At 71.4% G+C, this 56989-nt stretch carries 51 protein-coding genes and 1 pseudogene (1 of these 52 cut by a window edge); 27 read left to right on the top strand and 25 right to left on the bottom strand.

From position 1 onward, the window contains the following. The 3 genes in view from BC793_RS42670 to BC793_RS42660 are tightly spaced (at most 19 nt apart) and all read right to left on the bottom strand, a layout consistent with a single transcriptional unit that may run on beyond the window. Positions 1-450 carry the 5' portion of an OmpL47-type beta-barrel domain-containing protein gene (locus BC793_RS42670; protein ID WP_109602340.1) on the bottom strand. 1092 nt of this gene lie to the left of the window's left edge, so the window shows 450 of its 1542 coding nt (coding positions 1-450); the start codon lies at positions 448-450; the stop codon falls past the left edge of the window. Between the two features lie 19 nt (positions 451-469). Then, on the bottom strand, positions 470-4402 hold the full coding sequence (locus tag BC793_RS42665) for a ThuA domain-containing protein (RefSeq protein ID WP_109602339.1): 3933 nt from the start codon (positions 4400-4402) through the stop codon (positions 470-472). Beyond that, positions 4399-5403, bottom strand: coding sequence for a multicopper oxidase domain-containing protein (locus BC793_RS42660; protein WP_109602338.1), 1005 nt, complete (start codon positions 5401-5403; stop codon positions 4399-4401). The genes BC793_RS42665 and BC793_RS42660 overlap by 4 nt, the downstream gene beginning before the upstream one ends. Before the next feature lie 725 nt (positions 5404-6128). Here BC793_RS42660 and BC793_RS42655 point away from each other — a divergent pair. Then, on the top strand, positions 6129-7241 hold the full coding sequence (locus tag BC793_RS42655; protein WP_109602337.1) for a hypothetical protein: 1113 nt from the start codon (positions 6129-6131) through the stop codon (positions 7239-7241). A gap of 1095 nt (positions 7242-8336) precedes the next feature. On the opposite strand, the gene BC793_RS42640 is transcribed toward BC793_RS42655, so the two are convergent. Then, positions 8337-9470: an MFS transporter gene (locus BC793_RS42640; protein WP_146246723.1), complete on the bottom strand. Its 1134-nt coding sequence runs from the start codon at positions 9468-9470 to the stop codon at positions 8337-8339. A gap of 195 nt (positions 9471-9665) precedes the next feature. On the opposite strand from BC793_RS42640, the gene BC793_RS42635 reads away from it, so the two are divergent. From BC793_RS42635 to BC793_RS42620, 4 genes are read left to right on the top strand one after another with little or no spacing between them, the layout of a single operon-like run. Further along, positions 9666-10667 (top strand): NAD(P)H-dependent glycerol-3-phosphate dehydrogenase, encoded by a 1002-nt coding sequence (locus BC793_RS42635; protein WP_109602333.1) that lies wholly within the window; start codon positions 9666-9668, stop codon positions 10665-10667. Between the two features lie 28 nt (positions 10668-10695). Then, on the top strand, positions 10696-11523 hold the full coding sequence (nadE, locus tag BC793_RS42630; protein ID WP_109602332.1) for an ammonia-dependent NAD(+) synthetase: 828 nt from the start codon (positions 10696-10698) through the stop codon (positions 11521-11523). 39 nt (positions 11524-11562) lie between these two features. Beyond that, entirely contained in the window at positions 11563-12000 is a 438-nt protein-coding gene (locus tag BC793_RS42625; protein ID WP_109602331.1) for an MmcQ/YjbR family DNA-binding protein, read from the top strand. 4 nt (positions 12001-12004) lie between these two features. Beyond that, a complete protein-coding gene (locus tag BC793_RS42620; RefSeq protein ID WP_109602330.1) occupies positions 12005-12466 on the top strand; it encodes a DUF427 domain-containing protein in 462 nt (153 codons plus the stop codon). Positions 12467-12508: 42 nt separating this feature from the next. Here BC793_RS42620 and BC793_RS52575 read toward each other — a convergent pair whose 3' ends face one another. Together BC793_RS52575 and BC793_RS42610 are read right to left on the bottom strand one after the other, a co-directional pair. Beyond that, complete coding sequence (locus BC793_RS52575; RefSeq protein WP_109602329.1) at positions 12509-13255, bottom strand: MmpS family transport accessory protein; 747 nt, start codon at positions 13253-13255, stop codon at positions 12509-12511. 36 nt (positions 13256-13291) lie between these two features. After that, positions 13292-13891, bottom strand: a complete 600-nt coding sequence (locus tag BC793_RS42610) for a YdeI/OmpD-associated family protein (RefSeq protein ID WP_109602328.1) — start codon at positions 13889-13891, stop codon at positions 13292-13294. A gap of 52 nt (positions 13892-13943) precedes the next feature. Between BC793_RS42610 and BC793_RS42605 the strand changes: the two genes are divergently transcribed. Beyond that, positions 13944-14264: a hypothetical protein gene (locus tag BC793_RS42605; protein WP_109602327.1), complete on the top strand. Its 321-nt coding sequence runs from the start codon at positions 13944-13946 to the stop codon at positions 14262-14264. Between the two features lie 15 nt (positions 14265-14279). Here the strand turns inward: BC793_RS42605 and BC793_RS42600 are convergent, their stop codons facing one another. Then, positions 14280-15179 (bottom strand): oxidoreductase, encoded by a 900-nt coding sequence (locus BC793_RS42600; RefSeq protein WP_109602326.1) that lies wholly within the window; start codon positions 15177-15179, stop codon positions 14280-14282. Between the two features lie 129 nt (positions 15180-15308). On the opposite strand from BC793_RS42600, the gene BC793_RS42595 reads away from it, so the two are divergent. The 3 genes from BC793_RS42595 (at position 15309) to BC793_RS42585 (ending at position 16985) form a co-directional block, all read left to right on the top strand. Continuing rightward, positions 15309-16181 (top strand): helix-turn-helix transcriptional regulator, encoded by an 873-nt coding sequence (locus BC793_RS42595; RefSeq protein WP_109602325.1) that lies wholly within the window; start codon positions 15309-15311, stop codon positions 16179-16181. 207 nt (positions 16182-16388) lie between these two features. Next, entirely contained in the window at positions 16389-16574 is a 186-nt protein-coding gene (locus BC793_RS42590; protein WP_109602324.1) for a hypothetical protein, read from the top strand. A gap of 45 nt (positions 16575-16619) precedes the next feature. Continuing rightward, positions 16620-16985 (top strand): hypothetical protein, encoded by a 366-nt coding sequence (locus tag BC793_RS42585; protein ID WP_146246722.1) that lies wholly within the window; start codon positions 16620-16622, stop codon positions 16983-16985. 75 nt (positions 16986-17060) lie between these two features. On the opposite strand, the gene BC793_RS42580 is transcribed toward BC793_RS42585, so the two are convergent. Next, positions 17061-18629, bottom strand: coding sequence for a pectate lyase family protein (locus BC793_RS42580; protein WP_109602322.1), 1569 nt, complete (start codon positions 18627-18629; stop codon positions 17061-17063). 433 nt (positions 18630-19062) lie between these two features. Between BC793_RS42580 and BC793_RS42575 the strand changes: the two genes are divergently transcribed. The 4 genes from BC793_RS42575 to BC793_RS42560 all read left to right on the top strand — a co-directional run bounded on the left by BC793_RS42575 (position 19063) and on the right by BC793_RS42560 (position 25372). After that, entirely contained in the window at positions 19063-20580 is a 1518-nt protein-coding gene (locus BC793_RS42575) for a Re/Si-specific NAD(P)(+) transhydrogenase subunit alpha (RefSeq protein WP_109602321.1), read from the top strand. A 2-nt stretch (positions 20581-20582) separates the two neighbouring features. Beyond that, the gene (gene pntB, locus BC793_RS42570) at positions 20583-22019 is read left to right on the top strand and encodes a Re/Si-specific NAD(P)(+) transhydrogenase subunit beta (protein ID WP_109602320.1); all 1437 of its coding nucleotides are present in this window, start codon (positions 20583-20585) and stop codon (positions 22017-22019) included. Positions 22020-22161: 142 nt separating this feature from the next. Then, on the top strand, positions 22162-24402 hold the full coding sequence (locus BC793_RS42565) for an RICIN domain-containing protein (protein WP_109602319.1): 2241 nt from the start codon (positions 22162-22164) through the stop codon (positions 24400-24402). A gap of 112 nt (positions 24403-24514) precedes the next feature. Continuing rightward, the gene (locus BC793_RS42560) at positions 24515-25372 is read left to right on the top strand and encodes a hypothetical protein (RefSeq protein ID WP_109602318.1); all 858 of its coding nucleotides are present in this window, start codon (positions 24515-24517) and stop codon (positions 25370-25372) included. Between the two features lie 67 nt (positions 25373-25439). Here BC793_RS42560 and BC793_RS42555 read toward each other — a convergent pair whose 3' ends face one another. Then, positions 25440-25931 (bottom strand): CAP domain-containing protein, encoded by a 492-nt coding sequence (locus BC793_RS42555; RefSeq protein WP_239170633.1) that lies wholly within the window; start codon positions 25929-25931, stop codon positions 25440-25442. Between the two features lie 209 nt (positions 25932-26140). On the opposite strand from BC793_RS42555, the gene BC793_RS42550 reads away from it, so the two are divergent. The 4 genes from BC793_RS42550 to BC793_RS42535 all read left to right on the top strand — a co-directional run bounded on the left by BC793_RS42550 (position 26141) and on the right by BC793_RS42535 (position 29044). Beyond that, positions 26141-26800, top strand: coding sequence for a hypothetical protein (locus BC793_RS42550; RefSeq protein ID WP_146246721.1), 660 nt, complete (start codon positions 26141-26143; stop codon positions 26798-26800). Positions 26801-26962: 162 nt separating this feature from the next. Continuing rightward, complete coding sequence (locus tag BC793_RS42545) at positions 26963-27424, top strand: SRPBCC family protein (RefSeq protein ID WP_109602316.1); 462 nt, start codon at positions 26963-26965, stop codon at positions 27422-27424. Beyond that, a complete protein-coding gene (locus BC793_RS42540) occupies positions 27421-27936 on the top strand; it encodes a hypothetical protein (protein ID WP_109602315.1) in 516 nt (171 codons plus the stop codon). Before BC793_RS42545 ends, BC793_RS42540 begins: the two co-directional genes overlap by 4 nt. Positions 27937-28024: 88 nt before the next feature. Further along, on the top strand, positions 28025-29044 hold the full coding sequence (locus BC793_RS42535; protein ID WP_146246720.1) for a hypothetical protein: 1020 nt from the start codon (positions 28025-28027) through the stop codon (positions 29042-29044). Here BC793_RS42535 and BC793_RS42530 read toward each other — a convergent pair whose 3' ends face one another. Further along, on the bottom strand, positions 29045-29407 hold the full coding sequence (locus tag BC793_RS42530) for a YciI family protein (RefSeq protein ID WP_109602313.1): 363 nt from the start codon (positions 29405-29407) through the stop codon (positions 29045-29047). Positions 29408-29603: 196 nt separating this feature from the next. Here BC793_RS42530 and BC793_RS42525 point away from each other — a divergent pair, with 196 nt between their 5' ends. Continuing rightward, positions 29604-30047, top strand: a complete 444-nt coding sequence (locus tag BC793_RS42525; protein WP_109602312.1) for a PRC-barrel domain-containing protein — start codon at positions 29604-29606, stop codon at positions 30045-30047. Here the strand turns inward: BC793_RS42525 and BC793_RS42520 are convergent. Beyond that, positions 30012-30368, bottom strand: a complete 357-nt coding sequence (locus BC793_RS42520) for a winged helix-turn-helix transcriptional regulator (protein ID WP_249037414.1) — start codon at positions 30366-30368, stop codon at positions 30012-30014. The genes BC793_RS42525 and BC793_RS42520 overlap by 36 nt on opposite strands. 69 nt (positions 30369-30437) lie before the next feature. On the opposite strand from BC793_RS42520, the gene BC793_RS42515 reads away from it, so the two are divergent. Further along, positions 30438-31301 carry an alpha/beta hydrolase gene (locus tag BC793_RS42515; RefSeq protein WP_109602311.1) on the top strand — a complete coding sequence of 288 codons (864 nt, stop codon included), beginning with the start codon at positions 30438-30440 and terminating at the stop codon, positions 31299-31301. Here BC793_RS42515 and BC793_RS42510 read toward each other — a convergent pair. Beyond that, positions 31281-31769 carry a hypothetical protein gene (locus tag BC793_RS42510; protein WP_146246719.1) on the bottom strand — a complete coding sequence of 163 codons (489 nt, stop codon included), beginning with the start codon at positions 31767-31769 and terminating at the stop codon, positions 31281-31283. The two genes, BC793_RS42515 and BC793_RS42510, sit on opposite strands and share 21 nt — an antisense overlap. Before the next feature lie 54 nt (positions 31770-31823). Next, a complete protein-coding gene (locus tag BC793_RS42505) occupies positions 31824-32300 on the bottom strand; it encodes a nucleoside deaminase (protein WP_109602309.1) in 477 nt (158 codons plus the stop codon). 158 nt (positions 32301-32458) lie between these two features. On the opposite strand from BC793_RS42505, the gene BC793_RS42500 reads away from it, so the two are divergent. The 4 genes from BC793_RS42500 to BC793_RS42485 all read left to right on the top strand — a co-directional run bounded on the left by BC793_RS42500 (position 32459) and on the right by BC793_RS42485 (position 40287). Further along, a complete protein-coding gene (locus BC793_RS42500; protein ID WP_158319544.1) occupies positions 32459-33442 on the top strand; it encodes a S1 family peptidase in 984 nt (327 codons plus the stop codon). A 179-nt stretch (positions 33443-33621) separates the two neighbouring features. Continuing rightward, positions 33622-38112, top strand: a complete 4491-nt coding sequence (locus tag BC793_RS42495; protein ID WP_239170635.1) for a glycoside hydrolase family 2 TIM barrel-domain containing protein — start codon at positions 33622-33624, stop codon at positions 38110-38112. 82 nt (positions 38113-38194) lie between these two features. Further along, a complete protein-coding gene (locus BC793_RS42490) occupies positions 38195-39829 on the top strand; it encodes a PP2C family protein-serine/threonine phosphatase (RefSeq protein WP_146246718.1) in 1635 nt (544 codons plus the stop codon). Further along, positions 39829-40287, top strand: a complete 459-nt coding sequence (locus BC793_RS42485) for a response regulator (protein WP_109602305.1) — start codon at positions 39829-39831, stop codon at positions 40285-40287. Before BC793_RS42490 ends, BC793_RS42485 begins: the two co-directional genes overlap by 1 nt. Here BC793_RS42485 and BC793_RS42480 read toward each other — a convergent pair. From BC793_RS42480 to BC793_RS42470, 3 genes are all read right to left on the bottom strand, one after another. Further along, positions 40206-42380, bottom strand: coding sequence for an ATP-binding protein (locus tag BC793_RS42480; RefSeq protein ID WP_109602376.1), 2175 nt, complete (start codon positions 42378-42380; stop codon positions 40206-40208). The genes BC793_RS42485 and BC793_RS42480 overlap by 82 nt on opposite strands. A 47-nt stretch (positions 42381-42427) precedes the next feature. After that, a complete protein-coding gene (locus tag BC793_RS42475) occupies positions 42428-43069 on the bottom strand; it encodes an AbfB domain-containing protein (protein WP_109602304.1) in 642 nt (213 codons plus the stop codon). A gap of 121 nt (positions 43070-43190) precedes the next feature. After that, the gene (locus tag BC793_RS42470; RefSeq protein WP_109602303.1) at positions 43191-44213 is read right to left on the bottom strand and encodes a cation diffusion facilitator family transporter; all 1023 of its coding nucleotides are present in this window, start codon (positions 44211-44213) and stop codon (positions 43191-43193) included. Positions 44214-44407: 194 nt separating this feature from the next. Here BC793_RS42470 and BC793_RS42465 point away from each other — a divergent pair, with 194 nt between their 5' ends. Next, positions 44408-44854, top strand: a complete 447-nt coding sequence (locus tag BC793_RS42465; protein ID WP_109602302.1) for a lamin tail domain-containing protein — start codon at positions 44408-44410, stop codon at positions 44852-44854. Between the two features lie 67 nt (positions 44855-44921). On the opposite strand, the gene BC793_RS42460 is transcribed toward BC793_RS42465, so the two are convergent. From BC793_RS42460 to BC793_RS42450, 3 genes are all read right to left on the bottom strand, one after another. Then, a complete protein-coding gene (locus BC793_RS42460; RefSeq protein WP_109602301.1) occupies positions 44922-45095 on the bottom strand; it encodes a CsbD family protein in 174 nt (57 codons plus the stop codon). 78 nt (positions 45096-45173) lie between these two features. After that, complete coding sequence (locus tag BC793_RS42455; protein WP_109602300.1) at positions 45174-46037, bottom strand: NAD(P)-dependent oxidoreductase; 864 nt, start codon at positions 46035-46037, stop codon at positions 45174-45176. A 69-nt stretch (positions 46038-46106) separates the two neighbouring features. Beyond that, positions 46107-47045 (bottom strand): GlxA family transcriptional regulator, encoded by a 939-nt coding sequence (locus tag BC793_RS42450; protein ID WP_109602299.1) that lies wholly within the window; start codon positions 47043-47045, stop codon positions 46107-46109. A gap of 72 nt (positions 47046-47117) precedes the next feature. On the opposite strand from BC793_RS42450, the gene BC793_RS42445 reads away from it, so the two are divergent. Then, a complete protein-coding gene (locus BC793_RS42445) occupies positions 47118-48356 on the top strand; it encodes an MFS transporter (RefSeq protein WP_109602375.1) in 1239 nt (412 codons plus the stop codon). Between the two features lie 39 nt (positions 48357-48395). Here BC793_RS42445 and BC793_RS42440 read toward each other — a convergent pair whose 3' ends face one another. Continuing rightward, on the bottom strand, positions 48396-49436 hold the full coding sequence (locus BC793_RS42440; protein WP_109602298.1) for a hypothetical protein: 1041 nt from the start codon (positions 49434-49436) through the stop codon (positions 48396-48398). Between the two features lie 180 nt (positions 49437-49616). Further along, positions 49617-50117, bottom strand: coding sequence for a MarR family winged helix-turn-helix transcriptional regulator (locus BC793_RS42435; RefSeq protein WP_109602374.1), 501 nt, complete (start codon positions 50115-50117; stop codon positions 49617-49619). A gap of 69 nt (positions 50118-50186) precedes the next feature. On the opposite strand from BC793_RS42435, the gene BC793_RS42430 reads away from it, so the two are divergent. Further along, entirely contained in the window at positions 50187-51332 is a 1146-nt protein-coding gene (locus BC793_RS42430; protein ID WP_239170637.1) for an amidohydrolase family protein, read from the top strand. 62 nt (positions 51333-51394) lie between these two features. Next, positions 51395-52102 (top strand): CPBP family intramembrane glutamic endopeptidase, encoded by a 708-nt coding sequence (locus tag BC793_RS42425; protein ID WP_109602297.1) that lies wholly within the window; start codon positions 51395-51397, stop codon positions 52100-52102. On the opposite strand, the gene BC793_RS42420 is transcribed toward BC793_RS42425, so the two are convergent. The 4 genes and pseudogenes from BC793_RS42420 to BC793_RS42405 all read right to left on the bottom strand — a co-directional run. After that, positions 52099-52350 (bottom strand): hypothetical protein, encoded by a 252-nt coding sequence (locus tag BC793_RS42420; protein WP_109602296.1) that lies wholly within the window; start codon positions 52348-52350, stop codon positions 52099-52101. The two genes, BC793_RS42425 and BC793_RS42420, sit on opposite strands and share 4 nt — an antisense overlap. A 13-nt stretch (positions 52351-52363) precedes the next feature. Next, positions 52364-53014 (bottom strand): cyclase family protein, encoded by a 651-nt coding sequence (locus tag BC793_RS42415; protein WP_109602295.1) that lies wholly within the window; start codon positions 53012-53014, stop codon positions 52364-52366. A gap of 300 nt (positions 53015-53314) precedes the next feature. Then, positions 53315-55606: a WD40 repeat domain-containing protein gene (locus BC793_RS42410; protein WP_109602294.1), complete on the bottom strand. Its 2292-nt coding sequence runs from the start codon at positions 55604-55606 to the stop codon at positions 53315-53317. 772 nt (positions 55607-56378) lie between these two features. Further along, positions 56379-56989, bottom strand: a pseudogene (locus BC793_RS42405) (transposase); the annotation flags it as partial.

Genomic DNA, 56989 nt, shown 5'->3' with positions numbered 1-56989 from the left:
CGTCGGCGCGGTGGTGTCCGGGTCGCCGCCGCCGGACGTGACGGTCAGCTCGCCGACCATCGTGCTGTGCCCCGGGATGGTGCAGAGGTACCGGTACTTCCCCGGGGTCAGGGTGACGGTCGCCGTGTGCCGGCCGTTGTTGGTGTCGAACGGGCTGGCCAGGATGTTGAGGGTGACGTCGTGGTTGTACCCCTCGGTGCTGGTGTCGAAGGTCAGCGTGTGCGGCATGCCGGTGGTGTTGCCGGTGGCCGCGCTGTTCTCCCACACGATGGTCGTCTCGCCGGCGACGGCGGTGGCCGGCGCCGACCGGTAGGCGGTGATGTCGTCGCCGGCGGTCCAGGTCAGCGTCTGCGCGGCGGCCGCCGGTGGGGCGGCGCCCGCGAGCACCGCCAGCAGCAGCGCGACGATCAGCGCCGCCCCCGCGTGCAGGCGTGGGATGGTTCGGTTCATGGCACCTTCCTGACTTCGGCTAGAGGGCGCGGACCCGGATGTTGCGGAACTCCATGAGGTCGCTGTCGCCGTGGTTCTGGAGCCCGATGTGCCCGCGCAGGAACTGCCGCAGGTCGGTGGCCGGGTCTCCGGCTCGCGACGACTGCTTCCCGGGCGTGTTGTCGAACTCGTTGATGACCACGCCGTTGCGCAGGATCGTGTAGTGCTGCCCGACGACGCGGATCTCGTAGTCGTTCCACTGGTTCTTCGGGGTCACGCGGGCGTCGGTCAGGGTGACCGGGTCGAAGTTGTAGATCGAGCCGGTCTTCTGCGGTTCGCCGGTGTCGCCGTCGTAGATCTGGATCTCGTGGCCGCAGTAGATCGCCACCCAGGCCGCCGAGGTGCGGGCCGACCCGACCGTGCCGCAGCTGCCCGCGGGCCGCTGCTCGAGTGGGGTCCGCGGGTCGGGGAACCGGGTGAACACGCCGCTGTTGGCCCGGCCGGTGCCGGGTGCGATGTCCTTGAACTGGAGTTTCAGGGAGAAGTCGGCGACCTCCCGGGTGTGCCACAGCATGCCCAGGCCGCCGGAGGGGCGCAGCGAGCCGTCCGGCTGGATGGTGAACTGTCCGGTCGGTGCCTGCCGCCAGCCGGCCAGCGAGGCGGCGGTGCCGTCGAAGAGCGGCTCGTATCCGGTGTGGCCGGGCCGGCCGATCGACGTGGCGGCCGCGGCCCTGGTCAGGGCACCGGCCTGGCGGGAGTCGAGGTGCTTTCGGGCGACCGCGGTGACGTGCCGGACGAAACTGTCGTGGTCGGGCCAGGTGCTCTCGTCGTCGATCAGGTCGTTGACCGTGCAGCCTCCGCCGACCGTTCTGTTCGGCACCCCGGTGTCGGTGCCGGCGAGCCAGATGTCGGTGCGGGTGTCCGGTACGGCGCAGCCCACGTCGACGCGGACCTGCGTGGTGACGGTCTCGCCGTCGGCGTAGGTGACGGTGTGCCGTGCGGTGTAGGTGCCGATCGCGGCGTAGACGTGCTGCGGGTCGGCGAGGGTGGACGAGGTGCCGTCGCCGAACTCCCACCGGTGGGTGATCCCGCCGGACCGGGAGCCGGTGAACGCGTACGTCAGCGGCTTGTTCTGCACGGCGACCGACGTGGCCTGCGGTGCCGGGGTGGCCGGCCCTCCGGTGTAGACGACCCGCAGCAGTTTCTGCGCGGGGTGCAGGCTGAAGAAGCCGCCGCCGTAGTCGAGCAGGTACAGCGCCCCGTCCGGGCCGAACTTGGCGTCCATCCAGCTCATCAGCCGGTTGTCGGCGTTGCCGGCGGGCAGGATGGCGCGCAGCGTCTCACCGAACAGCGGCGGCTTCTGCTGCGGCACCCCGGCCGGGTCGACGGTGACCGCCACCCGGTTGGCGGCGTTCGACTGGTCGCCGATGAACCACTTGTCGTCCCAGTACACCGGCCACTTCACGGTGCTGGCCGGGTCGGCCAGATCGTGGTGGTAGGTCGGGCCGGACATCACCGCCTGGCCGCCGCCGCGCAGGTACGGCTGGGTGTAGACGGCGTCGGCGGCGACGTAGCTGGGCAGGCCGCTGCCGTCGGCGCGGGGCGGGAAGACCGGGCCGCCGCCACCGGGGGAGTACCAGATCATGTTGTCGCGGGCCGGCGGGATGTCGGTCAGGCCGGTGTTGCGCGGTGAGGTGTTCTTCAGGTTGTCGCAGTCGTACCAGCCGGTCAGGACGGTGGCGTCGGTGCTGCTGCGGTCCCGGTACGGCTGCCGGTTGCCCATGCAGTACGGCCAGCCCTGGTTTCCGGCGGAGGTGATGATGGTGGCCGTCTCGTATTTCGCCGGGCCCAGTTCCGGGTTCGGGTTCGTGGCGTCGGGGCCGACCCAGCCGGCGGTCAGCCAGTCGGTCTCCGGGTCGATCTGGAGGCGGGCGATGTTGCGGACGCCCATCACGTAGATCTCCGGGCGGGTCTTGTCGGTGCCCGGCGGGAACAGGTTGCCCGGGGGGATGGTGTAGGTGCCGTCCGCCTCCGGGTGGATGCGGATGATCTTCCCGGCCAGGTCGTTGGTGTTGCCCGAGGTGCGCCGCGCGTCCTGGAACGAGATCCCGGCGTACTCCTGGGTCCAGTTGTTGCCGGCGTAGCCCTGCGAGCCCTCGGACGAGTTGTTGTCGCCGGACCCGATGTAGAGGTTGCCCCGCTTGTCGAAGGCCATGCCGCCACCGGCGTGGCAGCAGCTGTGGATCTGCACCGGGAACTGCAGCAGGTCCTTACGGGTGGCCTGGTCGATGGTCTGCGCCTGCGCGTCGTAGGTGAACCGGCTGACGGTCCGCTGCCCGACCCGTTTGGTCCGGTCGACCGAGTCGTGCGGCATCCAGTAGACGTAGAGCCAGCCGTTCTCGGCGAACTTCGGGTCCGGCACGATGCCGAGCAGGCCCTCCTCGTTCTTCACCAGCTCGGTGCCGCTGCCCCGGTTGCCCATCACGGGCAGCGTGGTCAGCAGTTTCACCTGTCTGGTGCGCGGGTTCCAGGAGTGGATGGTGCCGCAGCCCAGGCCGACCTTCGGGTCGTCCCAGCTGACCACCGGTCCGCTCGGGCAGGCGGCCTTGCCGACGTAGAAGACGGTGCCGTCGGCGGCGATGGTCAGGCCGTGCGGTTCGCCGATCTGGTCGAGTTGCCCGGTCTGGTTCGCCGCGGTCAGCCGCTCGGTGCGGTAGTTCGCGGCGATGCCGGCCTGGCAGTCGCCACGCACGATGCCGGAGGCCCACTTCAGGGCGCCGGTCAGGTGCTTACGGAAGGCGTCCTCGTCGTAGCTGCCCGCGGTGTGGCCCATGCCGGTGTAGAAGGACCGGCCGCCGTCGTAGTCACGGCACCAGGAGACCGGGTGGAACGGTCCGTTGGCGCTGGTCCCGGCGTTGTAGTGGCGTTCCTCGACCTGGGCGAGGGTGTGCACGGTGCCCAGCGGGTTCGGGTCCCAGTTGTACCAGCGGTCCGACCGGGTGACGGTGCGCGGCAGACCGGCGGTGGCCGGGTGCCGGGTGTCGAGCACGTCGACGACGGCCTGGTTGACGCCCGGGGGCGGGGGAGTGACGGCGTCGGCGGTGAACAGCCGCAGATTGGCGAGCTGGATCAGTGGTTCGCCGTTGTTGGCGGTGATCTCCAGCCGGAAGAACCGGAGGTTCTGCGGCGCGGACAGGTCGAAACGACGGGTCTGGAACCGGTCCGGGAAGGCCTGTCCGGTCCGGCGGTCCACGTCGGTCCAGGTCTGCCCGTCGGCCGAGGCCTGCAGCGTCCAGTCCTTCGGGTCACGGCCGGGGAAGTCGTTGGCCGACGTGAGGGCGTACCCGGTGATCGCCTTCGCGGCGGCCAGCTCGTAGGTCACCCAGCCGGTCGCCGTGCGGACCAGCCATTTCGTGGCGGTGTCGCCGTCGGTGAGCTTCTCCTTGGTCTCGTTGGGCGGGTTCTCGCCGCTCGCGGTGACCTTGGCGACCGGCTCGGAGGCCGGGATCGAGCCGGCCGGGCGGGTGCCGATCAGGCCGGTGAACCACGTCGAGTCCAGTTGCGCCTTGGCCGCGTCGGCGATGCCGACGAAACCACCACCGGCCTTGATGTACGACTGGAGCGCGCCCTCCTGATCACGGGTCAGGACGGTGCCGGCCGTGGACAGGAACACCACCGCCCGGTGGGGTGCCAGCCCGGTGGGCGTGAACACGGCGGGATCGGTCGACTCGACGGTGGTGAGCCCGGCCGTGTCCGCGAGCGCGTCGATGGTCGCCGCGGCCTTGGCGACCGGGTCGTCCTGCTCGGCGGCCTCCCCGTGGAAGACCAGCACCGACTGCTGCGGTGCCGCCGCCCCGGTGGGTGCCGCCGCCACTGGTGATGTCGTGACCTGCGCTGATCCGGTGAGGACGAGGAGTGCCGCGGTGGCGGCGGTCAGCGTTCTGCGTACCAGTCGATGGGTTGGTGATCTCATGCGCCGTGCCCCCCATGGTCGTCGGTGTCTGTCGACGTGGTGGTGTGTGCGTGGCCCTGGAATCGGTGGATCGCCTCCTCGGCGCCCGGCGGCATGCTGCCGTCGGCGTTGCGGACCAGGAAGAGCCCGGCCATGCCGCCGTCGGAGTGGTTCTGCACGTGGCAGTGGTACATCCAGGCACCCGGGCCGACGCCCTCGCCGGCGATCACCTGGAACCCGAACGAACTGCCCGGGTTGAGATCCTTGTTGTCGACCGTCGGGCTCGGGTCGCTGACGCTCTCCAACATGCCGGTGCGGTTGTCGACCCAGCGGTGCGCGTGCAGGTGGAAGGTGTGGAACAGGTTGCCGTGCCCGATGGCGACCCACTCGACGCGCTGACCGAGGTTCGCCTCGAACATCGGGGTGTTCGGGGCCGCCTTGTTGTTGATCGTCATGTCGTGGAAGACCACGGTGAACTGCTTGTCCGGCAGGATGTCGCCGCGCCGCCGCACGATCAGAGCACCGTAGAGGCCCTTGGCCACCCCGCCGGTGCCGTGGTCGGTGCCCATCGCGTGATCGTGGTAGTGCCAGTAGCCGGCGCTGCCCGGCATGAACCGCCGCCCGGCCGCCGCGGACATCTCCCGCGACCGCCACACGTAGGTGCGGATCTCCCCCGGGTTGTTGTACGACCCGTGCAGCGGGCTGCCGTCCGAGGTGGTGCTGTAGTCGACGCCGTGCGCATGGATGGACAGGCGCTGGTTCGTGGTGTTGACCAGAGTGATCTCGAGGGTGTCGCCCTCGTACATCTCGAGGAGCGGGCCGGGCACGGTGGCCTGCCCGGGCGCGAGCCCGTAGCCGAACAGCCCGCCGGGCAGTGCCTCGGCCCAGATGGTGATCTTCCGGGTCGCCCCCGCTTTCGCCGCGCCGCCGGTCAGCGCCACGGCGGCCCCGATGGCGGGTACGGCGAGGCCGACGGCACCGGTGGCGATCAGCGATCGGCGGGAGAGGACGGCGTCGTCCATGCGTCTCCTTCCACTCGTACTTGCTGGTATCCACACGTATCCACACGTGAGACGGCAGCACGACATCACGGAGTGTCGCGGGAGGACGTCCCACAGGACACGCCGTCGATAGGGGAGGGTGATGTCGCGTTGACGCTCAGGAAATCCATAACTTTCGCTGGATAGGACCAAGCTATGCGTCGCATCGACGAAAGTAAAGGTCCCTAAGCGATAAGTGCGACGACCTGATGTCAGCATCTTCGCACTTCAGAGGCTATGGGCCGGGCTCGGGCGCCGTCGTGCGGTGTTCGATCCGGGGCCGCGATGTTTGTTTCGATGACGTTGCGTTCATGCAAGATCGGATCGCCGGTCATCCAGCATGATCGATTGCCCGCGGCCTCGCCTGCGGTTCGTCCGCGTGGGAGCGATACCATTTAGCGTGACGCTCGGTAGTCAGCTGACGTGTGATCGCCGCCCGGCGAACATGAAAAAGGGTCCCGCGGCAGCCCCCTCGGCTGCCGCGGGACCTCGTCGGTCACTCTTGCCGGAAAGTGACTTCAGATCTCTTTACTGAAGTTCAGGTTAGGTGCCTGTAGTTGGATGAAGCAAGGTTGAACCCTGGTTTCACTCACGCTTCCGCCCGCGGTTCCGCATTGAGCGCATAGTTTCCGGTTCGGTACTGGCCGTAGGGGAAGCGCTTCCCCTAGGCTCTACGGATTGCCTGAAGTTCAGTGAAGGATTCACTCATGCAGCCGGGAGTGCCCGAAAGCGCGCGCCTCGCTCGGCGTCTGCGCAAGTTGCGTACCGAGCACTGGCCGGATCTGAAGATCACCCAGCACCAGATCGCCGAGGCGCTCGGCGGTGAGCACGGGCCGCTGAGCCTGTCGCTGATCTCGTCCTGGGAGTCGATCCGCAATCCCGCCCTGCCACCGGCCAGCCGGCTGGCCGGATACGCGATGTTCTTCGCCACCCGGCGGTCCGTCGAGTCCGGGCCCGCCCGGCTGCTCAGCGAGCATGATCTGACCGACGAGGAGCGGCAGGAGCGGGACAGGTTGCACTCCGAGTTGTTCAGCCTGCGCTTCACCGACGGTGAGTCCACCGAGCACGAGCCGGCGTGGGCGACCGCGACCGGGCCGGAAGGCGGCGTGACCGGCAGCGGCACCTGGTATTTCCCGGACCAGCGGCCGATCATCATCGTCAGCGGGAGCCTGCCGAAACGGTTCCGCGAGCGGATGCCGTTCACCGACACCAAGGATCCCGACTACGTCCGCTCCTACAGTCTGGCCGACCTCGATGCGCTCCTGGAGGTCCACGGGCACATCCGGGCGGTGAACCCGGCGGCCGACGTGCGCATCTGCCGTTCCGAGGAGATGGAGGAGGACGACTTCACCTCGCATCTCGTGCTGATCGGCGGCGTGGACTGGAATGCGGTGAACCGGGACATCACCCGGCGGCTCGAACTTCCGATCAGCCAGCAGGTGCGGCCCCACGACGAGGACGCCGGCTGCTTCTCGACCGCGGAGGGCCGGACCTTCGAGCCTGTGCTGGACGCGGCCAACGGGATGCTCCTGGAGGACGTCGCCCATTTCTTCCGGGGGAAAAGTCCGTACAACTCCCGACGAACAGTGACATTGTGTAATGGCATGTTCGGGCGCGGAACGTACGGCGCGGTCCGCGCGTTGACCGATGCGAAGTTTCGGGACCGAAACGAGAATTTCATCCGGCAGCGCTTTCCGGACGCCTCCGCGTTCAGCATCCTGATGCGCGTCCGGATCAATCCGAACGGAACCGTGGTGACACCCGACTGGACGCAGGACGATGAACGGCTGCACGAGTGGCCGCCCGTGATCGAGGCATGAGCGAGGTCGGGCATCACCGTTCCCATCGCGGTCTGATCCGGCCGCCGGTGCCGGGGGACCGGCGTGTGGCGGTGGACGCGATCATCGTTCCCAGCGTCCGGTCGGAGTTCTCCCTCGTCCAGGCCGGGCGGCTGGCCGCACTGCTCGGTGCCACGCTGCTGGTGCTGTGCAGCGGGCGCTCCCGTGCGCGGCCGGTGATCGACTGCCTGGCCCGCATGTCGACGCTCAGGGTGATCGCGGTCGACTTCCCGCACGCCGGGGTGCCGGGACTGCCGGCGCTGGAGACCTCGACGGTGCTCGGCGGGTCACGCCTGCAACGCCGGGCCGACACCAGCGCCAAGCGCAACCTCGGCCTGGTCCTCGCCCGGATGTCCGGGTGGCGCACCGTCGTCTTCCTGGACGACGACATCACCGTGCCGGACGCCGCCGATCTGGAGCGGGCCGCCGCCCTGCTCGACACCCACGACGGTGTGGGGCTGAAGATCGGTGGTTATCCCGACAACTCCGTGGTGTGCCATGCCAACCGGGAGACCGGCGACGACCAGCAGGACACCTTCATCGGCGGCGGTGCCCTGGCGGTACCGGCGGACCGGATCGACTCGTTCTTTCCGGAGATCTACAACGAGGACTGGTTCTTCCTGCTCGACGATGCCGGCCTCCGCCCGGTCTGCCAGGTGGGCCGGGCGCTGCAACAGGCCTACGACCCGTTTGCCGATCCGAGCCGGGCCCGCCGGGAGGAGTTCGGCGACGTCCTGGCCGAGGGGGTCTTCGCCCGGCTCGATCGCCGTCTGCCGATCACCGCGGGGACGGACTACTGGAGCAGCTTCCTGGCGGCACGCCTGCGCCTGATCGAGGAGATCGAGAATCGGATCGACCGGGACAGCCGGGTCGGTGGACCGATGCGCGAGGCACTGGCGGCGGCGAAGGGCCGGCTGCGGTACATCCGGCCCGAGGCGTGCGTCCACTACCTCGAAGCGTGGCAGAACGACCGGAAGACCTGGCGCGACTTCATGGCGGAGTTGCCCCGGCGCGCCGAGGGTGCCGGTGGCCCGGAGGTGGTCCGTGCCGCCGTCCGCGGCTTCGGGCTGACCAGCGTCATGTCGGCGGGTCGGGGTCGGCGCCGGTCAGAGCCGGAGCGAACAACGCCACCGCCAGCACCAGCGGCAGCATGGCGGATATCGCGGCCTCCAGCCCGGCGGAGTGCGCCAGTCGGCCGATGACCAGCGGGCCGGCGACGCTGGCGCTGTAGCCGATGGCGGTCATCGTCGCGACCGCCGACGGCGGCGCGACGTTACCGGTCGCGCTCAGGGCGGCCGGGAACACCCAGCAGATCCCGACACCCCAGCCCAGCGCCGCCAGGTGGAGCCAGGAGCCGGTGGGGCCGGCGATCACCAGGACGATGCTCAGGGCCGTGACGACGGCGCCGGTGCGGACCAGCCCGGCGGCACCGAAACGCCGGTGCGGCCGGTCCGCGATCAGCCGGCCGGCCGCCATCGCGGTCACGAACAGGGTGTACCACAGGGCCGCCCCGGCATGGGTGAGCTCCCGGTCCTGATGGAGGTAGACGGCCAGCCAGTCGCCGGCGGCGCCCTCCACCACCGCGCCGCAGAACAGCAGCGTGCCGATCGCCGCAAGCCGCCGGACCGGTGACCGGCGGCCCGTCCCCGAAGCGCCCGGCCCGGTGCCGGCGGACCCGCCGAACGTGGTGACCCCGCGGCCGAACAGCACGGCGGTGACCAGGAGGACCGCGATCAGGTGCGGCAGCAGGCCGATCGAGAGCGCCGCCGCGGCCGCACCCACGCCCGCGGCCGCCATGCTGCCGATGCTCCACCAGCCGTGGCAGCGGCTCATCAGGTGCGCGCTGTGATCGCGCTCGAGGGCCGAGGCCTGCATGTTCATACCCGCGTCCCAGACGCCACCGCCGACGCCCATGCCGAGCATGGCCGCGGTCAACGTCGCCGGCGAGTGTGCCACCGCGATCGCGATCAGCGACAGCATGGTCAGCGCGAATCCGGCGACGACGACCGGCCGGCTGCCGAGGCGGGCGACGGCGGGGCCGGTCAGGGCCATCGCGGTCAGGGTGCCGATGCCCAACATCACGAGGCCGGCGCTGAGGCGTACGACGTCGGTGTGGGTCTGGTCGAGGACCGCGGGAAGCCGGGACATCCAGGACGCCTGCGTCGCCCCGCTCCCGGCGAACACGAGACTGATCGCCCGAGTCGCCCGCACTGTTCACCCCCGCCGCCGACTGTAGCGGCCAATATTGTCATCCGTCGATTTCTGTCGGAGGGGCGACCAAACTATCCTCCTAGGATGCTTTAGAGGGTGTGCGGGCGGTCGTATTCTCAACTCGCGCCGGGGTCCACCGCGGCTGCCGCCGGCCCGTCGGCCGGGTGACGTGCGTGCCTAAGGAAGGGCCACCACATGCGGATCACCGTGCTGGGTGCCGGCTCGTGGGGAACCACGGTCGCCTCTGTTCTCACCCGCCGGGATCATGAGTCGTTGATCTGGGCGCGCAACCCGGCCACCGCCGAGGAGATCAACGCCAAGCACACCAACGAGCGCTACCTCGCCGGCTTCCCGCTCCCGGACCGGCTGCGGGCCACCTCCGACCTCGCCGAGGCGGCCGCGCACGCCGAGCTGCTGGTCGTCGGAGTGCCGACCGGGGCGTTCCGCGACACCCTCAAGCAGGTCCGGCCGGACCTGCACCCGTGGATCCCGGTGGTCAGCCTCAGCAAGGGCCTGGAACGCGACTCGCTGCTGCGGATGACCGAGGTGATCAAGGAGGTGCTGCCGGGACATCCCGCGGCCGCGCTCACCGGGCCGAACCTGGCCAAGGAGATCATGGCCGGGATGGCGGCCGCGACCGTCATCGCCACCGAGGACCTCACCGTCGCCACCGAGATCCAGCGGGTGTTCCGGCGTGGCCTGCTGCGCGTCTACACCAACCACGACGTGATCGGCTGCGAGGTCGGCGGGGCGCTGAAGAACGTCGTCGCCATCGCCACCGGGATCGCGCAGGGCCTCGGCGTCGGCGACAACACCCGGGCCGGGGTGATCTCCCGCGGGCTCGCCGAGCTGACCACCCTGGCCGTCGTGATGGGCGGTGAGCCGAGCACGCTGGCCGGGCTGGCCGGCATGGGCGACCTGGTGGCGACGTGCATCAGCCCGCACAGCCGCAACCGGCACGTCGGCGAGCAGCTCGGCCGCGGCCGCACCCTGGACGAGATCCTCGCCGAGATGGGGCAGGTGGCCGAGGGGGTGAAGACGGTGCACGCCGCGGTCCAGCTGGCCGACCGGCACGGCCTGTCGATGCCCATCACCCGGACGATCCATCGTGTCATCACCGGCGACATCACCGCGGTCCGCGCCTACGACGGGCTGCTGCGCTCGCACCCGGCGGGTCACGAGTCCGAACCCGGCTGACCGCCCGCCGAGCGCATAGAGTGCTCGGGTGGTGAATCTCCGTACTCAGATCATCGCCGAACTCGGCGTCAAGGCCTCGATCGTCGCGGCGGACGAGATCCGGCAGCGGGTCGACTTCCTGACCGGGTATCTGCGGTCGACGCCCGCCACCGGGTACGTCCTCGGGATCAGCGGCGGCCAGGACAGCACGCTGGCCGGCCGGTTGTGTCAGCTGGCCTGCGCGCAGCTGCGTGCCGAGGGGACGGCGGCGACCTTCGTGGCGGTACGGCTGCCGTACGGCGTGCAGGCCGACGAGGCCGATGCGCAGACCGCGCTCGGGTTCATCGAGCCGGACCGGACCGTCACGGTGGACGTGAAGCCGAGCGCGGACGCGGTCGCCGCCCAGGTCGCGGTGGGGCTGGGCGAGGGGGCGGGTCTGCGGGACTTCGTCCGCGGCAACGTCAAGGCCCGGGAGCGGATGGTGGCCCAGTACGCCGTCGCGGGTCAGCTGAACATGCTGGTGGTGGGGACCGATCACGCGGCCGAGGCGGTGACCGGTTTCTTCACCAAGTACGGCGACGGCGGGGTGGACGTGACGCCGCTGACCGGGCTGACGAAACGGCAGGGGGCGGCGTTGCTGCGGGAGCTGGGTGCGCCGCGGAGCACGTGGGAGAAGGTGCCGACGGCCGATCTGGAGGACGACCGGCCGGCGCTGCCGGACGAGGTGGCGCTGGGCCTGACCTACGGTGAGATCGACGACTATCTCGAGGGTGCCGAGGTGACGCCGGAGGTCGCGGCGAAGGTGGAGGCGACGTTCCTGGCCACGCGGCACAAGCGGACGGTGCCGGTCACCCCGCTCGACGACTGGTGGCGCTGAGCGGGCGCGGGGCGGGCCGCCGGCCGTTATCGTCGGTCCATGTCCGGCCCTGGAGATGTGCCCTCGGAGTTCCTCGACCGGCTGCGGCCGATCTGTGGGCGGCTGCCCGAGACGTATGAGGAGCCCGCGTGGATCGGTGTCCGCTGGCGGATCCGCGCGCGGACGGTGGCCCACGTCTACACGCCGGATCCGGATCGTCATCGGGTGTATGCGCGGCATCTGAGTGGCGGTGCGTCGACGGTGATGACGTTTCGCGTACCTTTCGAGGATCTGCTCGGCCTGACCGCCGGGGGTTTTCCGTTCTTCCGCGCCGAGTGGGGTGGCAACGTCGCCGGTGTGGTGCTGGGCGACCACACCGACTGGTCGGAGATCGCCGAACTGGTCACCGACAGCTACCGCGAGATGGCCCCGAAGTTTCTCGCCGCCCGGGTGGCACCGCCCCCGCAGGCGGCGGGCCCGGCGGAGCGGGCAGGCTGAGCTGATGGAGTCGGTGTGGGACTATCCGCGTCCGCCGCGGCTGGAGCGTGCCGCGGCCCGGGTGACGGTCGTGCATGCGGGGCTTGTGGTCGTCGACAGTGAGCACTGCTGGCGGGCGCTGGAGACGTCGCATCCGCCGGTGTACTACGTGCCCCGCGACGACATCGCCGACGGTGTGCTGGAGGCCGCGGCGGGGGAGTCGTACTGCGAGTTCAAGGGCATCGCCGGCTATTGGGATCTGGTCGTCGGCGAGGCCCGGGTGCAGCGGGCCGGCTGGTCGTACGAGCGGCCGTCGCCGGCGTATGCCGCGATCGCCGGTGCGGTGGCGTTCTATCCGAGCCGGGTGGACGAGTGCCGGGTCGGTGGTGAGCCGGTGCGGCCGCAGGAGGGTGACTTCTACGGCGGGTGGATCACCGCGGACATCACCGGGCCGTTCAAGGGCGGCCCCGGGACACGTGGCTGGTAGGGCGTTCGCGGGCCGGGGCCGTCCCGCCGGGGTGGTGCCCGGTCAGCCGGATCCGCTGCAAAGTGCGGCGGCGTAGCGGCCTTCGGCGGTCGTGGTGGACAGCAGCTTGCCGCCGACGGTGATGGTGCAGGTCACCGGCCCGGTGTCGCCGCCGCCTTTGCGTTGCACGTCGAGGACGAGGGGCTTGCGCTGACCGTCGAGGGCGAAGGTGGTGCGCCACGGCAGGGGGATGCCGTTGCGGCGGATGATGTCGCCGTCCTGATCGGTGTAGGCGACGCTGCCGGTGTTCTTCGACCCGCTGGCGGTCACCTCGTAGACGACCTGTGGTGCGCCCGCGGCCGGTGCCGCGCCGGTGGAGGCGGCCGGTGCCACGGAGGTGGAGACGGCGGCGGAGGCGGTGGTCGCCGGGGGGTTGGCGGCCGGGCGGGCCCCGGCGGCGGTGGTGGTCGTGCTGGGCGACGGTGCCGGTCCGGTGGTGTCGCGGCCGTCGTCGTCGGATCCGAACGGGTCGAGGGCGAGCATCCCGGCGACGAACACCGCGCCCACGGCGAGGCCGGTGACGACCAGGCGCCGGCGGCCGCGACCGTGGTCGGGCCGGTACCAGTCGGGGAACGGCGCCGGGTCGGGCGGTGGTGCCTGCGGGGCGGTGGCGAGGTCGGGGACGGTGGGGGTGTCGTTGATCGCCGAGGTGGGGGCTTCGGTCAGCCAGGGGTCGGCGGGTGCGCTCAGCCGTACGTCATCGGGCGGTGAGTTCTTCGCAGTGGAACCGTCGTCATCGAGACTGGTCACGGTGCCGACGGTAGGCCCCGGGCGCAATCGTCGCGGTCAGGGGGCGGGTCTGGCCTTCTGCGGGTGGATGGTCTCCTGGCGGGCGAGCATCGCCACGTATTCGCCGATCTTGCGCTGCCGTGTCTCGGCGCGTTTCACGGAGTTGACGCGGACGATCATGGCGAACCGGTTGGTGCTGGTGAGCACGTCGAACATGGCCTGCGCGGCCGGGTCGGCGGCGATCGCGGCCAGCAGGTCGGCCGGGACCTGGGCCTCCGACGGTGGGGCGTAGGCGGCCGCCCACCGGCCGTCGGCCTTGGCGGCGTCGACCGCGGCCCGGCCCGCCGGATACATCAGCCCGGCCGCCTCCAGCCTGGCGACGTGTTCGACGTTGCGCTGTGACCAGGAGCTGCGGGCCCGGCGTGGGGTGAACCGGATCCACGACGTCTGCTCGTCGCGTTTGCGGGCCTGCCCGTCGATCCAGCCGAAGCAGAGTCCCTCGTCGACCGCCTGCTGCCAGGTCAGGGTGGTGACGGTGCCGCCCTTCTTCGTCAGGGCCAGCCACACGCCGGTGGACGTGCCGTGGTGCTGCACCATCCACGCCCGCAGTGCGGCGGCGTCGGCGACGATCAGTTCTTCGAGCTCGGCGTTGCCCATGGGGGCAGATTAGGGCATGGCGGCGCCCGGGGTGATCGGTGATGATCGACGCATGTCTGCGCGCGGGAGTCTGCTGTCGTACCGGTCGAGCGGGTCCATTCTCAGCATCTGCTCGACGGATTCGATCCTGTCGGTGGGGTCGGCCGGTTCGATCCTGTCGGTCGGTTCCTTCGGGTCGGTGTTGTCGGTCGCGTCGGCCGGGTCGTTCGGTTCGGTGCTGTCGGTCGGTTCCTTCGGGTCGATCCTGGCGGTGGGTGCGTTCGGTGCCGCGCTGGAGATCGGGTCGGTGGCGGTGACCGCCGGGGTTCTGCTGGCAGTCACCGCTGGCCTGCTGCTGGTGCGGCGTGCCACCCGGACGGTCGCCGGCCTCTGACGGCGGGGGGTGGTTCTATGGCGTGGCCGGGTAGCGGACGCCGGTCAGGTTCTCGGCGGCGGTCCAGAGTCGGCGGCCGACGGCCGGGTCGGCGGCTTCGCGGCTGAGCCGGGCGTCGGTGACCGGGCCGCGGGTCTCCCACAGCCGGCCGGGGCCGAGGAACCGGCCGCCCCGGACGCCGGGGTCGGTCGCGGCCCGCAGTTGGGGGAGGGCGCCCTGCTCGGTCGGCTGGGTGACCAGCAGGCCCAGTCGTGCGATCAGTCGCCCGGCCCGGCCGCGGTGTTCCCAGGCGCGGGGGGTGAGGTTGGTGCGGCTGAGGCCGGGGTGGGCCAGGACCGACGCGATCGGGGAGCCGGTGGCGCGCAGGCGGCGGTCGAGTTCGACGCCGAGGACGGTGGTGGCGAGTTTGGAGCGGCCGTAGGCGGTGGCCGCCCGGTAGCCGTGTTCCATCATCAGGTCGCCGAAGTCGAGGTGTGCGTTCTTGTGGGTGATCGAGCTGAGGTGGACCACGCGGGCGGCGGGTGCCTTGGCCAGGTGGGGCAGCAGCAGGCCGGTGAGTGCGTAGTGGCCGAGCATGTTGGTGCCCAGGTGCAGTTCGAAGCCGTCGGCGGTGGTGCGGCGGGGGCCGAGCAGCACCACGCCGGCGTTGTTGATCAGCAGGTCGATCGCGGGATGGTCGGCGGTCAGGGCGGCGGCGAACGTGCGTACCGCGTCGAGGTCGGCCAGGTCCAGTCGGCGGACCTCGACGTGCCCGCCGATGCGGTGGGCCGCCTGTGCGCCGGCGGCGGTGTCGCGGACCGCGAGGATCACGTGGGCGCCGTGGCGGGCCAGGACGGTCGCGGTGACCAGGCCGAGGCCGGAGTTGGCGCCGGTCACGACGGCGATCCGGCCGCGCTGGTCGGGGAGGTCGGTCATCTGCTGCTCCTGGATGTCGGTGCGGTTGACCGACGACGCTAGGTGCGGCCGGGGGTGTGTCGGTCGTACCCGGTTGCCTAGGTCCGCGGGACCTACCGTCGGTGCCGGGTGGGGCGGCACACTGGCGGCATGACCCATCCGTACGCTCGTGAGCTGGGCGATTTTCTGCGGGCCCGGCGCAGCCGGCTGCGTCCGGTCGACGTCGGCCTGGTGCCGGGCGGCCGCCGTAAGGTGACCGGGTTGCGCCGTGAGGAGCTGGCGCTGCTGGCCGGTCTGAGCACCGACTACTACCAGCGGATGGAGCAGGGCCGGGAGGTACGCCCGTCCGATGACGTGCTGGACGCGATCGCCGGTGCGCTGGGGCTGGACGAGGGTGAACGCCGGCATCTGTTCCTGCTGGCCCGGGCTGCCCGCCGGCCGGTGCCGGCCCGGGTGGACCGGGGTCCGGAGGATGTGCCGGAGAGTACGCGGCGGTTGTTGCGGGTGATGGACACCCCGGCGGTGGTCCTCGGCCGGCACCTGGATCTGCTCGACTGGAATGCGGCGGCCGAGGCGCTGTTGGGTGATCCGGGCGGCTACCCGCCGGAGCGGCTCAACATGCTGCTGCTGATGTTCGACGACGTGCGGACCGTCGACCGGACGTGCCCGGACTGGGAGCGGCAGGCGCTGGACTACATCGGGATGATGCGGGCGGCGGTGGCCACCGATCCCACCCATCCGCGGGCGACGGCGATCGTCGGTGAGCTGAGCATCCGCAGTGCGGAGTTCCGGCGGTTGTGGGCCCGCCACGACGTGCGGGTCCGGGTCAGCGGGCGCAAGACGTTCCGGGTCGCGCAGGTCGGGGACATCGTTCTGGACTGGGACACCTATCCGCTGCCGGGGGATCCGGGGCCGGTCATGCTGGTGTGGACCGCGGAGCCGGGCAGTGCCGATGCCGACCGGCTGCGGCTTCTGGCGTCGTTGCGGGCCACCCGGGGCGTACCCCGCCGGCCGGTTGGTTGAGGAGTGACCCGCGCCGCAGGCGAGGGGTCATCTGTCCGGCTTCGTTAGCCGGGGACGTCTCCGGTCGGGAATGGACCGCGATTATTGCGGAAATCGATTCCCGGTCGACGGTGAGTACAGCTAGGACGCGTCGGCCTTCGGTGACTCGAATCGACGGGTCTCTTTTCAAAGAACCGCGGTGCTGGTCACGGGTGGCAAGGTCAGCGCGTGGGGCAAGGCCTGCTGTGGTCCCTCGACGGCTGCAGCCAGAACGATTTCATTCCCTACAAGACGCAGATCCGGTTCACCGACAAGCAGTGGCGGGTTCCCGACGTGTCCACTCTGATCGAGCAGTGGAGTCACAACAACGGCACCGTCGGCCAGATGGTCAACGGAAAGCCGCTGCACAGGTAGGACCAGCACACGGCCGTTCTCGGGGCTCCACTATTCTCGGCGCTCATGAGCGGTCGATATTCAGAGGAATCGCATCGTGACGCCGATGCACCGGACCGCCTCGAGTTGCTGCGCCGGTGGTGGCGGCTGCCCGCCGGGACCCGTCGTGAGGTGCGCCGGCTCAGCCTGCGCGGCCGGCGCCACCCCGACCCGCAGGTCGCGTGGGTGGCCTGGCAGTGGGCCGAGACGGTTCTGCCGGTCGGAGCGCCCGAGCCGGGCCGCTGGCGCAACGCGGTGAGCGCCTGCTTCTTCTGGTTGCAGATCGTGGTGGACCTGGTCGCGGCCGCGGATCCCGTTGACGCGCCGCAGCCGCGCTGGCTCGACCGCCGGCGGGCGCGGCGCATCCTGCGGCTGGGCCCGCCGGTCGGCTGAACCCTCCGGCGAACCCGAAGGCCCGCCCGGGTCGGCGTGGAGCCGGCCCGGGCGGGCGGGAGAGGCGGTGCGGGCTCAGGAGGCGTACGTCTCGAACTCGGCGATCTTCGGCGTGCCGGACGAGCTGGTGATCTTGAAGGTGATCTTCGTGGTGGAGGTCGCCGCGAAGGTCTTCACGCCGCCGCCGGTACCGGAGGCCAGGACCGCGCCGGTGGCACCGTTGAGGATCTGGAAGGCGCCGATCGACGAGCCGGACGCCTCGCGGATGTTGACCCGGGAGACCGTGGTGGCCGAACCCCACTTGATCGAGATGTCGCCGGTGGCACCGTTCGGCGACCAGATGGTGGCCGGGTTGCCGTCGCGCACGTTGCCGTAGCTGGTGCCGCTGGCCTTGCTGGAGCCGTCCGCACCGGCGCCGGAGGCGAGGCTGAGGTTCGTGCCGGCCGGCTGGCTGGTGCTCGGGCTCGGCGAGGCGCTGGCCGACGCGCTGGGCGAGGTGGAGGGGCTCGACGGCGGGTTCGAGGTCGGGCCGGTGGTCACCGAGCAGCTGCCGGTGGAGACGGCCAGGCCCTTGCCGGCACCGGCGGTCGAGGCGACCACCGACGGCACACACGAGGCGGCGTCGAGGGTGAACGGGTACGGGATGCTCACCGTCGTGGTGGAGGTGAGGTTCGGGCCGGCCGGGTTGTTGTCGGTGCCCTTCGCCGACCACGTCACGTTGTCCAGGATGTTGCCGGACACCTGCCAGTAGCCGGCCGCGTCGGTGTAGAAGGTGCCGAGGACGTCCTTGGAGTCCTTGAAGTAGTTGTTGTCCACCTTCGCCTTGGCTCCGGCGCGGGAGTTGATGCCGGACTCGCGGAGGTTGACGTAGTGGTTGTTGTAGATGTGCGCGACACCACCGCGCAGCAACGGCGTACGGGAGTCGATGTTCTCGTACCTGTTGTGGTGGAAGGTGATGAAGCTGTTGCCGGTGTCGGACTCGCTGGAGCCGATCAGGCCGCCGCGGCCGGAGTTGCGCAGGATGGCGTAGGACAGCGTCACGTAGTCGACGTCGTCCTTCATGTCGAACAGACCGTCGAAGCCCTCGGACTCGCCGCCCGAGGCCTCCAGGGTCACGTGGTCGACCCAGACGTTGCGCACGGTGCTCTCCATGCCGATGGCGTCGCCGCCGTTGGACAGCGGGGAGCCGGACTTCTTGACGTTCCGGACCGTCACGTTCTGGATGATGATGTTGCTGGAGTCCCGGATGTGGATGCCCAGCTGGTCGAAGGTGGCTCCGGCGCCGACACCGATGATGGTGACGTTGCTGATCTGCTTGAGCTCGATCCGGTCGGCGGCGGTGTTGCAGCTGTCGCCGGACACCTTGGTGGTGTTGCCGTGGTTGATCGTGCCCTCGACCTGGATGATGATCGGCGTGTTGCTCGCCGCGCGGGTGCACAGCGCGGTGTGGATCTGGGTGCCGGTGGTGGCCCGGACCGTGGTGCCACCCGCGCCGCCGGTCGTGCCGCCGTTCTGGGTGGCGTAACCGGTGACGCCGCCGGTGGCGGCCGATGCCTCGTGCTGCGGCAGGCCCAGGGCGATCGCCCCGGCCAGTCCGGCGACGCCGGCCACCGCGGAGAGTCGCAGAGCGACAGATCGTCTCATCGTCGATTCACCTGTTTTCTCAGCGCGCAGTCGGGATGCGCGCATGGGGGATGGCGCGGTGGACGGTAAAGGGGATGACCACCGCTAGATGCAGGAAAGCGCTTTCCTCCTGCCTGCTAGGCAGGATAGAGCGACGGCGGTGAATGAGGCAAGAGTCGCGCAAACAGCGATGCCCCAGCCGCAGGGGGATCGGCTGGGGCATCGCGGTCCTCGGCCGGCCGGCCGGAAATCTGCGCGCTCACCGTTACCTTCGGCCCGTTCCTCAGCGGCGCGATCGCCGATACGGTGCGCGATGGTGGCCGTGTGGTTGCCGTGAGACGGTGGTGAGACGCCCCTGGATATTGGCGTACTGGTGAGTAACAATCACCCGGCGTATTGAACCGGCGGCCCTGGCGCGCCGTTTCCATGGTCAACATCTACCGAGGAGTCGACGGTGATCATCGGTGTACTGAGGGACCCGGATCCGGGTGAGCGTCGAGTGGCGGCCACTCCCGCCACCGTGGAGCAGTTGGCCAAACTGGGATATCAGGTAGTGGTGGAGCCCGGCGCCGGCGCCGAGGCCTCCTTCTCCGACGAGGCTTACGCCCAGGCCGGCGCGACGATCGGCGACCCGCTGACCGCCGACATCGTGTTCACCATCAACCCACCCGTGCAGCGCCTCGACAAGCTGGCCGAGGGCACCACCCTGATCGGCATGCTCAACCCGCGGCTCGCCCCCGGCCTCGTCGAGGACCTCGCCCGCCGCCCGATCACGGCACTGTCGATGGACGCGGTGCCCCGCATCTCCCGGGCCCAGTCACTGGACGTGCTGTCCTCGATGGCCAACATCGCCGGATACCGCGCCGTGGTCGAGGCGGCACACGCCTTCGGCCGGTTCTTCACCGGCCAGGTCACCGCCGCCGGCAAGGTCCCCCCGGCCAAGGTCCTGGTCGCCGGCGCGGGCGTCGCCGGGCTCGCGGCCATCGGCGCCGCCGGCAGTCTCGGCGCGATCGTCCGGGCCACCGACCCCCGCCCCGAGGTCGCCGACCAGGTCCGCTCGCTGGGCGGCGAATACCTCGCCGTCGAGGCCGCCGACGTCGAGGTCTCCGCCACCGGCTACGCCAAGGAGATGTCCGACGACTACAACGACCGGGCCGCACGCCTCTACGCCGACCAGGCCCGCGAGGTCGACATCGTCATCACCACCGCACTGATCCCCGGCCGGCCCGCACCGACCCTGATCACCGCCGACATGGTCGCCACCATGAAGGCCGGCAGCGTGATCGTCGACATGGCCGCGGCCAACGGCGGCAACGTCGAGGGCACCGTGGCCGGCGAGGTGGTCGTCACCGCCAACGGCGTGACCATCATCGGCTACACCGACCTGCCCGGCCGGCTGCCCGCCCAGGCCAGCCAGCTCTACGGCACCAACCTGGTGAACCTGATGAAGCTGCTCACCCCCGACAAGGACGGGCAGCTGGTCCTGGACTTCGACGACGTGGTGCAACGGTCGATGACCGTGGTCCGCGACGGCGAACTGACCTGGCCCCCGCCGCCGGTGTCGGTGTCCGCGGCGCCGGCCGCCGTCGCCCCGCAGCCGGTCGAGGCCACCCCGAAACCGGTGCGCAGACCGCTGAACCCGCTGCTGGTCACCGGCGTCGCCGCCGCCGCGCTGTTCCTGCTCACCGCCGCCGCCCCGGCCGCCCTGCGCGGCCACCTCACGGTCTTCGCGCTGGCCATCGTGATCGGCTACTACGTGATCGGGCACGTGCACCACGCCCTGCACACCCCGCTGATGTCGGTCACCAACGCGATCTCCGGGATCATCGTCGTCGGCGCCCTGCTCCAGCTCGGTCACGGCGGTGGCCTCGTCACCGGCCTCAGCGTCGTCGCGATCCTGCTGGCCAGCATCAACGTCTTCGGTGGCTTCGCGGTGACCCGCCGCATGCTCGCCATGTTCTCGAGGAGCTGAGCATGACCATCGCAACGGCGGCGAGCGCCGCGTACATCGTCGCGGCCCTGCTGTTCATCCTGGCGCTGGCCGGGCTCTCCCGGCACGAGACCGCGAGATCCGGCAACACCTTCGGCGTCGCCGGCATGGCCCTGGCCCTGGTCGCCACCATCGGCCTGGCCGTCGACGGCGAGATCGGCGTGCTGAACCTGGCACTGCTCGCGGTGGCGATCGTGATCGGCGCGGCGATCGGCCTGCACCGGGCCGCGAAGGTCGAGATGACCGGCATGCCGGAACTGATCGCCCTGCTGCACAGCTTCGTCGGCCTGGCCGCGGTGCTGGTCGGCTGGAACGGCTACCTGCACGTCGAGGCGGACCTCTCCGGTTCCGAGGCGTTGTTGCTCAGCGCCGGCGACATGCTCGGCATCCACAGCGCCGAGGTGTTCATCGGCGTCTTCATCGGCGCGGTCACCTTCACCGGCTCGATCGTGGCGTACCTCAAACTGTCCGCGAAGATCCGGTCGAGCCCGCTGACGCTGCCCGGCAAGAACCTGCTCAACCTCGGTGCGCTGGCCGTCTTCGCCGTACTCACCGCCTGGTTCGTGATCGACCCGCAGCTGTGGCTGCTGATCGTGGTCACGGTTCTCGCCCTGGCGCTGGGCTGGCACCTGGTCGCCTCGATCGGCGGCGGCGACATGCCGGTCGTGGTGTCGATGCTCAACAGCTACTCCGGGTGGGCCGCCGCGGCCGCCGGATTCCTGCTGGAGAACGACCTGCTCATCGTCACCGGTGCGCTGGTCGGTTCGTCGGGTGCCTACCTGTCGTACATCATGTGCCGGGCGATGAACCGGTCGTTCCTCTCGGTGATCGCCGGTGGATTCGGCATCGAGGCCGGCCCGGCACAGGACAAGGAGTACGGCGAGCACCGCGAGACCAGCGCCGAGAGCGTCGCCGAGCTGCTCACCGGCGCCGACACGGTGATCATCACGCCCGGGTACGGGATGGCGGTCGCCCAGGCGCAGTACGGGGTGGCCGAGCTGACCCGCACCCTGCGCGACCGCGGGGTGAACGTCCGCTTCGGCATCCACCCGGTCGCCGGCCGGCTGCCCGGTCACATGAACGTGCTGCTGGCCGAGGCGCGCGTGCCGTACGACATCGTGCTGGAGATGGACGAGATCAACGACGACTTCACCGGCACGTCGGTCGTGCTGGTGATCGGCGCCAACGACACCGTCAACCCGGCCGCCACCGACGACCCGACCAGCCCGATCGCCGGCATGCCGGTGCTCAAGGTGTGGGAGGCCGACCAGGTGATCGTCTTCAAACGCTCGATGGCCTCCGGGTACGCCGGCGTCCAGAACCCCCTGTTCTTCCGGGACAACAGCGCCATGCTCTTCGGCGACGCCAAGGACCGCGTCGAGGACATCCTCAACGCCGTCCGGCAGCTGTCCACCGTCTAGGAGCCGAACGGGCCGGAGCGGGTCGCCGCTCCGGCCCGCTCCATTTCGGACGGCAATATATCTCCAGATCTAGATATGTGAGTGCCGGACCGGTATCTTCGCGGCGCCACCTGACGGGGGTGGGTGACGTGAAGGCGAGAGCATGCGCTTACGAAAATCGGTCCTGTCCGCCGCTGTCCTGCTGATGATCTCCGGCCTCGGCGTGCCGTCCACCGCCGCGGCCGCCGAACCGCCGCGGCCCACCGCGGAATACGACGTCTTCCCCGGAGCGGACCCGCCCGGCACCTACACCGGGCCGCGGGCCGCCTCGATTCCCGGGGCCGGCACCCGGGCGCTGACCGGCGGACCGTTCACCGGCTTCACCTGCGACGGCACCGACGGGCCCCGGGTCGAGGTGCTCTACGTCCGCGAAGCCACCATGACCAACCGCTACACCGCCCTGCAGCCGATCATCCAGGGCTGGCTGATCCAGGCCGACGCGGCCTGGAACGACGGTGCCGCCCGCGGCGGTCGCAGCCGGCACATCCGCTTCCTCACCGAGACCTCCGGCGGCTCCTGCCAGGCCGTGGTCCGTAACGTCGTCGTCCCGGCCGGTGCGCTGGCCACCTTCGCCACCAGCACCGCCGCGGTCAGGGCGCTCGGTTACACCCGCACCGACCGCAAGTACATGATGCTCACCGAGGGCACGAGCGTCTGCGGTGTCGGCGAGCGGTACAACGACGACTCACCCGGCGCGACCAACCTCAACAACACCAGCATCGCCTTCGCCCGGGTCGACGCCGGCTGCTGGGGCGCCAACGCGATCGCCCACGAACTCGGGCACACGTTCGGCGCGGTCCAGCCGTCGGCTCCGCACGCCACCACCGGCGGTGGTCACTGCAGCCAGCGTTTCGACATGATGTGCTACGGCGGGATACCGACCTACGACTGCACCGAGTGGGACGCCGAACGCCTGCCCGACTGCGCCGCCGACGACTACTTCAACGTCGCCCCGCCCGCCGGCAGCTACCTCGCGACCCGCTGGAACACCGCCAACAGCGTGTACCTGCGGGCCGGCACGAGCGTCGACAACGCCCACTACCCGCGTCCGGGCCTGGCCTACACGATCCGCAACGTGGCCTCCGGCAGGGCGCTCGACATCGACCCGGCCACCGGCACCGGCTCCGACCCCCTGCGCTACCTGTACGCGACGACCGCCGACCCCGCCTCCGCGACGCAGAAGTGGCTGCTCGGCTACCAGACCGGCACCCAGATCATGAACAACAAGAGCCTGCTCTGCCTGGACAGCGCCTACAGCGGGGTGACCGCCGGAACCCGGGCCCTGCAGTACACCTGCGCCAACCAGGACGGCATGCACTGGGCGTACCTGCCGCACGCCGACGGGTCGTTCACCGTCCTGAACTCACTGTCCGGTCTGGCGCTGACCCAGCCGACCGCCGCCGGGTCACTGATCGACCAGCAGGTCTACACCGGCGCGACCAGCCAGCGGTGGACCTTCACCGCGCTGGCCGACCAGGCACCGCTGTCCGACGGCTACGGCTACCACGTCAGCGCACTGAACAACCGGGAGACCCTGGCCGCCCCGGCGGATGCGGTCGCCGGTTCGGCCGTCACGCACGCGGTCGCCGGCACCGCCGCCCGGCAGCAGTGGCGCCTGGTCGCGTCCGGGGCGTCCTGGCAGCTGAAGAACATCGCCGACGGCACCCTGTGCGTGGGCAACGACCAGAGCACCACCGCGGGCCAGGCGCTCACGCTCCAGGTGTGCGGCACCGCGACCGGGCAGCAGTGGACCCCGCGGCGGGTGGCCGACGGCCGGTACATGCTGGTCAACCGGCACAGCGGGCTGGCGATGACGATGACCACCGCCGCCGGGTCGGCCGTGCAGCAGCAGGCGCTCAACGTCGACAACCGGGCCCAGGTGTTCGCCTTCGCGTACTCCGGCGCCCTGCCCGAGACCCCGGCGGTGAACCTGCTGGCCAACGGCGGCTTCACCGACAACACCGACGGATGGTGGTTCTCCGACAACATCACGGCCAGCACCACCGGCGGCCGGCTGACCGCCACCGTGGCCGGCGGCGCGGGCGAACCGTGGGAGGCGATGCTGGGCCAGAGCGGCCTGCCGCTGGAGACCGGCGCGACCTACGTGCTGTCCTTCGACGCCTCCACCTCCGGCCCCGTCGACATCATCGCGACGGTGGAACTGAGCGACGACCCCTGGACGGACGCGTTCACCCAGGTGGTGGCCCTGACCCCGACGGCCGGGCGGTATTCGTACCGCTTCACGTCGAACCTCACCACCGACGCCGGGCAGGTCCAGTTCCAGTTGGGCCGGCCCGACGGCTACTCGCTGGTCCTGGACGACATCGCCCTGATCCGGCAGTGATCCGGCGACGCCCCGGCCGACCGTCGGCCGGGGCGTCACCGTGGGCGCCGACGCCGTACTCCCTGATCCTGAGCGGCATTCGCGTTAGCGGTATCCACCTACGCTGGTCGGCGTGTCGCTGTTGTCGGCCATCCTGGATCACCTCGACAAGATCGGGTCGGTTGTCGCCGCCGTCTTCGCCGTCATCACCTTTCGTGCGGCCCGGCGCCAGGAGGCAGCGTCGCGAACGGCGCCGTCGCCCGGGCCGGATCCGTCGTTTCGCTGGACCCCGCGTCAGCTGCGCCGCGCGGCGCTCGCCGGTGGACTGATCTTCGTGGTCGCCGTCGCCCTGACGATCGTGCGCCTGTCGCGTGGTGGCGAGCCGGATCCGCGGCCTACGACCAGCGCGACAGCGGGGCCCGTACCGTCCGGCATCGCCCGGTCCCCGGACCCGCAGCAGTTGTTCCACTATCTCGAGAAGGCCGGCGCAGCCGGCGAGGACATCGACGTCGACGTCGGGTACAAGGGAAACGTCGTTCAGCGTTTCACCGCCACCAGCGACCGGATCGGGTCGGTGGCGGTCATCGTGAGCCGCGTCTTCCGGTCGGGGGAGGGGGCCGTCGAGGGCAGTCCGGGCCGGATCCGGCTGACCCTTCACCGGGTGAACACCGCGGGCGACATCGGCGGCGCACTTCCGATCAGCCTCCGGGCTTCGGGGGCGGCACCGTCCCCGGACGGTGTCGTCGTCGACGTGAGCCCCGGCCACCGCGACACCGTGATCCGGGTCGAGGACGTCCCGGTCGAGCCCGGTGACGGATACGCCCTGCGGATCACGATGGAGGAGCCGGGGGCGATCATGGCGATCTCGCTGCGGCCGGTCGCCTCCCCCGGCAACGCGATGGACGTCACCGGACTGGTCCGGGGCCGCGACTTCACCAAGCGCACGGACCGCGCCGTCGCCGGCTACGTGTGCCGCGCGATCGAGTGCTGACCACACCGGCGCCGACGACGACGAACGCCCCGGCCGATGATCGGCCGGGGCGTCGTCGGGGTAACCGTCAGTACCCGAAGTCCTGGGTGTAGTACGGAGTGCCGTTCGCGGAGTAGACCGCGCCGACGCCGACCGACTTCGACTTGCAGTTGAGGATGTTGGCGCGGTGTCCCGGGCTGTTCATCCAGCCCTGCACCACCGACGCGGCGCTCTGGTAGCCCCACGCGATGTTCTCGGCCGACGGCTGGCCGTACCCGGTGGCCTTGGCGCGGGCGACGAACGACGAGCCGGCGCTGCCGGTGTGCGAGAACGTGCCGGTCCTGGCCATCCACGCGCTGTGCCCCCGGGCCGCGGCGGTCAGCTGCGCGTTCACCTTGAGGGCACCGCAGCCGCGCTTGGTGCGCTCGACGTTGGTGAGCCGGTTGACCTCGGTCTGCAGCGCCTGCTCCGAGGTCTTCGCCGGGGCTGCCTCGGCCGGCGTCGCGATCATCGTCATGGCGCCGGCGGCGGCGGGGGCGAGGAGGGCGGTCACGGCGAGGCGGCGAAGAAGCTGGCGCAAGAGCAGACCCTTTCGAAGGTACGGAACCCGGCTGTCCGACGGGCGCACCATTCCCTTCGGCCCGCCGCCCCGCAGCGGTGATCGCCAACACGGTGCGTGATGGTCTCCGTCCGGTTGCGGTGAATCGGGGACCGAATATCGATTGGGAACGTTCCCGGTGTACCGTGCCGTCGGACATCGAAGCTTATTTAAGACAATTTGGAGTTACCGTGAGTGCTGACGGTGCGCCCCGCTCGAAGTGGCCACTCGCCGTGGCCGGGGGAGTGCTCGCGCTCGTCGTCGCCGGCCTGGCCGTGGTCTACCGGGCCGTGGCCGGCGACACCGGCGCCCCGCAGACAGCGCCCGTGCAGGTCGCCGAGGGCTTCCCACCGGTGCTCCCACCCTCGTTCGAGGGCCCGTCGGTCTCCGCCTCCCGGCCCTCGCCCCGGCCCGCCCGGCTGTCCCCGTCCACCCCGCGCCGGTCGGCCAGGCCGGCCGCCGTGACACCCGGCAAGCCGATCACCGACTACGCGGCGTGCTCCACCGGGCGGGCGGTGATCTTCAAGGCGACCTACCCGGAGAAGTTCGGCTACCGGCACGTCTTCATCGACACCGACGCCGACCCGAGGACCGGGTTCGCGGTGCCGGCGATCGGCGGCGGCTTCGGCGCCGACTACATGATCGAGAACGACGTGCTCTACCGCTCGACCGGCACCGACTGGTCCTGGGCCGAGGTCGAGGGGGTGACCCCGCTGGCTGGCGTCACCGGTGGCAGCTACCGGTGGCAGTTGCAGCCGGGCTACGGCGTCGGCGATGTGGTGTTCAACGGCGCCGACGGCGAGACGACCGAGGAGAGGTACACCCCGGTCGTCCCGGTCCGGGCCTGCTGACGGTCGGGAGGCCGACGGCGCCGGTGCCGACGGTTGGGCGGCCCGGCCACCGCGGTGGCCGGGCCGCCCAGCCGGGTCATCGCCCGATCCGGAGACCGGCACCCCGATGATCGTGCCCGGGGGCCGTTCCCGCCGCCGGCCCCGGAATGCTTCGATGAGCGTATGAGCAAGCGAATCGTCAGCGCCGTCCGGGACGTCGAGGCACCCGCCGAACGGATCTTCGAACTCATCGCCGACCCGTCGTCGCAGCCCGGCTGGGACGGCAACGCCAACCTGACCGCGGCCGCCGCCGGCCAGCGGGTGCACGCCGTCGGCGACGTGTTCGTCATGACGATCAGCACCGGCGACCTGCGGGAGAACCACGTCGTCGAGTTCGCCGAGGGCCGGCTCATCGCCTGGAAACCGTCCGAGGTCGGTAAGGACACCCCGGGACATCTGTGGCGGTGGGAACTCGAACCGCTCGGTCCGACCCGCACCCGGGTCACCCACACCTACGACTGGACCGGCCTCACCGACGAGAACCGCATCGCGCGCGCCGAGGCCAACACCGGCGACACACTGCTGGCCTCCATCGACCGGCTCGCCGCCGTCGCGCAGTCGCCGTCTCCGTCAGATCGACCGTGACGTATTCCGATGCGGTCGTCCTCGTCATCGACGACGTGGATTTCGCGTTCCCCGCGGCGGTCCGGTCGGTGCCTTGGCATAGCGAGGATCCGGCGGAATTCGAAGCCGCCGACCTGCGCTACTGCCATTTTCCGTCGCGGGTGACCTTCAGTGTCGGCGACGCGGTGGTGATGGGGCCGCGGTCTATGGTTCCGCTCTTCGACTTCCTTGCGGTACTGGCGCTGTCGCTGAAAGACCTCCGTGCCGGCGGACCGGGTTCCTTGACCTTCACCGAGTCGGCCGACCGCGTCGAGCTGCGTCCGGTCGGCGCGGAGGCCGTCGAGGTGGTGTACGCCGAGGCGTGCTCCGAGCCGGGTCGCCTCTATCACCGGGAGCGGGTGAAGGCGCGGACGACGCGGTCGGAGTTGGTGAATGCGTTCGCCTCATTCGTCGAATACGGTCGCGGACTGCTGATCGATAATGCCGCGGGATTCGAGCGGAATCCGCATATCGGCGCATTGTCGATCGATTAGGTCCCGTCTCCGGAGCCGACCCGGGCCGTATGTTTCAATGGCGGCCGCCGCATCGATCATCATGAGCGGCTTCACGGGGGAGACGAAGGTGCAACGCAGAAGAATCCTACTGACGGCCGCCGCGATCGCGGTGAGTGCCCTGGTCGCGCCGGCGGCGGCGACCGCGGCGCAGACCAAACCGATCCTGGTGGCCGACCCGGCCGGGACGGAGCGTGACTTCGTGCGCTGGCTGTCGGTCCACGACCCGCGGCCGGTGGTCCGGGAGACGGCACAGCAGACCCTGACCGGAGGCGACGCCACGACGTTCCTCGCCGCCGGGTACACCGCCGCCGCGGACCGGGCGGCGCGGGAACGGGCGTGGCAGCTCGACTTCGCCGACCGGACGGCGGCCGCGTATCCGGCGCGGACCCATCCGTGGGTGCACGTGGCGGCCCGGCGCGCGGCCGCCGGCACCGACGACGAGCTGGCCGGGTTCGCCGCCGGCGGGTTCACGGCGGCCCTCACGCAGGACGACGCCGGCCGGCCGTATGACGACGGCGCCGGCCAGGTGACCCCGGACGACCGTGCGCTGGTCGCGGACCTGGGCCACCGGGATCCGAACCTCACCGTGCGGCAGCGGGCCGCCGACGTGCGGACCGATGCCGAGGTCGCCGAGTTCCTGCGCCACGGCTGGCTGAGCGCCGCCCGGCTCGACCTCGACGCGTTCCGTGCCGAGTATGTCGCCGGGGAGTGGGCCGGGTGGGACGAGGCCCGGTACCACATCGGGGTCGCCGTCACCGCGGACCGGCAGGCACGGCAGGGCACCGCACCGCCGATCGCCGCGGTGACCGCATGGCGGACCGTCGGCACCCGGGCCGTCAAGCAGCCGGCGATCTGGACCGAACGGGAACGGTACGCGCAGGGTCGCGCCGACACCTGGACGAGGACCGCGCTGACCGCCACCGCATCACCGAGCCCGCTGCGGGCCGCGCTCGCCACCGACGCCCCGGCCGTCCACGCCGGGTGGATCGCCGAGGCCAGGCACGCCGCCGATCAGCGCACCTGGTGGCAGACCCTGATCCGGTACGCCCAGGACACCGCGACCCTGTGGACCCGCCCCGGCGTCTGATCAACGCCGGGCCGCGCCCGGGCCACGGAACCGGTGCACCTCCTGCGGCCAGTCGAGCGCGACCGCGAGGCGGCCGGCCCAGTGGCGTGCCGCCTCGTCGTCGGGCACGTCCACGACGGCGAAGCCGCCGAGGTGCTCCTTGGTCTCCACGTACGGACCGTCGGTGAACAGTGGTTCGCCGGCGGCCGATTCGACACTGCACACCGCCGTGGACCGGTTGAGAGCGCCGTTGGAGAAGATCAGCACATCGGCGGCCAGCATCTCGTCGATCACCGCCCGGGCCGCCGTGGCCTTCTCGGCGATCTGCTCCTCGGTATGGGCGGGCACCCACTCGTCGTTGAAGGTGATCAGATACTCCGGCATGGTCGGTCTCCTCCTGGTCACGGGCGACGGCCGGTGGGCCGCCGCACACCGGTTCCACGATCGGGCACGCCGGCATCCGACACCGGCGCGGCACCGTCCTGCCGGATTCTGACGGACGGGACATCCGCCGGACCACCCGCCACCCGGCATGAAACCCCAGAAATGGGGTAACCCGCAGGCAAGGGAGGTGACTGTGATGGGAGAGCCTGTCGGCACGCTGACGGCGCTGAGCGACACCAATCAGCTGGTCGCCGACCCGGCCCTGGATGTGCGGGGCCGGTCGGTGATCGACAGTGGCGGCGAGAAGATCGGCACGGTGGCCGATCTGCTGGTCGACAACGAGACCAACCACGTGCGGTTCCTGCGCGTGGAGCACGGCGGCGTTCTCGGTTTCGGGGCGCAGTCGTCGTTCATCCCGGTCGGGGCGATCGCCCGGGTGACCGAGGACGAGGTGTACGTGTCGTCGTCGAAGGACCACGTCGCCGGCGGCCCGGGGTACGACCCGGACCTCGTCGACCAGCACGACTACTACGACAAGATCTACGGCCACTACGGGCAGGACACGGCGGTCGCACGCGGATCGGCGTATCCGGGCCTGACCGGGCTACCCGGCAGCCCCGGGCTGCCGCCGGTCCGCTGACTCCAGGGCCCAGGCGCAGATCGCGGCAAGCGGTTCCTGCAGCGTCTTGCCCAGGGCCGTCAGTGAGTACTCGACGTGCTGCGGCGGGTCTTCCTTGAGGACGCGCCGCAGCACGAGACCGTCGCTCTGCATGTCGCGCAGCGTCTCGGTGAGCACCTTCTGCGTGATCCCGGCGACCCGGCGGCGCAGCTCGGCGTGCCGTTGCGGGCCGGCCAGCAGCGCGTAGACGATCAGTACCCGCCACTTGGAGGCCAGCCGCTCCAGCGCCTGCCGGGTCGCGCAGCTCTCCTCCAGCACGTCCGGAATGATCAGCGCCATCATCGCCCTCCCCATGGGCACCTGGAAGTGCCTTCTGTTCCGCCGCGGCGGGCTGCGCCTAGCGTCGCAGACATGCTGACACACATCACTTTCGACGCCGACGGCCTCACCCTCGCCGGCGACCTGCGGGTGGCCGGCGACGGTGCGCCCGCGGTCGTGCTCACCGGGCCGTTCACCGGGGTGAAGGAGCAGGTCACCGGGGGATACGCGGCACGTCTGCACGAACGCGGCATCACCACTCTGGCGTTCGACCACCGCGGGTTCGGGCAGAGCCAGGGCCGCCGGGCACACGAGGACGGCCAGGGCAAACTCGCCGACCTGCGGGCCGCCGTGAGTGTCCTGGCCGCGCATCCGGCGGTCGGCGCCGACCGGATCGGGGTCGTCGGGATCTGTCTCGGCGGCGGCTACGCGTTGCGGGCCGCGGCCGGTGACCCGCGGCTGCGGGCCGTGGTGGGGATCGCGGGCGCCTACAACAGCCCGGCCCGGTTCGCCGCCGGCGACCTGGACGGCTACCGGCGGGCGCTGGCGTCGTTCATCGACCGGTGGGACGAGGACCTGCCGGCGGTCGCCGCCGGCGGTGCGCCCGCGGCGATGGGCGGCGACGAGCCCTTCGCCTACTACGGCACCGGCCGGTCGAAGGCCGGGCACTGGGAGAACCGGGTCACCCACGGCTCCCTGCACGCGCTGATGACCTTCGACGCTCTGGGTGCGGCGCCGCTGCTGTCCCGGACGCCGCTGCTCGTGGTGCACGGGCGCACCGACGCCTACTGCTCGCCGGAACTGGCCGAGGCCCTGTACGAGCAGGCGGCCGGCCCGAAGCGACTGCTCTGGCTCGACGCCGGACAGCACATCGACCTGTACGACGTCGAGCCGTACGTCACCCGGGCCGCCGACGAGACCGCGGAGTTCCTCCGGTCAGTTCTCCACGACCGGTGACGCGGTCAGGTCGATACGCCGGTCACCCGCGCCGTCGCGGTCCACGTTGTAGATCAGGTAGCCCGACGTGCTCCACCCGCCGCGCTGCGGTGACTGCCGGAAGGCCGCCTCGCACGTGAACACGGCGCTGCGGTCGCTGTTGACCCGCCTGGTCAGGTCGCAGGATCCGTGCGCCACCGGCCGTGCGCCCTGCTGAAGGTCGAAGTGGACGACCAGCAGATCGAACTTGCGATCACCGTCGGTGAGGTCGTCACCGCCGTCGTCCCACGACACACCGGCGTACGCCCCTCGCGTCGGCTGCCCGTGGTAGATGCACAGCCGGACCCGGAAGTCGGTGTTCCAGCCGGGCGTGTCGAACTCGATCGCCTGTTGCGGCCCGCAGCTGGTGGCGGCGCCCGCGGCCGTGCCGGTCACCGCGACACCGGCCGTGGCCAGCGCCACCACCAGCGCGAATGCCCCTTTTCTCATGACTGTCACCCCCGTAGAGCCATCATGGCCCCCGGGCGGGCCCGACGGGGGCGGCTACCGGAAACGGCCCCGGTGCAGCTCACGCAGCTCGGCCTCGAAGATCGGGGCCGGGCCGTCGACCCGGGCGCCGGGCACCACCGCCGCGATCGGCAGCGGCGCCACCGGGCCGGGCGGTACGTCCCATTCGGTGAGCCAGCCGACCAGCTGGCCGCTGGACGCCGCGTACACGATCCGGCCCAGGCCGACCCAGCCGTGACTTGCCGCACACATCGGGCAGTGTTCACCGGAGGTGTACACGGTCGCCGCGGCCCGCTCGCCGGGCGTCAGATGGGTGGCCGCCCACCGGGAGATGGCGAACTCCGGGTGCTGGGTCGCGTCGCCGTTACGGACCCGGTTGCGGTCCTCGAAAAGGACCTTGCCATCGGCTGCGACCAGCACCGATCCGAACGGCTCGTCACCGTCGGCGACGGCTTCGCGGGCCAGGTCGACACAGCGGCGCAGGTGTGTCAGATCGTCGTCGCTGATTCCCATGAGGCTCAACCCTAATCGGTGGTGAACGTGTGCCGCCCGCGCCACGTACCACTCTGCGTGATGCAACCTCCTAGGCTTCCCGCTCGTCATGCCAGGCAGACATTCGAGGAGGTTCATGCATGCGGGGGCTTGCGCGGCTCGTTTACGCTCCACACCCGTTGAGGACGATATCGAGATTTCTCGCCGGGGCGGCCGCCGTGATCATCGGGGCGGCCGGTGTGACGACGCCCGCGTACGGCATCGCCGACGGTGAGGCGGTGCCCGACGGGCGGTACCCGTTCGCGGTCAAGATCTCCACGATCGGCATCCCGACGGCGGACGGCGGCAGACGGGACAGTTCCTGCTCCGGTGGCCTGATCTCGCCCCGGTGGGTGATCACGGCGGCGCACTGCTTCCGCGATCTGGACGGCAACCGGGTGTCGCGCACCGTGGCGGAGCAGACCTTCGCGACGATCGGGCGGGCCGACCTGACCGGTGAGGACGGCTTCACCGCCGACGTGGTCGAGGTGGTCCAGCACGGCGAGGCCGACGTCGCGCTCATCCGGCTCGACAAGGCGATCACCGCGATCAGCCCGCTCAAGCTGGCGAACGGCGAACCCGCCGAGGGACAGAAGGCCAGGCTGGTGGGGTACGGGTTGACCAACCCCCGGGCCAAGCGGACCCCCGACCGGTTGCGCACCGGCCGGTTCGAGGTCACCTCGGTGGACGCCACCGAGATGGGACTGTCCGGGGTCGCGCCCCGGGCCACCACCAGCCCGTGCGAGCGGGACTCCGGTGGGCCGTACTTCACCGAGGGCTCGGCCGGGACGGTGCTGATCGGCGTGGTCAGCCGGGGGCCGGACTGCCCGCACACCGGCCCGGACATCGCCACCCGGGTCGACGCCATCGCCCCATGGGTCAAGTCGGTGATCAAGAACGATCTGGCGGCCGCGCCGGCGCCGTCGAAGACACGCAAGCCGTCCGGGCGTACCGGCGGATCGTCGGCGCAGGCCGCGCCCCCGGCACCCGCCTCGACCATCGCCGGGTTCTCGCCCGCCGTCCTGGTGACCATCCCGGCCCTTGCCGTCGGCTTCGTGGTCATCCTGATCGCCACCGGGCGCCGCAACCGGCGCCGGTACGGCAACCACCGCCGCCGGCGCTGACGCCGACCACGACGGCCGCCTCCTGCCGGGGGCGGCCGTCGGCGTGTCACGGAACGCGCGGCATCGACACGGTTCCATGTCGGGTGACTCTGTTGTAACGTCGCAATCGCTTCGAACATGTTCAGTTCTGGTCGAACATGTTGCGAGTCTGTTCGCGGTGCCATCGGAGGGAGCGGCGAATGTCGCGAATCGTGGGTTCGATCGTGGCGGTTCTGCTGGGTTTCGTGGCGGTTCCCGCCCCCGCCGCGCAGGCGGTGGCGGGACCCGTCACGGCCGGGCCACAGAACCCGGCGGACGTGTACCGCTACCTGGAGGATCCGCAGATGACCGGCGAGGGCCAGGAGGCCCCGCACGCCGACCTGCGGCCCTACGGCGATGTGGCGACGGCGGTACGCGACGCCACCGAGCACCGCGCCCGGTCGCCGTACGTGACGAGCCTCAACGGCGGCTGGCGGATGAAACTGTTCGACCGGCCCGACGACGTACCGGCCGGGTTCGCCGCCGACGGGTTCGACAGCTCCCGCTGGCCGACCGTGTCGGTGCCGCACACCTGGCAGTCCGACTTCATCGACCACCCGATGTTCCGCAACATCCCGGAGGAGATCTGGCCGGACAACCCGCCGTACGTGCCCAAGGACGTCAATCCGACCGGCGCCTACGTGCGGACCTTCGACGTGCCGAAGAACTGGGCCGGCGGCCGGGAGTTCCTCCGCTTCGAAGGCGTGACCAGCGGATACTTCGTCTGGGTCAACGGCCGTTACGCCGGATACGACCAGGGCGGCTACACCCCGGCCGAGTTCGACGTGACCGCGCTGCTCAAGCCGGGCCGCAACACGATCGCCGTCCAGGTGCACCGCTGGGGCGCCGGCGCCTACCTGGAGGACTTCGACCAGTGGCGGTACAGCGGCATCTTCCGTGACGTCGTGCTGTACCGGACCGGGCCGGTGCGCCTGCGTGACGCGTACGTCACGACCGATCTCGATCCGCAGTTCCGGGACGCGACCCTGAACGCCCGGGTGGACCTGGCCGGTGGCCCGCACGACGGCTGGACGGTGCGCGGCACGCTGCGCGACGCCTCCGGCCGGACCGTCGTCACGATGACCGGGGCCGCGGACCAGGACCGGGTCACCCTCAGCACGCCGGTCACGAATTCGGCGAAGTGGTCGGCCGAGGAGCCGAACCTCTACACGCTCGCGCTGGAACTGCTGACACCCGACGGGCGCGCGGCGCACATCACCGCGCAGACGGTCGGCTTCCGCGAGATCGAGGTCCGCGACAGGCAGCTGCTGGTCAACGGCGAACGGATCCTGGTCAAGGGCGTGAACCGCTCGGAGACCGACCCGGACACCGGCCGGTACGTCACCCGGGCGGCGCAGCGCGAAGACGTGTTCCTGATGAAGCGCCTGCACATCAACGCCGTGCGCACCTCCCACTACCCGTCCGACCCGTACTTCTACGACCTGGCCGACCGCTACGGGCTGTGGGTGGACGACGAGGTCGACATCGAGACCCACTCGCGGGAGAACTGCCCCAGCGTCTGCCTGGCGTCGAAACCGGAGTGGCAGGCCGCGTTCGCCGACCGCTTCCAGGCGATGGTGGCCCGCGACAAGAACCACCCGAGCGTGCTGATGTGGGACACCGGCAACGAGGCCGGCCTCGGCACCGCCCACCACACGATGGCGCAGTGGGCGGACGCCAACGAGCCGACCCGCCCGCTCTACCACCAGTCGAACTCGCCGGACGGTGACGCCCCGTTCGCCGACGTGAGCGGCCCCCGCTACCCGACTCCGGCATCGGTGGAGGCCAAGGCCCGCACCGGCACGAAACCGATCGTGATGGGCGAGTACGCCCACGCCATGGGCAACAGCATGGGCAACTTCGACCAGTTCTGGGCGATCGCCCGCCGCGAGCCGTCCATGCAGGGCGGTTTCGTCTGGGACTGGGCAGACCAGGACCTTCGCCAGCCGCTGATCCTGACCCCGGACACGTCGGCCAACCGCATCCAGGCGTTCCTGGTCGGCAAACCCACCTTCACCGACGGCCACCGGGGGAAGGCGATCAGCCTGTCCAGCCTCGACGACTTCGTCGACGTCTTCCGCGACCGGCGCCTGGACCTCACCGACCGGGTCACCCTGGACGCCTGGGTGAAGCCCGGCGCATGGGCGGGCAGCTTCCCGATCGTCACGAAGGGCCGCGCCTACGCCCTCCAGATGCGCGACCAGGACACCCTCGAATTCGGCGTGAACGACGTCTGGGCCGCCGCCGACGTGCCGGCCGACTGGTACGGGCAGTGGCACCGGGTGACCGGCACCTACGACGGCACCGCACTGCGGCTGGCGATCGACGGCGCGCCGGTCGCGACGACAGCCCGGACCGGGCCGATCGATCCCGGGCTCTACGAGGTCAACATCGGCCGCAACGCCGAGACCCAGCAGGACGACCTGAAGGTACGCACCGGTCGCGGCCTGATCGACGACGTGCGCATCTACGGCAGCGGCCCGGACCCGGTCCTGGCTTTGGACTTCGACCGCTCCCAGCGGCGCGGCGACTTCCTCAGCCTCGGCCTGAGCCTCTCCGGCACCGACGGCATGGTCACCTCCGACCGCATCCCGCAGCCGGAGACCGAGGAGGTGGCCTGGGCGCACTCACCGGTCCGGATCACCGCCGTGGACGTGGCCGCCGGCCGGGTACGCGTGCTCAACGAACAGCCCGCCGGCACCCTGCGGCTGCGCCTGAACTGGTCACTCACCGAGATCGACCGGCGGCTGCGCGGCGGTACCCGGGACGTGACGCTGGCGCCCGGCCAGAGCATCGATCTCGACCTGGGCGCCGTTCCGGCCAACCCCCACGACCGGGAGCGGTGGCTCAATGTGTCCGCCGCGACCGTCGCCGACCTGCCGTGGGCGCGCCGCGGATGGGTCGTGGCCCGCGAACAGTTCGCCGCCGGCGGCCGGGTCGCCCCCGGCATCCTGCCCGCTGCCGCCCGCCGCGCGCCGCGGCTCACGCAACAGGCCGGGACGATCACCGTCCGCGGCGATGGCTGGCGCTACCGGTTCCAGAACGGGGCACTGACCTCCCTCACCGCCGACGGCCGCGAGCTGCTCAAGGCCGGCCCCGAACTGGACGTCCACCGGCCGCCGACCAGCAACGAGACGTACGGCTGGGGCACCGCCGACCGCAACCTCTGGCACGAGGTCGGCCTGGACCGGCTGCGGACCACGGTCGAGGACGTCACCGCGGCCGTCGACGGCGAGCAGGCGGTGATCACCGTCCGCAGCACGGCCGCGGCGCCCGGCCTCGCGACCGCCTTCGCCGTCGGCCAGACGCTGCGCTACCGCATCGACGGCAACGGCACGATCACCCTCGACCACCGGGTGCAGGCCCGCGGCACCCGCGCCGGGACACTGCCCTATCTCCCGCGCGTCGGTGTCCGGGTCAAGGTGCCCGCGACCCTGGACGACTTCACCTGGTACGGCACCGGACCGCACGAGACGTACAACGACCGGGTCAGCGCCGCCACCGTCGGCGTCTGGCGCAGCACCGTCGACGACCAGTACGTGCCGTACGCCCGCCCGCAGGCCCACGGCAACCACACCGGCACCCGCTGGGCCGCCCTCACCGACGGCCACCGGGCCGGACTGCTCGTCGGCAGCCCGGCCGGCGCGGACCTCGACGTCAGCGTCACCCGCCACGACGACCTGGACCGTGCCGAATACGCCCACCAGCTGCCGTTCGTCCGCAACGACGGCTGGGTGACCCTGCACGCGGCCACCGGCGAGACCGGCATGGGGGAGACCCCGAACTCGGTCCTCGCCCCCTACCGGCTGTCACCGACCGCGGCCTACGACTACTCCCTGGTCCTGCGGCCCCTCGACGACGGGCGTCTGCCGTCACCGACCGCCGCCGCGCCCTGCCCGCCGGACGTCGCCCTCACCGCCGACGACCGGACCGTGACGGTACGGGTCGACGCCCGCTGTGCCGCACCCCTGCGGGACGTGGCCGTCACCCTGGACGTGCCGGACGGCTGGCAGGCCACCCCGGCCTCGGTGCCGCTCGGCGAGGTCACCGCCGGCACCCCGGAGACGGCGACCTTCCGGATCACCGCTCCGGCCGGGACCGACTGGGGCCGGCATCCGCTGACCGCGTCGGTCACCTCGATCACCGCGGACGGCTTCCGCGACACCGTGCGTGCCACCGCCACCGTCGCCACCCCGTTGCCCGAAGGCTCCTCCTGGGTCAGTGACCTGCCGTTCCTGGAGTCCCAGAACGGCTGGGGGCCGGTCGAACGCGACCGCAGCAACGCCGAACAGCCCGCCGGTGACGGCCGGCCGCTCACCATCGGCGGCACCGTCTACGACAAGGGCCTCGGCGCCCATGCCGTCTCGTCGGTGGCGATCGATCTGAGCGGCCGCGGCTGCACCACGTTCCGCGCCGACGTCGGCGTCGACGACGAGATGGGCGAGTCCGGGTCGGTCGCCTTCGAGGTATGGGTGGACGGTGTGCTCACGACGTCGTCCGGCCGGCTCACCGGATCGGCGTCCGCGCAGTCCGTCGAAGCCGACGTGACCGGGGGAACCCGGCTGGAGCTGAGGGTCACCGACGCCGGCGACGGCGTCGGTGCCGACCACGGCGACTGGGCCGCCGCGCGGTTGCTGTGCCCCTCGGCGTGACCACCACCGCTGTTTACGCCGATCACGCTCCGGCGATATATGTCCGGGGCGTGGTCGGCGACGGCGAAGAGGGTGACCGACGGTGGGGGATACCGATCTGGGATGGGCCACGACGCTGCACCGGATGTGGACCTCCGTCGGGCGGATCAGCGCGCGCGACGAACTCGCCCAGCTGATCCTGCCGCCGTTGCAGGCGCTGCCCGGCGTCGTCGCGGTGTGGGGACTGCGGCACGCCCCCGACGACCACGTCGTGGAGTACCGGTGGACCGGGGTTCCCCTGGAGGGCCCGAACCGGGAGACCGCCACGGCGATCGCCGCCGGCCGTACCCCTGAGGCGTTGTCCGATCTCGGGTTCGCCGAGGTGATCGGCGACCGTTTCGACCTCGCCGGGGAACCGGGCGGCACCATCCTGGTCGCCGTCGACGAGACCGCCGACGTGCCGGTGATCCGCGCCTGCCTCGGCCAGGTCATCGAAGTGACCCGGGAGGCGATCCGCAGACTCGGCCAGCGCCGCGCCGAACTGGCCCAGCAGACCCGCGACGCGCTGCTCGCCGAGGCGTCGCTGCAGATGGACGCCGTTCTGGACACCACGCAGACGATGCAGCGAATCCCGCGCATGGCGGTCCCGGCGATCGCCGAAGGCTGCCTGGTCTACGTCACCGACCAGGCGCGGCCGGTGCTGCGCAGCTCGGTGCACGTCGACATGCGCCGGCTGGCCGCGCTGCTGGCCGACCGGGCCGTCGTCGAGCACCTCGACCACATGGTCGGCCGGGCGGTCCAGGGCGGTCCGGTCCCACCCGCCGACACTGCTCTGCTGGGCACCCGCGCCGTCGACCTGCAGCCGCTGCACGCCCGCGGCGAGATCGTCGGCGCGCTGGTCTTCCTCTTCGACCGGGACGACGCTGCCATCCCGCCGTCGGCGTTCCTGCGCGATCTCGCGTCGCGGGCGGCGCTGGCCATCGACAACGGCACCCGCTACGAGCGGCGCCGCCAGGACGTCGTCACCATGCAGCAGCACCTGCTGCCGACCCGGCTGCCCGACGTCGACGGACTCGAATTCGCCGCCGCCTACCTGGTCGGCGACCGGATCCTGGAGGTGGGTGGCGACTTCTACGACGTGGTGACCGGTGACGGCGGCATGGTCGCGGCACTGATCGGCGACGTCTGCGGCCGCGGTGTCGACGCCGCCGCGCTGACCGGGATGGCCCGGCACACCCTGGCCGCGCTGCTCCAGGAGGGGCTCACTCCGCAACGGGCCATGGCCCGGCTCAACGCCCGGCTGCGGTTGGACGGGTCCTGGCGGTTCGTCACCGCCGGCGTGGCCTGCCTCCGGCCCCACGGCGACGGCATCGCCGTGGAATGGGTGTCCGCCGGGCACCCCGCCCCGGTCGTGCTGCGCCGCGCCAGCGGCCCGGAACGCGGAACCGGCGGCGGTGCCCTGCTCGGCGTGCTGCCCGAACCGAAGGTCGGTGTCTCCGAGCTGATCCTGGCCCCCGGCGACACTCTGATCATCTTCACCGACGGGCTCACCGAGAGCCGCGGCGCGGACGGGGTCATGTTCGAGGACCACGCCCTCGGCGAGACCCTCGACCGGCTCCGCGGCCGTCCCCTGCGCGAACTGGTCGACGAACTGAGCACAGCCTCCGCCGCTTTCGGCGGGCCACGCACCGACGACATCGCGGTCCTGGCGATCCGCGCCGGGAAGGAACAGCTCTGATGAGCGATCTCATCTTCGTGGTCGAGGACAGTGACGAGGACGTCGAGGCCATCGAACGGGCCATCGGCCGGTCCCACCCGGCACTGCGCCGGGAGTTCTTCCGCTCCGGCGCGGACGTGCTGGCCGGCCTCACCGAACCGGGCCGGGAACGGCCCTGGCTGGTGCTGCTCGACCTCAACATGCCCGGCGAGAGCGGCCTCGACGTGATCCGGGGGGTCCGGGCCCACACCGACCTCGACGAGGTGCGGCTGGTGGTGTTCACCTCGTCGGAGGACCAGGCCGAGGCGGACGCCTGCCACGCCGCCGGCGCCGACAGCTACGTCTACAAGCCGCTCAACTTCGCCCTGTTCCAGAGTGTGCTCAGCCAGACCGTCGACTACTGGAGGTCACGGCCGGGCTCGGGGAACGTGGCCCGGATCGTGGTCCCGCCGCCGGGGGACTCCTCGGCCCAGACCTGACCGCCGTGGCGTTCCACGATGCGGCGCACGATGGCCAGACCGGCGCCCGACCCGTCGTATCCGGCGGTCGCCGGGTGCAGCCGCCGGAACAGCTGGAACGCCTGTTCCCGCAGATGCGGCGGCATGCCGATGCCGTTGTCGCGGACCACCAGCTCCGGGCCGCCGGTCACCGAAACCAGCCGCGGGCCGTCCGGGCGCGCATACTTCGCCGCGTTCACCAGCAGGTTCACCAGCACCTGGTCGAACAGCACCGGATCGGCGGTGACCGTCGTCCCGGGGCCGGGCATGCCGATCGACACGCCGGCCTCCCGCAACCGCGGGCCGGCCACCTCCAGCGCCCGGGTCACCGCCTCCGACAGGTCCAGCGACCGCCGATGCAGTTCGGTACGCCCCAGCCGCGAATAGTAGAGAAGTGCGTTGAGCAGCTCGTCCATCCGTTCCGCCAGCCGCTGGATCGACGCCAGCCGGCGGGCCGTCACCTCGTCCAGTTCGTCGGCGGTGTCCTCGACGATGAACGTGGCCGTATTCGCGATCCCGCGCAGCGGCTCCTTCAGGTCGTGGGCGGCCGCGTGCGCGAACGCGTCCAGGTCCACGTTGCTGCGGCTCAGCTCCCCGTTCAGCACCGAGACCCGGCGGGCGTGCGTCACCGCGATCCCGACCACGGCCCGGCCCAGCTCGACCGCCATCGCCAGATCGTTGGACGACCACGGCAGGCTCCGCCCCCGCACCGAGGCCAGGAACACCGCCGTCGACCCGCGCGGGGTCAGCCGCCGCCCGTGCGGACCCGGCACCACCGGCTCGGCCGGGTCGGTCGCCCAGCGCCGCGGCACCGTACGCTCCCCGCGCAGCCACACGATCAGATCGCCGTCCGGCCCCGACGGCAACACCAGCGCACCGCACACCCCCGGCGACAGCGCGGCCAGCGCGGGCACGTCCTCACCCAGCCGGTCGCTGTGCCACATCGACCCGGCATGCGGTACCGCGGCGAGCAGCGCGTCCACCAGCTCCGGCCCCGGATCGGCGCCGTGCACCGTGACCCGGCCCTCGGCGCGGATCAGCACCGCATCACAGGCGATCACCCGGGCCATCCCGTCCGGGTCCAGCGGCCACACCCCGCTCGGCCCCGCCGACGCGGTCTCCAGCAGGCGGGCGATCAGCGTCCGGGACCGGTCCCGGGCGGCCGCCTGCTCCCGTTCCCGCAACGCCGCCAGATGCAGCGACAGCGCCACCCCGAAGAACTCACACGCCGCCCGGACCTGCGGGGTCAGCGTGGTCGGTGTACGTCCGTGACAGGCGATCAGCCCCCACAGCCGGCCGCCGGACAGCAGCGACACCGACATCGACGACCGCACCCCGATGTTGCGCAGATACTCCAGGTGGAACGGGGACACCGTGCGCAGGACCGACATCGACAGGTCGAGCGGCCCGGACAGGCGGGCCGTCGCGTCGTCGACGTCGGCGATCACCCGGATCCAGTTGCGCTCGTACAGCCGGCGGGCCTGCGGCGGGATGTCGCTCGCCGGGAACCACAGACCCAGCCACGGCTCCCCGCCCTCGGCCACGTCCTCGGCGATCACCTCACCCGCGCCGTCCAGGCTCTCGAACCGGTAGGCGACCACCCGGTCGTAGCCGGTGATCGCCCGGACCTCACGCACCGCGGCCCGGCACGCCTCGACCACGGTGGCGGCCATCTGCAGCCGGATCAGCGCCTGCCGGATCGGGGTGTAGATCGCCGGGAAGTCGTGCGCCGCGCCGGCCGGCTCGAACTCCAGCACCAGCATGCCGTCGCAGCGGTGCACGGTCACGTCGAAGCGCCCGGCGCCGGCCTCGGCGGTCGTGGTCACCGGCATCATCGCGGTCTGCCCGGTGTCCGCGTCGGCCAGCCCCTCCAGCGCGGCCAGCTGATCGACATCCAGCAGCCGCGTCGCCGGGGTACCGGCCAGGCCGGCGACACCGAGCATCCGTTCAGCGTTCGCGCTGGTCACGGCGATCTCGCCGGCCCGGATCGCGATCAGGGCGCCGTACGACTGGACACCGCCCAGCAGATGGATCGGCTCACGCACGCACTGCGTCAGGTCGAACCCGCCGCCCACCGCATGCTCCGCGGCGGCCACCTGCTCCGGCAGCCCGCCCGGGGTGCTCAGGACGGCACCTGCACCATGAAGGAGGTCCCCGGCTCCTTGTCGATGTAGAGCGAGTCGTCGTCGCGCCGGTGCACCACATGATCCGGGTAGTTCTTCGACCGCAGCCGGACCGTGCCCGCGTCGGTGCCCGCCTCCCGGCAGAACGTGGCGTCCGCCCGGAACAGGTCCGAGTCGTCGGAGGCGTCGAACCGCAGCCGGTAGTCGAAGTGCCGCAGGTAGCGCCCGTCCTCCAGCCGGAACGAGAAACAGGTGTCGTCGGCCAGGCCGGCACTCACCGTCAGCGTGGCCGGGTCGGCGGGCGACATCTTCGCGTACTCGCCGGTGGCGGTCAGATAGGTGGCCTCGTCATCGAGCGGCGACAGCAGCCAGGACCCGGCCGCGAGCTGCGGTTTCGCGGGCTTCGTCGGCGCGGGAGCCGGCTCTGCCGGCGCCGAGGTCGCGGCGGCCGCCGGTCTCTGCTCGGCACCGCCGGTGCTGCTCCACGCGGCGTAGCCGAGGCCGAGGACCGCGACCACCCCCACGACGACGCCGACGATCATGGCGCGGGGCAGCCGGTCCGGCGCACTGCCGCTCGTCTCCACACCGCCGCGCCCGTAGACGGTGCCGGACGGCCGGGGTCCGGGGACCTGGTCGGTCATCGATGTCCTCCTCCACTGCTTCCGCTGGCGAAGGTTACCGGGAGACGATCACGGCTCCCACCGGACCTCGACGGGCCACCCGTCCGGGCCGGGGTATGTCGGCATTCGCCGGAGGCGGCCGTCAGGTGGGGGTGGCCAGGCGGGTGCGGCGGTCGTGGGCGAGGCCGAGGTGGTGGGCGTCGCCGGGGTGGCTGTCCGGGTCGACGTGCACGGTCGCCGACGTCAGCCGCGGCACGTGGTGGGTGAGCTGATGCTCGGCGTCGGCGGCGATCTCGTGGGCGGCCAGCAGGGTGAGGCGGGCGTCGACCACGATGCCGGCCTCGGCGTGCAGGGCGTGCCCGATCCAGCGCAGCCGCAGGCCGGACACGTCGCGCACCCCGTCGGTCTCGCGCAGGTGCTGCTCGGCGTGGTCGACCATGGCGGGATCCACCCGGTCCATCAGCCGGTGATAGACCTGACGGGCCGCGCCGGTCAGCACGAACAGGATCGCCACGGTGATCGCGATGCCGACCACCGGGTCGGCCCAGCCCCAGCCCAGCCACGCGCCGCCCGCGGCGGCCACCACGGCCAGCGAGGTGAACCCGTCGGTCCGGGCGTGCAGCCCGTCGGCGACCAGGGCGGCCGAGCCGATCGCCCGGCCCACCGCGATCCGGTAGCGGGCGACGATCTCGTTGCCGGCGAAACCGGCCAGCCCGGCCGCCAGCACCCAGGGCAGGTGGCTGATGTCGCGCGGATGCATCAGCCGGTCGACGGCGAACCACGCCGACGCGACCGCGGACGCCGCGATCACCACCACGATCACCACGCCGGCCAGGTCCTCGGCGCGGCCGAAGCCATAGGTGTACGCCCGGGTCGCGGCCCGTCTGCCGAGCCAGAACGCGATGCCCAGCGGCACGGCGGTGAGCGCGTCGGCGACGTTGTGCACGGTGTCGCCGAGCAGTGCCACGGAACCGGACATCGCCACGATCACGGCCTGCACGGCGGCGGTGACACCGAGCCCGGCCAGGGAGATCCACAGGGCGCGCAGGCCGTCGCGGGAGGCTTCCAGCGCGCTGTCGACCTTGTCGGTGGTGTCGTGCGAGTGCGGTCGCAGCAGGTGCCGGACGCCGTGCCGCTGCGGGTGGTGGTGCTCATGCTCGGCCACCCGGACACCGTACGCCCGGCACTAGCGGTGCGACAACCCGGTAACTGCCAATGACCTGCAAAAACGGAGGTATGGCAGTTCGCGGCGGGGAATCGGCGGGTACCCCGAAAGCCTGACAGGCCGTGTCCTCTGCCGGATTTACCGACTTAGCCGGAAGAATGCTGCTATCCGCCCAATACCCGACAGGAGATCGCATGCTTCGCATACTGCCCGGGGTCGTCACCGTCGCTCTCGGGTCCGTACTGTCCGTGGCCGCGCCCGCCCAGGCCGCCCCGGCACTGCGGTTCCAGAGCGTCCAGTACGACTCACCGGGCAAGGACGACCGCTCGAACGGGAGCCTCAACGCGGAGTGGATCGCCCTGGTCAACACCGGCCCGGCGGCCGTCAACCTGAACGGCTGGCGGGTCGCCGACGCGGTCCGCAGCCACACCTTCGGCAACGTCACGATCGCCGGCAAGGGCGGCCTGCTCTACCTGCACACCGGCAAGGGCACCGACACCGCCACCCACCGGTACTGGAACTCCGGCAACTACGTGTGGAACAACACCGGGGACACGGCGACCCTGCGCAACCGCGGTGGGGCCGTGCACGACACCTGCACGTGGCCGCGGCAGGTGGGGCGTACCAGCGCGGTCTGCTGACAGCATGCGGCCCGGACCACGATGGTGATCCGGGCCGCACGGCGTATCGAAAGCCGTTCGGAAGCCGTCAGGAACGGAAGACGTCCTTGATCTTCTCACCGGCCTGCTTGAGGTTCGACGCCTTCTGGTCGGTCTTGCCCTCGGCCTCCAGGCGCTCGTCGTCGGTCGCCTTGCCGACGCCCTCCTTGACCTTGCCGCCGAGCTCCTCGGCCTTGTTGTCGACCTTGTCATCGAAAGCCATCGGACACCTCCACGTTGCGGATGTACGCCCTGTGAATACCCGTGGATCCAGTTTCCAACCTTCGGTCACCCTTCTCCTTCAGCCCAGGCGGCCGGCCACCTCGTCCGCGGTGATCCCGCGCGCGACGGTCTCGGGATCACCGTCGGCCAGCGGACGGCCGGCGATGTCGGACCAGACCTCGGCGAACGCCTCGAACAGCGACGGCGTGAGACCCGCCGCGGCCTGGGACCGCGCGATCTCCCGCATCTCCGCGACGTAGCGGTGCGCCTTCGTCGAGGCGAGCGCCACCTCGTACGGGGTGACGAAGCCGTCGCCGAGATCGGCCATCACCGGCTCCAGCACACCGTGTGCCGCCGCGGCACGCATCGCCTGCGCCATCAACCCGACGAGCCCCTTGTAGACCGACGCGGTGGACATCTTCACCGCGCTTGCGGCACCGGCGCGATCGCCGACCACCACCGGGTGCGCGTGTGTCCACCGGAGGCCGGCCACCTCGCCGGCCCGGGGACCGGAGAGGTAGAGCCGCGCCCCGGGCCGGACCGTCGGCGGCGGGCCCGAGATGGAACCGTCCACGAAGTCCAGGCCCGCACCGGTGATCAGGTCCGCGGCCGCGGTGGCGGTCTCCGGTGACACGGCGTTCAGGTCGGCGACCAGCGGCCGTCCGGTGCCTCGCGCGGCGACCTCCGGGGCCGCGGCCAGCCCGGCGATCTCGCGGGCCGCGTCGAGTGCCGCCCCCGGCGGAGTGACGACGAGGATCACGTCCGCCTGCGCCAGCACGTCGACGGGGCGGGGGAGCAGGCGCAGCCCGGCCTCCCGCGCGAGGCCCACCGTCCGCCCGGACCGGCCCGCCACCGACGTGACGACGTCGTGGCCACCCTCGCGCAGCGCCCACCCGAGCCCCGACCCCATGTGCCCGGCACCGACCAGTCCGACGATTTTCATCCCTGCAACCTAGGCCTGCTTCGTGGGGGCGGCCCGGTCGCCCCTACGGGACAGGCCCCAGCGGTTCGGTCAGCGGAACGTACGCCGGTACGCGGCCGGCGTGGTGCCGAGCGCGGCGCGGAAACGGCGCCGCAGATTGACCGCCGAGGACAGCCCGACACGCTGGGCGATCGCCCCGACCGGCAGGTCGGTCTCCTCGAGCAGGGCGCGGGTGGCGGCGATGCGGCGCTCCAGCAGCCAACGGCCGGGGGAGACCCCGAGCCGGTCGGTGAAGTGCCGGGTGAGGGTACGCGGGGACAGCCCGGCGCGGGCCGCCATGTCCTCGACGGTCAGCGGCCGGTGCAGGTGGGCGGTGATCCAGTCGAGCAGCGGGGCGAGGGAGTCGGGCACCGGCCCGGTGGTCGGCAGCCGGGGGAACTGCCGCTGGTTGCCCTCCCGGTGCGGCGCCGCGGCCAACTGCCGGCCGATGCGCATCGCCAGGGCGGCGCCGTGCTCACGGCGGACCTGGTTGAGGCACAGGTCGACGGTGGTGGCCGACGCGCCGGCGGTGGCCACGTCACCGTGGTCGACGTAGAGCACCGAGGCGTCCGACCGGATCAGCGGATAGCGGGCGGCCAGGTCGGCGGTCATCTCCCAGTGGACGGCCGCGGCGCGGCCGTCGAGCAGCCCCAGACTCGCCGGGACGTGGATGCCCGAGCAGAGGGCCACGATGCGCGCTCCGCGGCGGTGGGCGGCGCGGACCGCCGCACCGACCGCGGGGGAGACCTCCGGTCCGGCCTGCCAGCCGGGGATCAGGACGGTGCCGGCCCCGGCGAGAGCCTCCAGCCCCTGCTCGACGATCACGTCGACACCCATGGTGGTACGGACCGGGCCCGGCCGTTCGGCGCAGAGCGCGAAGTCGTAGTGCCGGGGGATGTCCGGCCCGTGATCGCCGAACACGGCGGAGGCACCGGTGACCCGGTACATCTCGAGCGGCGGGCCGACCAGGGCGACGACACGGTGCTGCATGGCGCGAATGTACCCACCGTCGTCGTTCCGGGCGCCTGTGGTGGGCCGGTGCGATGCCCACAATGGGTGATCATGGAGCCCGTCCTTCTTGGCCGACCGCCATCCGTAGACCCGCCGAAACGGCTGTGGACCTGGAATTTCACGCTTTTCTTCGGAGCCCGTACGGTGTCGCTGCTCGGGGATGCGATGTTGCCCGTCGTGACCGCGCTGGCCGTCGGCGCGATCTACGGGGTGTCCGGCGTCGGCTACGTGCTGGCCGTCTGGACCGCTCCGTTCGTGATCTTCGTGCTGTTCGGCGGGGTGTTCGCCGACCGGGTGGGCGCCCGCACCATGATGGTCGGCGCCGACGTCGTCCGGATCGTCACCCAGGGCGTGCTGGCCGCCGCGTTCTTCGCCGGCTCCCCGCCGTTCTGGCTGCTGCTGTCCGCGTCGTTCCTGTCCGGCACGGCCGCCGCGATGTTCCAGCCCGGGGTGAACGGCATGGTGCCGCTGGTGGCCACCGACCCGCAGCGCGCCAACGGCACGTTGAAGATGGCGGACGCGGCCACCCAGGTCGGCGGCCCGGTCCTGGCCGGGGTGCTGTGGGTGGTGGCCGGGGCCGGCACCGTCTACGCCGTCGACGCGGGCACGTTCCTGCTGAGCGGGGTGTGCCTTGCTTTGATCCGGCTCCCGGTGCCCGTCCGGTCCGGGCGGCCGTCGACGGTGCTGCGCGACCTGCGCCGGGGCTGGTCGGAGTTCCGCTCCCGGTCCTGGATGTGGTCGGTGATCCTGATCTGGGTGTTCTTCGGTATCCTGGTGTTCGGCCCGTACGTGCCGCTGGGTTCCCGGTTGATCGGTGACCGGCTCGGTGACGTGGCCTACGCCTGGGTGATGGCCGGCCTCGGCGCCGGCACGGTGCTGGGCGGCCTGATCGCGATCCGGCTGCGCCCCTCGCGCCCGCTCGCCGCCGGTGGGGTGGCGATGTCCGGGTTCGCGTTCATCCCGCTGTCGGTGGCGCTGGAGCTGCCGTTGCCGCTGCTGATGGCCGGTCACCTGGTGGGCGGGATGTCCTGGGCGTTCTGGTCGGTGATGTGGTCCACCAGTGTGCAGACACAGGTCGCGCCGGACGTCCTCAACCGGGTCACCGCCTACGAGGTGGCCGGTTCGGTGGCCGGGATGGCCGTCGGGCAGGCGCTGGTGGGGCCGGTCGTGGAGTTCGTCGATCCGCGGGCCCTGGTGTTCGTCTCCGCCGTGGTCAGCGTCGCGGTCTGCGCCGCCCTGCTGCTCACCCGGCCGGTGCGGAACCTGCGCCGGGTGCCCGGGCCACGGTAGGGGGAGCCGTCATGACGTCCGGCGCCACCGATCCGGCGGTCAGTCGCGGGAGACGTCCAGGAAGCCGATGCCGGCCTCGGCGTCGATGTTCAGGCCCGGTTCGTCGCCCAGATCGCCCTTGCGGATCGTGGTGCCGGCGCGCACGCCGCCCTTCTCGTCGCCGTAGAGGGTGACGTCACCGGCGCCGGTGCTCAGCGCCAGTTTCACCGGGACCTTCCCGGACGTCCGGATCTTCCAGGTGTGCACGCCGCCGGCCATCAGGATGGGCAGGGTCCGGTCCAGGCGGCCCAACTCGATCTCGACGGTCTGCGCCCCGCCGATCAGGTCGATGTCACCGACCGTGCCGGCGGCCATGTCGAACGACGCGGTGTGCACCCCGGCAACCATCCGCAGCCGCCATACGATGTCCTCGCTGAGCAGCACGTCGATCCGGCCGCTGCCGTTCTCCCTGCCGTCGGGTTCGGCGCTGACCCGCAGCGTGCCGTCGTCGAAGTCGGCGTCCACGTCCAGGCCGGAGTCCTTCGGGGTGGAGACCCGGAAGTCGTCGCCGTCCAGGTCGGCGGTGCGCACGTCGAGCCGGCTGACACCGGTGGTGAGTTCGAACTTCGCCGCGGTGATCCGCTCGGCCGGCGGTGGTGACGGTGGCGGCAGCGGCCGCGTCGTGGTGGGCGCCGCGGTGGGCGTCGCACTCGGCGCGATGCTCACCGGGGCCGTGGTGACCGGCGTGGTGGTGGGGGTGGTCGCGGCCGGTGCGGCGAGGTCCCGCCGGTCCGGATCGTCGTCCGGCCGGGTCAGCAGCAGGGTGCCGGTGATCACCAGCCCGGCGAGCAGCCCGGCGGCGATGACCGGCCGCTTGCGCCGGCGGCTCCGGCCCGGTGCGGGGGTCTCGAACTCCGGTGCCGGGCGGGTCCGGTCGGGCCAGTAGTCGGAGATGTTGGGCAGGGCCGGGGGCCGCGGGCGCGGTGCCGTCCCGGCCTCGGCGACCGAGGCGGGTTCCGGGCCGGCCACGGGTTCCGCGTGGCCGGACACGTAGCCGGCGATCCGCAGTCTCGGGCGCTGCCCGTCGTTCCGCTCCACCACACCCGTCTCCCCATCGATGTGATTCCCCGTGGAAGGTACGGACACGTAGCGTCGACGGTTCAAACGGCGATCAGTTAATGACCGTGCGTGGAGATCTCGGGCCCACGTGGCCGGCCCGCGCCGGCCGGCAGGGCCCCGGACCAGGGCGGATCCGGCCTCCGGGGAGACGGCGTCCCGCGGTCAGTCCGCGGTGTCGCCGAGCGCGACGAGGATCGCCCGCAGGCTGGTGATCGCGGCGGTCGTCACTTCGGGCGGGACGTCGCGCAGCAGGGCGGCCTGGGCGGCGCTCGCGGCGCGGACCGCCTCCTCGGCCCGGTCGACGCCGGTGGGGGACAGGCGCACCCAGGAGCTGCGGGCGTCCGAGGGGTCCGGGTCGCGTTCGATCAGGCCGGCGGTGGTGAGCCGGCGCAGCACGTTGCTGGTGCCGCCGGAGGTGAGGGCGAGCCGCTGGGCGAGCACCGACGGCCGCAGCCGGTAGGGTTCGCCGGCCGAGCGCAGGACGGCGAGGATGTCGTACTCCGCCTTCGTGAGGCCGAGCCGCGCCAGCCGGGCCTCGACCGGCGCGTTGAGCAGGGCGGCCAGCCGCGCCGCGCGTTTGCCGACCGCCAGCTCGACGCCGACGACGCCGGGCAGCTCGGCGCTCCATGCTCCGGCGATCTCGTCCACCACGTCCCTGGCCACGAGGAGATCCTACTTGCGCTGGAGAAAGCTTCTGTAATAGCTTTCAGAAAAGCTTTCCAGGGAGGAATTGTGGATCTTCTGATCCGGAACGCCCGGCTGCTCTCCGGTGGCCACGCCGACATCGGCATCGACGGCGGCAGATTCGTCGAGCCGCACGGTGTGCCGGCCGAGGTGATCGACGCGACCGGGCTCGTCGCGGCACCCGGCTTCGTCGACGGCCACCGGCACGTCTGGCAGGCGCCGCTGCGTGGCCTCGGCCCCGACATGACCCTGCCCGGCTACTTCGACGCGGTGCTGAGCCGCCGCCCGACGCCGGAGCAGGCGCACCTCGCGACGCTGCTCGGCGCCGCCGAGGCCCTCGACGCGGGCATCACCACGGTCCTCGACTTCTGCAATGTGATCCGGTCACCCTCGCACGCCGAGGCGGTCTTCGACGCCTACGGCGTCTCCGGCATCCGCGCCGTCGTCAGTCACGATCATCCGGCCGCCTCACGCGGGCGCGTCACCCAGGCCAAAGCCGTTTTCTGTACGGCCATGGGTTCCTTCGACGACGCAAGAGGCGGCATCCTGCTCGCCAGAGAGAGCGGTGTTCTCGCCACCATGCACACGGGTGGCGGCGTCGGTCAGGTGCAGGCGCTGTCCGACGCCGGCCTGCTCGGCCCGCACCTGCATCTGGTCCACCTCAACGGCCTGACCGCCGACGAGGCGCAACTGCTCGCCGACTCCGGGACGGGTGTCACCATCACCCCCGTCGTCGAGGCCACCATGGGTCACGGTCGGTCACCGTGGACCACGTTCACCGAGGCGGGCGGCCGGGCCGGGCTCGGGACGGACGTCGCGGTCAACGCCCCACCGGACCTGTTCGAGCCGATGCGCGACACCCTGCGCCAGCACCGGATGGCCACCGCCACCATGCACCCCGCCGCCGACCTGCTGGCCACCGTCACGATCGACAGCGCCCGCGCGATCGGTCTCGGTGACGAGATCGGCCTGATCGAGCCCGGCCGCCGCGCCGACCTCGTCCTGCTCGACGGCCTGGCCCACCTGCCCGGCGACGCCGACGTCACCGGCGCGGTCGTCACCTGTCTGGGTGTACCGGATGTGCACACCGTGATCGTCGACGGCACCGTCGTCAAACGCGACGGCCGCCTCACCGTCGTCGACCTGCCCGAACTCCGTCACGCCACCCGCCGGATTCTGTCCGTGACGAGTTGAAGTTCACACGCCGTCACGATTTTTCGAATTGTCCCGCGGTTGCCGGGTAACCTCTTCTCCTCGTGACCCGCCCCCGCCTCCTCCTCGTCATCGGCGCCGTCGTGGCCGTCCTCGCCACGGTCAACGTCGCCAACAAGTACGGCCCGCCCGGCACCGGCCTGATCGCCGGCCCGCTGGTCGCGCTGGGGCTGGTCCTGTTCGCCCGCCGCACCGGCCTCACCTGGCACGAACTCGGACTGTCCCGCCGTACCCTGGTCCCCGGCCTGAAATACGCCCTCGGCGCCGTCGCGGCGGTCGCCGTCGTCTACGCCGTCGGGGCCGCCATCCCGCTCACCCGCCCCGCGTTCCAGGACGTCCGCTATCACCTGCACCTGAGCGCCGCCCTGCTCACCGCGTTCGTGGTCGTCCCGCTCGGCACGGTCCTGCTGGAGGAGGTGGCCTTCCGCGGCGTCCTGATGGGCCTGATCAACCGCCACCGCGGCGCGGTCTGGGCCAGCATCACGTCGTCGGTGCTGTTCGGGCTGTGGCACATCCTGCCGTCCCTGCAGCTCAACAGCGCCAACGGGGCGGTCGGCTCGGTCTTCGGCAGCGGCCTGGCCGGCCAGGTCCTCGCCGTCGCCGGCGCGGTGGGGTTCACCGCCCTGGCCGGCCTGCTCCTGTGCGAGCTGCGCCGCCGCAGCGGCAGTCTGCTGGCCGCGGCCGCGCTGCACTGGGCCACCAACGGCCTGGGCCTGCTGATCACCGCCGGCCTGGCCGCCGGCCTCACCTAGGCTTCCCGGTCCGGGACACCGGCCGGCGCCCGCTCGTCGGTCGGCCGGTTCCCGCGCAGCCGGTTCGCGGGACGGCCCGGCCGGTTCAGCAGGCGTTCGGCCGCCCGGTCGAGGCCGGAGGCGGTGAACGGCTCACCGAGCAGATCATCGGTGCCCTGAGCGCAGGCGTGGGCACGGTGTGCGGCCCGCGGTCGGCCGAACCGTTCCCGCGGGACGCAACGGCCGCCCGAGCAAGTAGGCCGGGCCACCCGGCTGGTCCGGTCAGTCCTCCACCTCGTACGCGACCGCCCGTACCGGCGCCCCGTCCGCGTCCTCCAAAGCGATCGGAAGGCAGGAGACCAGAGGATCGGGGAAGTCGATCATCTCCAGGTTGCGGAGGTTCTCGCCGATCACCCCGCCGGCCCGGGCGATCAGGTGGTGGACCGGGTAGCCGATCGGTGAGGGGGTCTCGTCGATGTTGATCGCGTCGATGCAGAACGTGCGGACACCCAGTTCGAGCATCTTGCGGCAGGCGTCCGCGTCGAGGTACGGATGGTCGAAGTACGCCTCGGTGCCGTAGAACCGCGACCATCCGGTGCAGATCAGCGCGATCACGCCGGGCCCGAGCCCGGCCGGGTCGATGATGTCCGACGTGATCTGCGTGCGGGGTGCCAGGCCGCGGACGTCGAGGACCACCCCCGGCCCGGTGAACAGTCCCAGGTCGAGTTCGTGCAGGCGGAGACCGTCGTCGCGGAAGTGGTAGGGGGCGTCGACGTGGGTGCCGGTCTGCGAGCCCATCTGGACGTGCAGCAGGTTGAAACCGTCCGCCGGCACCGTGGCGTGCACGTTCAGCCGTGGTTCGGGGTCGCCCGGATACACCTGGGTCCCGGAGCCGACCGGCACGGACAGATCGACGATGCGGCGGATACGCATGTTCTTCCTTTCGGCGACAACACAGCTGACCATCAGCCGCCCATGCAGGTAACCGGCACCCCGTCTCCGTCGGTGCGGTCGGTTCGGCCGGGTGGCACGCAGCTCGGCCGCTCACCGCGGCGGGACGGGGGCCGGCGGCCGTTGGTCGAATTCGCCGTAGACGATCGGCGTCACCGCGAGCACCGACCCGGCGAGAACGAGATCGGGGCGACCGACACACGGCCGGTGCCTCGCCCGCGGAACGAGCCACTCGACGACCAGGACCGATGCGCCCGTCGGTGACCGCCGCGCCGTGGTCCACTACACCCGGGACTGAGTCACCCAGGTGAAGCCCTGCACGCCGTCTCCGCCCCAGACGAAGAGGGCGGTACCGTCCGGGCTCCACCGGCACCCGAGAGCGATCTCCAGGACCGGCACCGCGGCGACTTCGAGCGAGGCCGCCCGGTCGTACACCCGGAGCCAGGAATGCCTGAGCCGCCGGTGATAGGCGTCGGGGAGGTCGAGCACCGCGAGCCAACGCCCGTCCGGTGAGACATCGGCGCTGATGATGGTGTGGCCGTCATGCGCGCTCCGGACGGCGTCGCCGGTCTCCGCCGTCGGCGTGGCCTCGAACGTGACGTCGGCTGCCTGCACGGGTAGGCGGCGGCCATTGGTGGCATCCCAGAACCGTGGCGCCTCCTGTGCCGACCGGGTCGCCAGCCACGAGCCGTCCGGCGCCACGAAGAGATCCTGGAAGAGGTCGGCGTGCCCCGGCTCGGCGCCCGGGACGGGCCGGGCGTGCAGGTCGAGGATCACCACATCATGGCCGGCGTGCGCGGCCATCCAGGATCCGTCCGGCGCGACGGCCCGCGACGACCACGTCTCGGCCGGGAAGCCGCCCCGGTGCTCGCCGGTGACCGGATCGTAGATCCGCATCGGGTTCCCGGCCGCCAGCCACGAGCCATCCGGCGCCGCCGCCAGCCGCACCCGCGACCAGCGGGGGAAGAAGCCGGCCGGCACCGGCGGGGCGTGCCGGAGATCGCCGGTGGTGGTGTCGAAGACCAGCAGGCCCGCGCCGTCGTATGCGGCGGCCAGCCAGGAGCCGTCCCCGGCGACGGCGAGCGCGTGCGGTACGCCCCCGCCGGCATGGATCCGCCGGTTCCGGCCGGTTGACGGTTGAATGAGGTGCACCCCGTACGGCCCCGCCGCGGCCAGCCACTTCCCGCCGGGTACGGCGGCGAGGTGGGTGACCTCACCGACCGTGACGGCGCGGCCCGGCCGGCCGGTGGCGACCTCGATGATGCGTACCGTGCCGTCCTTGCCCGCACTCGCCAGCCACGACCCGTCCGGGGCGACGGCGAGCGCGGTGACCTGTGCCCAGTGCACGGAGATCTGGTGGTTGAGCGAAAGCGTGCCGGTGTCGTGGATCCGTACCACTCCCTGTTCGTCGGCGACAGCGAGCCAGGTGCCGTCCGGTGCGGCCGCCGCCACGCGGCCCGGGATGAAACCGTGGATCCTCCGGGTCACGGGGTCGGCCACGTTGAAGCCGGCGTCCGACGGCGTGGAGTACGCCAGCCAGGAGTCGTCCGGTGCCACGGCGATGCGGACGGCGCCTGCCTCCTTCAACGTCAGCCGGATCAGGCGGCGGCCACTGAGCGGCTCCCACCGCGAGATCTCGGCGCCGCCGTGGAACGGGTCCGAGGTGACGGTCCACAGGGAGTTCCGGGTGACGAGGATGTCGGTCAGTTCGTTCTCGGCCTCTTCGACGGGGATCCGGCGGATCAGGGCGGCGCCGAAGCGGCCGGGCGACGGCCAGCGGTTCACCAGGTAAGGCGGGCCGGGACGGTATTCCTCGGCGGGCGCCACGGGCAGCAGGGCGGACACCAGCGCCGCCAAGGTGCGGGGCTCGCGTACCGCCGCGAAGGCGTCCTCCTCGTCCCGCAGCGTCCGGGCCACCGCGACCACCGCCGGATCCGCCCGTGCCGCCCACGCCAGCGCCAGGTCGGCGGCGAGCCCCGGCGCGCCGTCCTCCGCGAGCCGCTCGGACATCCATCGTGGATCGGTGACCAGGGGGTTCGGTTCCGGCAGGGGGCGTGGTTCAGGCCGTGGGCCGGGCTCGCCAGGCGGCGACGGCGCCCACACCACGACGGCGCCGCGGGGCAAGAGCGACACGTGCTCGGTGATCAGCAGCAACCGGCCCCGCCGCTGATAGCCCTCGAACATCGCCACCTGCTCGGCGCTCACCACCTCGTCGACCACGAGCAGTCGGCCGTCACCCCAGGCCGCCAGCTCCGCGGCGGCCTGATCCGCGGCGACCGGCTCGCGCATCTGGTGATACCGGCGTGGCTCGTGGCTGCCCCACTGCTTCAGGGTCCGCGCGATCTGGAGGGTCAGCTCCGCGGCGGCCGGTGAGTCCGGCCATGGCAACCACCCGGGTGTGTCAGGGGGCGTGCCGAGCGAGATCCGGCCGATGCCGCGGAAACGCCGGATGATCTCGGGCCGGGCGCAGTACGCGCTGGCCAGCGCGGTGCGACCCGAGCCCGGTGGCCCGACCAGGCCCACGACGCGTGCGGTTCCGGTGAGGGCGCGGTCCAGCCGCTCGAAGTCGATCATCGGGGATGATCGTATCGAGACTCTCAGGAAGTGAGCATCCGATAAACGACCGCCGGGCCTTCTTCGCCTGTGGGCGATCAGCTGGTCGGTCGTGCCGTAGCCGGAGTAGGTCAGCGCACCGACCTCAGCTCTACGCCGCGATCGTCGACCGGCTCCCTTTGGCGGCAATATCATCGAGACCGGAACCGACTCCTACCGTGTAGCTCATACCCGCCGTCATATCGCAGAGGCCGAACAAGAAGCCGGTTCAACACCCCGAGCATGATTATCCTCCGCTCGTGGCCGGTCGGGTTCTTCAACGGCCATCTCCTTGTTGCGATCAGGCATCGCTGTCTGACGCCAAGGCCATGTCGACGCGGTACATTCGTTCCACCGGGCACGGACGGTATTGGTCTTCGTGGCCAGGACCTCGTTGGCAGTAGTACTCACTATTTACCCGAACTCCGTTGCACAGCCTCCACTCCGGGGCGCACCTGCCGTCGCGGATGATCTCCGCGAGAGCGTGGGTCTGTGAAAGCCCTCTCGTCGGCACGATAAGACGCAGGTGCGTGAACCGCCGGCCAGCGGCCCTGACGGCGGCCGGTCGGCGCGCGGATCGCGGCAAATGAGGACGTCGTGGCGGAACCATCTGCCGTCCCATTCCCGGTGCTTTAGTCCTTGCCTGGACACGTAGGTCAAGTCGGTAGTTTGGATAAGACGAGCTTCAGCGTGTCGACCGCGTCTGTCTCGTCGTGGGCTCGGCCGGCACTAGACGAGTAAGTCCTAACCCAGGTCAGTGGTCGTAGGCGATCAATGACCTGGTCAAGGGTTGGCCGGTGGCGCGGTTGTGCCAGATCGCGGCGGTCATGGCGAGCAGTCTTTGGGCGACGCGGGCACCGACGCCTTCGATGCTGCGGCCGCCGTGCAGTTCCAGGTCGAGTTGGCCTTTCAAGGTGTCGTTGACCGACTCGATCAGCTGGCGTACGGGTTTGAGTAGGTGCTCGCCGGGTCGTGGGGTGCGGTTGCGGTAGGACGGCCGTAGCAACCGGGCGCCGCGTTCGGCGAGCCAGCGGTCGAGTTCGGCCCAGACGTATCCCTTGTCCGCGATGATCAGCTGACCAGGGCGGGCGGCGAGCAGGCCGGGATCTTCTTCCAGAGCAGCGGCCAGGACCTGCCGTTCGTCGGCCTTCGCATCGGCGAGTGACCAGGAGATCGGTAAGCCCGCGGCGTGCAGATCAGGTGGAGCCGCAGGCCCCAGAAGAAGCGTGAGTGTGACGAGCAGTAGCCGTAGACGGCCCAGCCGGCCAGCTCGGAGCGTTTCACGGTCGGTCTTGACCGGCCGCACTCGACGGGGGTGGAGTCGGTGACCCAGACGTTGTCGAACCAGAGATCGGTGTCGGCGGC

The sequence above is a fragment of the Actinoplanes xinjiangensis genome (assembly GCF_003148685.1).
Classification (GTDB): Bacteria; Actinomycetota; Actinomycetes; order Mycobacteriales; family Micromonosporaceae; genus Actinoplanes; species Actinoplanes xinjiangensis.
The sequence above is the reverse complement of the archived record's forward strand: the minus strand, read 5'-3'. Positions and strand labels throughout refer to the sequence as shown.

What these genes read in the sequence shown, in the direction of transcription:
- BC793_RS42605 (WP_109602327.1), top strand. Translation starts at nt 13,944, where the DNA reads ATGTCTGCGCGCGGGAGTCTGCTGTCGTACCGGTCGAGCGGGTCCATT.
- BC793_RS42565 (WP_109602319.1), top strand. Translation starts at nt 22,162, where the DNA reads ATGCGCTTACGAAAATCGGTCCTGTCCGCCGCTGTCCTGCTGATGATC.
- BC793_RS42415 (WP_109602295.1), bottom strand. Translation starts at nt 53,014, where the DNA reads ATGCGTATCCGCCGCATCGTCGATCTGTCCGTGCCGGTCGGCTCCGGG.
- BC793_RS42610 (WP_109602328.1), bottom strand. Translation starts at nt 13,891, where the DNA reads ATGGGCAACGCCGAGCTCGAAGAACTGATCGTCGCCGACGCCGCCGCA.
- BC793_RS42585 (WP_146246722.1), top strand. Translation starts at nt 16,620, where the DNA reads ATGAGCGGTCGATATTCAGAGGAATCGCATCGTGACGCCGATGCACCG.
- BC793_RS42580 (WP_109602322.1), bottom strand. Translation starts at nt 18,629, where the DNA reads ATGAGACGATCTGTCGCTCTGCGACTCTCCGCGGTGGCCGGCGTCGCC.
- BC793_RS42410 (WP_109602294.1), bottom strand. Translation starts at nt 55,606, where the DNA reads ATGATCGACTTCGAGCGGCTGGACCGCGCCCTCACCGGAACCGCACGC.
- BC793_RS42515 (WP_109602311.1), top strand. Translation starts at nt 30,438, where the DNA reads ATGCTGACACACATCACTTTCGACGCCGACGGCCTCACCCTCGCCGGC.
- BC793_RS42465 (WP_109602302.1), top strand. Translation starts at nt 44,408, where the DNA reads ATGCTTCGCATACTGCCCGGGGTCGTCACCGTCGCTCTCGGGTCCGTA.
- BC793_RS42475 (WP_109602304.1), bottom strand. Translation starts at nt 43,069, where the DNA reads ATGACCGACCAGGTCCCCGGACCCCGGCCGTCCGGCACCGTCTACGGG.
- BC793_RS42655 (WP_109602337.1), top strand. Translation starts at nt 6,129, where the DNA reads ATGCAGCCGGGAGTGCCCGAAAGCGCGCGCCTCGCTCGGCGTCTGCGC.
- BC793_RS42485 (WP_109602305.1), top strand. Translation starts at nt 39,829, where the DNA reads ATGAGCGATCTCATCTTCGTGGTCGAGGACAGTGACGAGGACGTCGAG.
- BC793_RS42445 (WP_109602375.1), top strand. Translation starts at nt 47,118, where the DNA reads ATGGAGCCCGTCCTTCTTGGCCGACCGCCATCCGTAGACCCGCCGAAA.
- BC793_RS42595 (WP_109602325.1), top strand. Translation starts at nt 15,309, where the DNA reads ATGACCCATCCGTACGCTCGTGAGCTGGGCGATTTTCTGCGGGCCCGG.
- BC793_RS42665 (WP_109602339.1), bottom strand. Translation starts at nt 4,402, where the DNA reads ATGAGATCACCAACCCATCGACTGGTACGCAGAACGCTGACCGCCGCC.
- BC793_RS42525 (WP_109602312.1), top strand. Translation starts at nt 29,604, where the DNA reads ATGGGAGAGCCTGTCGGCACGCTGACGGCGCTGAGCGACACCAATCAG.
- BC793_RS42455 (WP_109602300.1), bottom strand. Translation starts at nt 46,037, where the DNA reads ATGAAAATCGTCGGACTGGTCGGTGCCGGGCACATGGGGTCGGGGCTC.
- BC793_RS42530 (WP_109602313.1), bottom strand. Translation starts at nt 29,407, where the DNA reads ATGCCGGAGTATCTGATCACCTTCAACGACGAGTGGGTGCCCGCCCAT.
- BC793_RS42545 (WP_109602316.1), top strand. Translation starts at nt 26,963, where the DNA reads ATGAGCAAGCGAATCGTCAGCGCCGTCCGGGACGTCGAGGCACCCGCC.
- BC793_RS42635 (WP_109602333.1), top strand. Translation starts at nt 9,666, where the DNA reads ATGCGGATCACCGTGCTGGGTGCCGGCTCGTGGGGAACCACGGTCGCC.
- BC793_RS42460 (WP_109602301.1), bottom strand. Translation starts at nt 45,095, where the DNA reads ATGGCTTTCGATGACAAGGTCGACAACAAGGCCGAGGAGCTCGGCGGC.
- BC793_RS42450 (WP_109602299.1), bottom strand. Translation starts at nt 47,045, where the DNA reads ATGCAGCACCGTGTCGTCGCCCTGGTCGGCCCGCCGCTCGAGATGTAC.
- BC793_RS42510 (WP_146246719.1), bottom strand. Translation starts at nt 31,769, where the DNA reads ATGAGAAAAGGGGCATTCGCGCTGGTGGTGGCGCTGGCCACGGCCGGT.
- pntB (WP_109602320.1), top strand. Translation starts at nt 20,583, where the DNA reads ATGACCATCGCAACGGCGGCGAGCGCCGCGTACATCGTCGCGGCCCTG.
- BC793_RS42625 (WP_109602331.1), top strand. Translation starts at nt 11,563, where the DNA reads ATGTCCGGCCCTGGAGATGTGCCCTCGGAGTTCCTCGACCGGCTGCGG.
- BC793_RS42660 (WP_109602338.1), bottom strand. Translation starts at nt 5,403, where the DNA reads ATGGACGACGCCGTCCTCTCCCGCCGATCGCTGATCGCCACCGGTGCC.
- BC793_RS42600 (WP_109602326.1), bottom strand. Translation starts at nt 15,179, where the DNA reads ATGACCGACCTCCCCGACCAGCGCGGCCGGATCGCCGTCGTGACCGGC.
- BC793_RS42620 (WP_109602330.1), top strand. Translation starts at nt 12,005, where the DNA reads ATGGAGTCGGTGTGGGACTATCCGCGTCCGCCGCGGCTGGAGCGTGCC.
- BC793_RS42495 (WP_239170635.1), top strand. Translation starts at nt 33,622, where the DNA reads ATGTCGCGAATCGTGGGTTCGATCGTGGCGGTTCTGCTGGGTTTCGTG.
- BC793_RS42505 (WP_109602309.1), bottom strand. Translation starts at nt 32,300, where the DNA reads ATGGGAATCAGCGACGACGATCTGACACACCTGCGCCGCTGTGTCGAC.
- BC793_RS42520 (WP_249037414.1), bottom strand. Translation starts at nt 30,368, where the DNA reads ATGATGGCGCTGATCATTCCGGACGTGCTGGAGGAGAGCTGCGCGACC.